The organism is Pantoea sp. DY-5 (assembly GCF_019795955.1).
Taxonomy (GTDB): Bacteria; Pseudomonadota; Gammaproteobacteria; order Enterobacterales; family Enterobacteriaceae; genus Pantoea; species Pantoea leporis.
This window is the reverse complement of record NZ_JAIMIE010000003.1, coordinates 344,670-402,340: the sequence shown is the minus strand read 5'-3', so window position 1 is coordinate 402,340 and position 57,671 is coordinate 344,670. Positions and strand designations below refer to the sequence as shown.

Here is a 57,671-nt window from a genome sequence, read left to right as displayed (position 1 = left end):
TCAATTTGGAAAAATATGTGGCACGAAAAAATCACGCGTTGACTCAATGCCAGAACATTGGTTTAAGCGCGGAGATTTTTAATGCAATTGATGGACGTTCACTCTCATCTCAGGAGATTGCTGATAAAACTCATCCAGAGCTCTCCGCAGGGTTAACTGAAAGTGAAATCGGATGCGCACTTAGCCATCTCGGTGTTTATCAGCGGATGATAAAAGATAATATCGAGGTTGCATTAATATTAGAGGATGATGTGCAATTTGATCCTCATTCAAGGAATGTCATCAATTATCTAAAAGAACATATCCCGCAACAGCCTACAGTATATTTGTTGAGTGATGTGCGTAAATATATACGTGATGGTAACAATATACCTCATTCTGAACATAAATTGGTCAGTGTTAGTCAGGCTGCACTTGCTCATGCGTATATTATTAATCTGGCTGCTGCAAAAAAAATGCATGCTTTTATGTACCCAGTTTGGCTGGAAGCCGATCGCTGGACTTTCCTGATTGAATGTGATGTGGTAAATATCAAAGCCGTTATTCCTGCAGTCGGTCATTTATCCGAGTTGAGTCATGAATCAACGATTTGGCATTGCGAAGCCGAACTTGAAAGAAAAAAAATCGTCAGAGAACTACGCAAAATCGCAGTGAGTAAGATTAGAAAAAATCGTGCTATGAATATTAAACTGAAAAACGCCTTATGGCGAATTTTTATTCGTCCATTTTTTGAAGTTAAACAGAGCTAAAGGATGTCAATGTCAGTTTTAAATAGAAATAATCTTATTATGCTGCTTCCGTGGCTGGCATTTACTTCACTTATCTCAATTTTGCCGTTAGCCTTTCTTTATGAAAAAGGTGGGCGCGTAATCTTTTATTATTGTGCTTATTTTAGCTTAACGGGCTTGGTTGTCGATTTTTTTAGAAAGAAAAAAATATTGTTAACTGATCTAAAAGCACTGGCCATGCTCATGCTGGGCGCGATATTTATTGGCTGGTCTTTATATGCAAAATATTTACATGGGGAAAAAGGCGAGCTTTACTTCACTGCTGGGAAAAGGTGTGTTCTGGCTTTCATTATTATGACCTATATTTTTCATGTCTATCGTGAAAAATACCTTGGTCAATCTTTTTTAATTAAGAGTTGTATCTTATCTCTTGCTTTAGCCTTTCTTACATCAAGCTCCTTTGCTTTCATACAGGCGCTCACTTCTGACGAAAGAGTTGTGCTCGGAATCAATCGTGCAACACTTACGGCCTATGCTTATTCTGCGGTAACATTAGCGTTAATTGCACTTATTTTACACTCGCTGGAAAATAAGTATAAAAAATTCTACTTCTTATCAATATCAATTATCTCACTTTATGTGATTATGCTGACGCAAACACGCTCGGCAATGGTAATTCATACACTATTTTTATTGTATATGACATTTCGACTTTTCGCTGTAACGCGGAATATTAAGTTTATCAGTCTTGTATCAGTACTGATGCTTATTGCCGTCGGCCTGAGTTATAAAGTTATTGAAACGCGCTTCGATACTACAGTGCAAGAGTATAGAGACTATGAACATGGTAATGATAAAACCTCATTGGGGTCGCGTTTTACCATGTGGAAGATGGGTGTTTTAACATTTGAAAAATCTCCTTTTGGGCAGTCACAAGTTGAACGTAATAATTATATAACAACTTATCTCGATGCACATAACCAAAAAGATTCCTGGGCACTTATTTATATTAATGTACATCTCCACAATGAATTTATTCAGTATGCTTCTTTGTTTGGTGTGCAAGGTGTTTTAGTATTATTTTATTTTTTCTACATTTTTATCATTGCTGAGTTGAGAGTGAAGAAAAAATTAACTCCAATTGCTGCTGCTAGTATTGCTACTCTTTTATATGGCATGACCGATGTGGTACTGACTTCCATTGAGTTTATTGCAATGTTTAGTGTGCTGGTTACGTTGTTAACATTGATAGAGAAGAATGAAAAGCTCCGCTAAGGAGCTTTAATTTTCACTAAAAAGCCCCGTGAGTTTTATTCTTAGATATTTTTTCTTCAAACTAAATCGGACTTTGCTATCCATCAGGAATGAAACCAAAGGCACGTTTTTTATCGCCTGCTTCACCACCTGTTTCTCATGTTCATCGTTAATCAGTGGATAAAACTTATGCGCCAGGTTGATCCAATGACAAGCAAGCAGGTTGCGGTAGGTTTCGCCGAGCACCACATCCATCTGTTGCGTGGCTTTAATCAGCATCGATATTTTTTCGGCATCCAGCGAGCTGGAGAGGCTTTGCCCTCTTTTGAAATAGAGATACGGGCTTTGCTTAGCAAAAGAGATTTTCTCACTGGCTTTCAGTATCGAGGGGAATAAATACGCATCCTCGTAGCAGCTGAAGTCAGGGAAATGGTTATCTACCAGCAGCGTTCGTTTAATAAACTGGCCAATAAAATGCGCCTGAATATCGCGATGGATAAGAAACTTTTCAATCACCTGATGCTGCGACAAGGCGGTAACCTGCAAACCTTTCCACTGTTGTGGCTGCGCCTTACCTTCATACACCTCATTCAGCGGCGCCAGCAGAATATCGGGTTGCTGTGCCTGTAAAAAAAGCACGATGTCAGCAAAAGAGTTCGGGAGAAGCTGATCGTCACCATCCAGCATCGTGACGAAGTGGCCGCTACATTTGCTGACGCCAAAATTTCTCACTTTGCCAATGTTGCGGAACATCACGTCAAAGATTTTCACATGGCTGAATGAGGCGGCAAAGGTATGCAGCAACTCGCCGGTATTGTCCGTGGATGCGTCATTCACCAAAATAATCTCGACAGCATCCTCAACGCCCGTGCAGGCCTTTTTAAGGCTGGTTAATGTCTCGGCAATATACTTTTCGCAATTGTGAGCCGTGAGAAGGACGCTGAGTGTGCAGGGGGAATCCATCATTAGCCTCTATCCGTTAACAGCCTGTGTGGCGAACAAGTCTATCGTTTTCTGTGCTGAAGGGAATGAAATTGTGTTGCACGACCTCGGTGATCCTCCTCACAACTCCACGCATCATTAATTACCGTAACTAAACTTTCTCGCCGCTGCGCCGATATTTTTCACCACTGAGTCCGTGCGCTTCGCCCCACGATTTTGGGGCTCTACGATCAACTTCTGGTGTGGAAAAATGTCATGATCGCAACGCCCTTGTCAGGCCCGGCGGCTTCGCCGGTGGAGATGGTTTCGCTCAAACGTATCGCACAGCGCGCGGATAGCCTGGCGGTGATCCTCAGTTGGGCGCTGTTGCCGATTGCACTTGGCGTTGGCTGGTTTAATGACAGCGTGCTGGTGGCGCTAATTGCGGGTTTGGTATTGGCGCTGCTGGCGACGTTTTTCGGCACCGCGCTGCGCGGCACGCTCACGTCGCGGTTGGTGTTATCTGCGCTGTTAATCGGCTGGGCCGGTTTGCTGATTCAGGTTGGCGGTGGCGCAACCGAGTACCACTTCTCAGTGTTTGTGTTGATGTCGGCGCTGCTGGCGTGGCGAGATGTGCGCCCGTTAGTGATGGGCGCTGCGGCGGCAGCCACGCATCATGTGTTATTCAATTATCTGCAGGAAAATGATCTGTTTGGCGTGGTGGTGTTTCATCATCCCGGCTGGGACATGGTGTTTTTCCATGCGCTGTTTGTGGTGGTGCAAACGGCGATGCTGCTGATAATCGCGCGCCAGATGGCAGCGGATGCGCGCTCGGCCAGCGAAGTGGCGCAACTGGCGGCACACATTAATCAGCAAGCCGGTTATCTCACGCTGCGTGCCGATACTCAGCGGAGTGAAACGCCGTTCGCGCGCACCTTCAGTACTACGCTTGGGACCCTACACGGCACTTTGCATCAGGTCAGCGACGGCGTCGGTCAACTGCTGGCGGAATCCGACAGCATTCTGGAGCGCAACGCCGCGCTCTCGACGCGTACCGACGAGCAGGCGCAAGCGCTGGAAGTGGCGGCCAGCGCTATGAGCGAAATCAGTATCGCTGCCAGCTTAACCCGGGACAAAGCGCAAAGCGCGTGCGAGCTGGCGAGTGAAACCCGCGCGGTGGCGACGCGTGGTGAAGAGAATATCCAGTCGGCGATTCGCTCGATGGAGAAAATCAGCGAAGAGTCGAGAAGGGTGAAGATCATCCTGGAGCTGATCGACGGCATTGCGTTTCAGACCAACATTCTGTCGCTGAACGCCTCTGTGGAAGCGGCGCGTGCTGGTAATCAGGGACGCGGTTTTGCCGTGGTCGCCAGCGAAGTGCGTAATCTGGCGATGCGCAGCGAAAGTGCGGCACGCGAAATTCGTCAACTGATGGATGCCAGTTCCACCAGCACCGAACACGGCACCGTGCAGGTGGAGCATGCGGCGCAAACCATGCGCGAGATTCACAGCAGTATTAGCGGGTTATCGCAGCTGGTGACGGAACTGTCGGCGATGAGTGAGCAGCAGAATTTGAGCATTGAGCAGATTCAGCAGAGCATCAATAGCATTGATCACAGCGTGCATCATAACGTGCAGCACGTGGCAGAAACGCTGCAAGTGGCGCAGCAGCAACAGCAGCAGGCCAATGCGCTGAAGCAGGCGATTTCGTTGTTTAAGTTGGGGTAAGTGCGGCCATTAAGAAGGTCGCCATGAATGGCGACCCTACGTCAATTACTCTACGCCGTTCACCAGCAGCACGCGGTATTTCGCGCCTTTCAGGCGATGCGCTTTGGCTTCCTGATACGCCGGGCTGAAATACCAGCCTTTCGCCGCCTCAGCATCCGGGAATTCGAGCACCACCACGCCTTCCGCTTCCGGGCCTTCCAGCGTTTCCAGGGCGCCATAAAACGCCAACGGGGTGATGGGATGGTCGCCGCGCGCCTGTCCGGCTTTCTCGGCATACGTCGCCATCTCGTCCTGGTCTAAGGTTTCGTCCTTAATAAACACCACATATGCAGCCATTATTTCTCTCCTCGCGCCTGGCGTTTGTCTTCAGTGTTGTTATCGAAATCGGCGGCATCATGGCGCTCCAGCAGCTGATCCTGCGGCTCGGCACCAAAAGCGCGATTCACTTTACGCCCGCGAATCACCGCCGGACGCTCGGCAATCTCTTTCGCCCAGCGCACCACATTTTTGTACGACTGCACATCAAGGAATTCGCTGCCGCCATATTGGTTATTCAGCACCAGATTGCCGTACCACGGCCAGGTGGCGATATCGGCGATGGTGTATTCGTCACCGGCGAGGAAGCGATGGTCGGCCAACTGACGATCCAGCACGTCCAGCTGACGTTTAGCTTCCAGCGTGAAGCGGTTGATGGCGTATTCGATTTTCTCGGGCGCATAGTGATAGAAGTGACCAAAGCCGCCGCCGAGGTACGGCGCAGAACCTTGCAGCCAGAACAGCCAGTTCAGGGTTTCGGTGCGGCCTGCCAGCGAGGTCGGCAGGAAGTGACCGAACTTCTCGGCCAGATAGAGCAGGATATTGCCGGATTCAAACACGCGCTGCGGTGGCGTGACGGAATGGTCGCTCAGCGCCGGGATTTTCGAGTTCGGGTTTACATCTACAAAACCGCTGGAGAACTGATCGCCATCGCCGATACGGATCAGCCAGGCATCGTACTCGGCGTCTTTGGCACCCACCGCCAGCAACTCTTCCAGCAGGATGGTAATTTTCTGGCCGTTTGGCGTGCCGAGCGAGTATAGCTGCAGCGGATGTTTGCCGACCGGCAAGGTTTTGTCATGCGTCGGCCCGGCGGTTGGACGGTTGGTTTTCGCGCCGTTACCTTTGGCTTCCGGGTCCCAGGTCCAGACTTTCGCGGGCTGATACTGATGTTCCGACATAGTGGTTTCGCCTTGTTGTGATTGTATTTTTGCTGCTACTGAGTGTAGCAGTGCGTGATACAGGCGATTTAACCGCGCTGGCGGTGGGACGCAAAGTCCGATTATGTAAAGTTCTCTTGCGTAAACAGCATAAAGTCCACTCTACCAGGCTGATAGGTGTCGGGAATGTCGCCCTCTTCCAGATGCCGCAGCATTAGCGTTAAGGCGAGCTGAGCATGGCGCAGGGTGTTTTGATCGAGGGTGAGGTTCAGCACGCGATCCTGTAACAGTCGGCGTGTGGTGCTGTACAACTCGTGCGTGACGTACAGCACTTTACCGTCGAGACGATGACGCGCCAGCGCTTCGTGCACCTGTGTGTTGCCAATGCCAGTGTTATACAGCCCGACAATCGGCGGCGAGGCGGCCAGCGTTTTTTCTAACAGGCGGCTAATGCGTTCGCGCTCATCCTGACCGGCAAGAATCTCGCGCAGGCGCAGCTGCGGAAAGCGTTCGGCCAGCACCGCCTGAAAGCCCTCAATGCGCAGGCGGTGGGCAGCGTAATCCGCGCGTCCGCTCATCAACACCACTTCACCCGGCTGCGACAGCATGCTACCGAGCATCAAACCGGCGGTGCGCCCGGCTTTGTATTGATCGATACCGACGTGGCACAGCCGCGCGGCATCGGGCAGATCGGCGACCAGCGTGATCACCGGCACGCCGCGCGCTTTACAGGCGGCGAGCGCATCGTAGATTAGCGGGTTTTGATGGGCGAAGACGATCAGCGCATCCATCTTTTTACTGCTGGTGGTGATGTGTGCGGCGAGTTTTTCCGGTGCATTTTCCGGGATCAGCGTGCGATGCAGACGCAGGCGGCGATAACCGAGTTGGTCGGCGAGTTTGGCAAAGTCTTGCGCTAATTGCTGAAAGAAGAAGGAGGCGTTGCCGCTGAGCAGCACTTCGATCTGCCACGGATGGCGATGTTCCTCGGGCAAAATGCGTTTTAAACCGGCGTCACGCGCGGCCTGCAGGATTTTTTTGCTCATGGCGGGCGATACGCCACCGCGATCGTTGAGTACCCGGTCAACCGTGGCGACACCGACGCCCAGTTGTTTTGCCAGCTCGGCCAGCGTCACTGCTTTCATGTTACGTGCATTCCAATAGGGCGGGCCCTCATCCTAACCTTCTCCCACCAGCGGGAGAAGGGACCGATCGAGCAAGCCGCACCATCCAGTTCCCTCTCCCGGTGGGAGAGGGCATCAGCGCGCACTCAACTATCCCAACAGCTCACGCTCAATCAGTTCGCGGGTTTCCACCGCCTGATACTTCATCTTCTCCGGATAACCGAACAGCGCCGCCGAGATAATCGACTCACCGCCAACCTTAAAGGTGCGGTTGGCAAAATTCATCTCGCGCAGTGCTTCAAACAGCGCATCGAAATTCACTTCGCCTTCACCGACCGCCACGTGCTGGTGAATGGTGGCATCCACGCCTGGCGGGTTGACGATATAACGGCAGTGCTTGGTGTGGTTCATGGTATCGGCGATCAGCATATGTGAAAGATCGTCGCCGGCGTAATGCAGCATGTTCTTCACATCGCCCACACCTTTGTCGTAATAGAAGGTGTGCGGTGCGCTGTAGATATACTTCACGTTTTCGCTGCGGAACGACTTCACAATGTCCGCGGTTTCGTTGCTCTGCTCGCAGAAATCCCACGGATGCGCCTGAATTTCAACGCGGATGCCTTCGCGTTCGATGATCGGCAGCAGCTCTTCCATCGAGCGATAAAACATCTCTTCACAAATTTCTGGCTCGTTGGGATTGCCCGACAGCTCGGTGTTGATCACCTGCACACCCATTTCGACGGCAATCTCGATCATGCGTTTCCAGTTCTTCACCGCCGCCTGACGACGCAGTTCATCCGGGCCAGACCAGCGATATACGGTAATAAACGAGGAGATCTCCAGCCCGGTGGCATTCAGCGCGTTTTTGTATTCGCGCATGATTTCACGACTGGCTTTCGGATGTTTATAAAACGGGTTGATCTGCGGGTGCGGCGACTGCTCGATGTACTTGTAGCCCCATTCCGCCACCTGATGCACCATGCGCGTGATGCCGAGATCCCTGATTACATCCACATCAAAAGCGATTTTCATTGTTTTCTCCTGAGCGTTAAGCGGTGCGGACTTTGATGATGACCATACCGATCTTGTTCCGCGCTTCATCACGTATTCTGATGTGAAACCATCAGCCAGACCGCTTTGAATACGCACATGAATATCAAACATTTATTCTGAATGGTATTAAGATGAAATAAGTTATTTCATTTTTGCGAGAGCGATCAAAATACTGAGAGATTCTCTATCACTCGGAGCCATTTACTGATGATTTCTGTGCGGGATGATTGGTGATTTACCGCAGGTTAGGGCATTATTTTTGATAATTTATTATCATTTCATTCAGGGAAGTAGCGCATGAGTAAAATCACCATGACCGCGATTGCCGCCGCCGCCGGTGTTGGCGTGGCGACCGTCGATCGCGTGTTAAACCGTCGTGCACCGGTGCGCGCCGCAACAGAGCAGAAGGTGCTGGAAGCCGCTAATCGCCTCGGTTATCGCATCGGCAATGTGCCGCTGCTGAGCGGCACCGCGCCTGCCGCCAGCGTGACGCTGCGCATGGGCTTTATCCTGCTGTCAAAATCCTACTCGTTCTATCATTCCCTCACTGATGCGCTGCGCCAGCATACGCAGCCGTTTCATCCGGCAGGCAGCGAACCGCTTTTTACCTGGCACGACATTGATGATGTGGAAGCGGTGGTGGCCTCGCTGTATGCGCTGGCCGAGCAGGTGGATGCGATTGGCTTAGTCGCGCTGGACCACCCGCTGATTCGCCATGCGATAGAAAACATATCGCGTCAGGGCGTGCGGGTTTATGCGCTGTTTTCCAACTTTTCGCCGTGCGGTCACGCCGGTTACGTTGGTCTGGATAACCAGAAAGCCGGACGCACCGCCGCGTGGATTGCCACGCATCTGTTGCATCAGCCGGGTTCGGTCGGCGTGCTGGTGGGCGACCATCGCTTTATCTGTCAGGAGAGCAATGAGATCAGTTTCCGCTCCTATCTGCGTGAGCAGGACAGCGCGCGACGCGTGCTGGAGCCGCTGAAAACCAATGAATCGATTGATGGCGGCTACCGTTCCACGCGTCAGTTACTGGAAGAGCATGCCGATTTGGCACTGATCTTCGCGCCTTGCGGCGGCATTGAGGGCGTGATTCATGCGTTGCGCCAGCAGCCGCAGCGTAAGGTGGCGTTGATATGTCACGGTCCGGTGAAAGAGGGCGAGCTGGCGCTGATTGATGGCACCATTACGGTGATGATCCGCAACCGCATCGACGAAATGGCCATGCGTCTGGCGCAGATGGTGCAGCAGCATCATGCGCAGCCGGGCGATCATTTCTCCCAGATCATCCTGCCGTTTGATATCGTCACGCGTGAAAACCTGTAGGCCGCGTCGTTGCTGTATTTGATATATTTTCTATCATTTTAATGATGCGAAATACTATGATCGCTATCAAAAAATGAATGTTTCATGGTTGTTGATGATGAAATATTTATTTGATACTTGCGGCATCCACTACCGCAAGGAACGATCATGACTATCCATATTGCTAACGCGCCCTGTAGCTGGGGCGTTGATGACCCGAAAAATCCCTTCCTGCCGCCGTGGCAGAAAGTCCTGAGTGAAGCGTCGCAGGCCGGTTATAAAAGCATTGAGCTGGGCCCATGGAGCTATCTGCCGGTTGAGCCTGCCGCACTGCGTCAGCAGCTGGAAGCGCACGACTTGTCGCTGGTGGCGGGCACCATTTTTGATGATTTGGTGAGTGAAGCCAATTTTCCAGCGATGGTTGAGCTGACGCACAACATCTGTCGTAACCTGTCTCTGGTACCGACCGCGACCAAAACCCATGCGGACAACAAGCCCGCACCTTATCTGGTGATTATCGACTTCGGTAATCCAGAACGCGCCAAATACGCCGGTCAATCCGCCAAGGCGCCGCGCCTGTCAGCTGAAGCGTGGCAGCGCATGATGCAGCACATCACCACGCTGAGCCAGATTGCCTGGAACGAATACGGCGTGCGCGCGGTGATCCACCCGCATGCTGGTGGCTGCATTGAGTTTGCCGACGAGCTGCAACTGCTGGTGGAAGAGATCCCGCACGATATTGCCGGTTTGTGCCTCGACACCGGCCATCTGTACTACTCCGGCATGGATCCGATTCCTTACCTCAGCCGCTACTGGGATCGCATCGATTATCTGCACTTCAAAGACGTTAACGATGCGGTATGGCGCGACGTGATTGCGCGCGGCGTCGATTTCTTTGCCGCCTGCGCAGAAGGCGTGATGTGCCCGATTGGCAAAGGGGCAATTGATTATCCAGCGGTGCGCGCCTTCCTGGCGGAGCGCAATTATCAGGGCTGGATCACCGTCGAGCAGGAGCGCGATCCGCGCGATGCCGACACCAGCCTGCGTGACGTCACCGCCAGCCTGCACTATTTGCAATCGGTCGGATTCTGAGGAGAACAGTATGATCAACGGTATTAAAGCTCTGGATCGCTCGCTGCGCTGGGGCATGGTCGGCGGCGGCGGCACCAGCCAGATTGGTTACATTCACCGTTCGGCGGCCACGCGTGATAACAACTTCACGCTGCTGGCGGGCGCATTCGATATCAACGCCGAACGCGGCCGCGCTTTTGGCACGTCGCTGGGTATCGATGCCGATCGCTGCTACGCAGATTACGAAACGATGTTTGCGGCAGAAGCGGCGCGCGCTGACGGCATCGAAGCGGTGTCGATCGCCACGCCAAATAACACGCACTTCACCATCTGCCGCGCCGCGCTCAATGCGGGTTTGCATGTGGTGTGCGAGAAGCCGCTGTGCTTTACCGCGGCAGAAGCCGATGAGCTGGAACAGCTGTGTGCGGAGAAGAAAAAAATCATCGGCGTGACCTACGGCTACGCCGGGCATCAGCTGATTCATCAAGCGCGCGAGATGATCGCCGCAGGTTTGCTGGGTGAGATCCGCATCATCAACATGCAGTTCGCGCACGGCTTCCATAACGAAGCGGTTGAATTGCAGAACGAAAGCACCAAGTGGCGCGTCGATCCGCGCTTCGTCGGGCCGAGCTATGTGCTGGGCGATTTGGCGACGCATCCGCTGTTTATCGCCGAAACCATGGTGCCGCATCTGCAGGTCAAACGCCTGCTGTGCAGCCGCCAGAGCTTTGTCAAAACCCGTGCGCCGCTGGAGGATAACGCCTTCGTGATGATGGAGTACGACAACGGCGCAGTCGGCACTATGTGGGCATCGGCGGTGAACTGCGGTTCGATGCACGGCCAGAAGGTGCGGGTGATCGGCGAGAAAGCCAGCCTGGAGTGGTGGGATGAGCAGCCGAATCAGCTGCGCTATGAAGTGCAGGGCGAGCCGGTGAAGATTCTCGAGCGCGGCATGGGGTATCTGCATCAGAGTGCGCTGGCGGACGATCGTATTGGCGGCGGGCATCCGGAAGGATTGTTTGAAGCCTGGTCCAATCTTTATCGCCGTTTTGCGCTGGCAATGGATGCCACCGATCGTGACGATCAGGCGTTCCTCAAGGACTTCTGGTATCCGGACGCGCATGCCGGTTTGATGGGCGTGCGTTGGGTAGAGCAGTGCGTGAAGTCTGCAGATGCTGGAGCCACATGGATAGCGTATTGAATGGGCCTTGCTATTGTGCGGAGCAAGAAAGCGTTATTTACTCAATCTTCCCCCTGTCACTTTACGCCCCTCTCGACTGCAGATTTCACTACCACTTTAAAAGAGAGTTCACTCGAGTTTATGAGTGATTTTTAACCCCTTTTCGCGCTCTTTATTTAGAGCGCGAATTTATCCCCCCAAACTAAATAATCACTAAACGTTCAATTAACGCATCGTAATATAACAGTTTTATTTCTGAAACAGTTAAGTGTTCGTTATAAGAACTGTACAAATAAAAACCAAATTTATTTTGATAACGTAAAATCCAATTGCTCTTTTTGGTTTTATCGCTTGTAAATACAGACAGGTCCTGATGATGCCGGACCTTGTCTTGATCGAACAAAATACTGTCTTATGTGATTTTTTAGATCTTTAGATCGACAAATAGCAAATGTTAAGTTTTTTATTCTAATAAATAACCTTAAAAAAGATCAAAGATCTGTGAATTGTCGGTTGTGTTAAATTTTTTAGGGTTATATTTCAAATTAAGCACGAATAATCAAAAAAACTTTCATTAGGTTAAAAATTGTCATTTACTTAAAACGGTCGAGGGGAGGCTGCATCACTTCGGCTAATGTTTTTTCTGCTGTGAATATGAATTTTCATGGCACTAGCAGAAACATTTTTATGACGATTTTTGAGGCTTAATCATGAAAAGTAAGTTCGCGGTACTGGTTGCAATTACGGCGTCTCTTGGATTTATTGGTACGACAACTGCTGCTGATGGCACGATTAACTTCACGGGTACAATTACCGATAATGCTTGCACGGTAGATGCCGGATCTTCTAACCAAACAGTGAATCTGGGAACCGTTTCAAGTAAAACCTTCACCGGCGCAGGCGTCACCGCCGCGCCGACTCGCTTCAACATTAATCTGACCAGTTGTCCTGCTGCAGTCACGTCGGCAAACGTGCGTTTCGATGGCGTTACGTCTGCGGCAAATAACCAAATCCTCGCTCTGAACTCAGGGCAAACCGCTACCAATGTGGGTGTCGCGCTCTATGAGCAAGACAGTTCTACTCTCATCCCTATCGCCAGCAAATCGGCCGATCGTCCAATCACGGCAACCGGCCCTAATGTACTGACTTACATAGCGAAATATTACGCTACAGCCACGCCAGTGACTGCGGGTACAGCAAACTCCACGGCGACCTTCACCATTGCTTACAACTAAGTAGTCTCAGAGCCGCGCTTTGCGGCTCTTTCTTTCGTCACGGAGAGAGATGAATGTCTAAGAAAGCTCTTTGGCCTCTGGCCTTGGCACTTTTGTGCCTGTCACCCATGGCTCTGGCGGGGGTGCAAATTGGCGGTACACGCCTGGTGTATGACGGCAAAAACAAGCTGGCCACAATCAGTGTGACGAATCCAGACGATCGTCCCTATTTGATTCAATCCTGGGTTAGCAATCAGGAAGAGAGTGATAACGCTGATGATACCTTTATCACCACGCCCCCTCTATTTCGCCTTGAGCCTAACAGCCAGAATTCTGTGCGCGTCGTCTACAGCGGTAATTCATTGGCCACCGATCAGGAATCAGTTTACTGGTTGAATATCAAGATCATTCCTACCGCCAATCGCCAAGCCAGTAATGATCTGGTCATCACCATAAAAAATAAGATGAAGCTATTTTACCGGCCCGCAGAGTTAACCGGCGACCCGGCACTGGCATTTACCCAACTCAAATTCCGCCAGCGTGATGGCAAGCTTGCGGTGTTCAATCCTACACCGTACAGCGTTTCGCTCTACGACCTAACCGTAAACGGTTCCAACATGACCAAACCGCCAATGGTACTTCCTTCGCAAGAAGTAGTACTGGGCCAGAAGGTGCAAGTGGGCAGCCAGGTTACCTGGCGTGCGATTAACGATTTTGGCGGCATTACCGCAGAACAAAAATTAAAAGTGGTCACCGATTGAAGGAGAAGACCATGACGACTGGACAAAATAGACCTTTAACGCTGAGTCCTGCTTTTCAGCGCTCCTTACTTAGCATGGTAATACTGGCCGCGATGCCAATCAGTGATGTGGCCGCAGAGGATTACTTTGACCCTGACACGGTGGAACAGCCCGGTGGCCAACGTTCCAATCTTGATCTTTCCAGTTTTAACCACAATGGCGGGCAGGCAGCAGGGGTATACAACGCGGACGTATACCTGAACGAAAATTTTGTCGGCACCAAAAACATTCGTTTTGAACCCGGGGCAAATGGTCTGCAGCCCCAATTAATGAAAGCCGATTTTGTGCGTTGGGGTGTTAAAGATAATGCCACGACAGATTTTATGAAAATCGCGCCAGCCCAGACGGTAACCAATATCGCCAGTGCCATTCCGCAGGCTCGGACAAGTTTCGATTTAAGCCAGCAGCGCTTGAATGTCTCTATTCCGCAGGAGTATGTTCGCCAAAATGCTCAGGGGTATGTGGCCCCGGAGGAGTGGGACGACGGTGTTAACGCGCTCTTTTTAAGTTATGGCTATTCAGGTGCTAACAACTGGAGCGACTATGGGCAAGGCAGTACTAACAATACCTATCTCAACCTACGTAGCGGCCTCAATCTTGGTGCCTGGCGCCTACGCAATTACACAACCTATAGCCATAGTCAGGGGAGAGATAAGTGGAACAGCATCAACACCTATGTACAGCGTGATATCAAGCCCTGGAAAAGCCAGCTCGTGCTGGGAGAGAGCTACACGCCATCAGAGGTGTTTGATAGCTTCGCCTTTCGCGGAGCCCAACTCTACTCAGACGACAACATGCAGCCCGAAAGCCTACGAGGATTCGCACCAGTTGTACGTGGTATTGCGCAGAGCAATGCGCAAGTTACCATTCGTCAGGACGGTAACATCATTTGGCAATCCTATGTGCCACCCGGACCCTTCTCCATAAACGATCTTTATCCCACCTCCGCCAGCGGTGATCTCGAGGTGGTAATTAAAGAAGCGAATGGCAGTATCCGGCAGTTCGTTCAGCCTTTTTCAGCGGTGCCTATCATGCAGCGTGAAGGGCGTTTCAAATATGCTTTTACTGCCGGTCAATATCGTTCAACGGGTGGCTCGGCAAAAAAACCAGGCTTTTTACAAGGCACGGGAATTTATGGTTTACCATATAGTTCAACCATTTATGGCGGCTCTATTTTATCGGGTGACTATACGTCTGCATCGATTGGGATGGGAAAAGGTCTCGGCACATTGGGTTCCATCTCGCTGGATGGCACCTTCGCTAATACCCGTGTGATGGAGGAGACCTATCGGGGAGGCTCTTTTCGTTTCCAGTATGCAAAAGATGTCGCCATGAGCGGCACCACTTTTACTCTGGCAGGTTACCGTTACTCCACATCCGGATATTACGACTTCAATGAAGCTAATGGTTATTACGCCAATACGCTGCCGCCGGGTTTTCGTGGAGATCCCAATAATCGGGATGAAGTTGAGCAAGCTCGACGCGATTGGCAAAGCTGGCGTTACAGCCATAACAAACGCAGTAAATCCCAGCTCAATGTTAATCAATCGTTGGGCGATTATGGCAGCCTTTTTCTCTCCGCGTATCAGCAACAATATTGGGGCGTATCAGAGAAAGAGCGCAGTTTGACGGTGGGTTATAACACCAGCTTTAACGCGATCAATTACTCCTTGAACTACAGCTATTCACAGACACCGTTCTACACCAGCGCCGACCAAGTATTTTCTTTGGCGGTGCAGATTCCCTTTGAAAGGTTTGTGCCAAAAAGCTGGCTTAATTTCTCTGCCAGTACCGACAATCACGACAAAACTACCAGCGCGTTGGGTTTGTCAGGTACCGCCTTGGCAGATAATAACCTGAGCTATAGCGTGCAGCAGGGCTATACCAATCAGGGGAGTGGCGCAAATGGCAATGCGTCAGTGAACTATAAAGCGCGCTTTGGTGAGTATCAGGCTGGCTACAACTACACGCGTAATACTCGACAGCTGAATTATGGCGCGACAGGCGGCATTGTGGTGCATCCCTATGGTGTGACCTTGAGCCAATCGCTGGGTGACACGATGGCGTTAGTCCGTGCAGAAGACGCGGGTGAGGTTCGCGTGCTCAACCAAACCGGTGTGCTGACTGATAGCAGAGGTTATGCCGTTGTACCGAACGTGACACCTTATCGCCGTACGTCGCTTTCGCTAGATGCAAATTCACTGGGTGATAACGTTGATCTGTTGAGTGATAGCCAGACGATCGTGCCTACGCAGAGTGCATTAGCATTAGCGCACTATCCAACCGTGTCGGGATCAAAAATATTTGTCTCCTTACGTGGACGCGAGGTGCCCTTTGGTGCGCGGGCTGAGGTCATCAACGGCGAGGCGATTTCTCAAGGCATTGTTGATGACAGACAGCGGGTTTATCTCAGCGGAGCGCCTGCGACAGGTGTAATAAAAGTGAACTGGAAGGGCGGCGAATGTCAGGCTCCATTCACATTAGAGAAGGCTACAGTCGGTGTAAATTCAGTGACGGCTCAATGCCGCTAAAGGAAGCGTTAATGCGTTTATTTCTTTTATTACCTGGCATCTTTTTTATTGGTTTTTACGCTAATTTTGCGCAGGCTTATACCTGTACTACCACCACAGCAGCGACGACAGTTTCTCCACCTGCGATAGTGATTCAACGCGATTTGCCGGTGGGATCGTTAATTGGCAGCCAGATTACCTCGGCTGCGGTGAACACGTTTAACTGTGCTAACAACACGGCACCGTCATTAACTTACCAAAGTGTGGGCGTGAAAGGCTCCGGTAACTATGTCACGACCATTGGTGGCAGACGAATTTACAGTACCAATATTGCGGGAATTGGTTTTGCTATCGGTGCCATCACAGTGAACAACTGTAGTAACTTCAGTGGCTGGGTTGATGGAACCAACACGGGAGATGGCAATGCGAACAATAGGCTGCTTTGTTCGACCAATGGGTTACTGGGGGGACAACCTTTGCGCGAGCAAGCGTTGCTACAGTTCTATAAAACGGGACCAACCGGATCGGGGATGGTGACCGCGCAGCAAGCAGGACAGTTTATTTTGCGCAACGATCAGGCGCTCTGGCATACACCGGAATCGACTATTCTTATGAACGGTTTTAGTGTCACAACGCTGGCTTGTTCAGTAAGCAATACTGCCATCGCCGTGAATATGGGCAGCGTAAATAAGCGTGCATTCAGTGGAACAGGCAGTACACCTGATGCCAGTTTTACGCGCGATTTTACTATTCCGCTTAACTGTAATGCGGGAACCCGTATTAACGTGAGGATTGAAGGTAATGCGCAAAATGCCGCTCAAGGCGTATTAAACCTGACATCTGGCGCCAATACGGCGATGGGAGTGGGTGTACAGTTGCTGTTTAACAATGCACCTTTACAGCTGGGGGCTACGATTTTTGCGGGGACGTCGGCCAGTGCGGGAAGTTATAACATTCCGCTTAAGGCACGTTATTATCAAACGACGTCAACGATTACTCCTGGGACAGCTAACAGCTCAGCCACTTTCACTCTGACATATCAATAAATAATCTTCCCCCCTTGCGGGGGAAGATTATGCGTTATGACTCAACGATAAATCACTTGAACCGCTTTAATATTACCCGATGATTGCACGCTGACATCGCCGAGTTGAAACGGTAGCGTCTGCTGTTGCTTATTGAATCTAATCTGACGCACTTTATCGACGCCATGCTGACTGCATTGCACTGCGGCATGCTGGCTATTGGTCATCGTCGTACAAGCAGGCTCAACTATCGCACCGGTAAAAGAAACGGTGCCGCCTTCTGCCAGAACGGCTTGGGCAAACAGCAAGCCAGAAAATAATACGAATGCTGTTTTCATCGGTATTCTCCTGGTGTTGGCATAATTTAAAACGACAAAATAGTGCCAAACTTTAATTAAAAAATAGCGATACCGAAAAAAAGCTCCTCAGTGCGATCGCAAATCGCTTAAAAAGCGCTGCACGCGCGGGTGCTGCGGCTGGGTGGAAAATGTTCCGGCTTTGATTTCTCCAGAATCTGTGACGACATCATGATGTTCTCGGCCACCGAAACATGCGGGAACAGGTTGAAGCTCTGTTGCGGTTTTATCCATGGAATTCCCGTCAAAGCGAAACACGCCCGCCGGAGCGGGCAAAATCGTAATCAAGTGCGTTTGCAATACGGGCAGTAAGAGGGTTTCGCTTTGCGGCAATAAGCGGGATTTATCCCACCAACGTCAGAGGATGATTCTCAACGTTGCGGCGCGACATCAGCGATAGCAGGATCGATTTCACCGCTTCGGCCGGTTGCGACAGCGGCAGGTGATCCGACATGCAGAACGACAGCGACACCTGCACATCCGGATCGACGATCTTCGCCATCCATGCCTCGCCGCTTTTCAGCATCGCGCGCCCAGCGGATTCCGGCATGATGGTGGTACCGAGCCCGGCGCTCAGTGCGGCATTCAGCGTGGTTTGCGACTCGATCTCGCATTTCACGCGGTACTGCAGATTGTTGTGTACGAAGGCATCATCGAGCACTTTGCGCATGATGTTGTAGACGCGCGGCAGGAACAGATCGTATTGCGCCACCTGCGTCAGCGGGATCTCTTTCCGCGGTTGCGCGAGGCTGAGCGGGCAGACGAAGTAGAGATCCTCTTTCATCAGCGGCATAAAGCGCAGGCCGTGAAGGGGGGGGTGTTTGTAAATCACCGCCATATCCATGCGGCCATTGACGATCAGTTCGGTCAACGTGGTGCCGAAGTGTTCATTGAAGGAGAGCACAATGCCGGGATGCTGCTGCTGCACTTCCATCATCAGCGGCAAAGCAAGATTTTGCGCCGCGCTGCCCGGCGCTAAGCCAACCGAGACGCTGCCGCTGAGTGAAGTACCCATTAGCTCAATGGCGCTCTGTGCCTGCTCGCACTGGCGCAAAATCGCCTGCGCGTGTGAATAGAGCGTTTTACCGGCTTCGGTTGGCGTCACGCCGCGCTTGGTACGAATGAGCAGTTGCTGATTCATTTCCCCTTCCAGCGTAGCCAACTGCTGGCTCAGTGCGGGTTGGGCAATATGCAAAATATCGGCGGCCTGAGTCAGGCTGCCGACATCAACAATTTTAACAAAGTACTTTAGGCGACGAAGATTCATCAACTCTTTCTCCAATAGAACGCATACCGGATATCAGGCAAATAGGGTGTGATTCACTCATTCGAGTTGGCGATGATGGGAACGAGTAAAAGGCCGGTGAGCGCTGTTATCCGGCACTCAAAGTAACATCCTACTAACATTGCGTCAGGCGCTAGCGCGTGACCTGCCGCGCATTTCCCTATCAGGCTGACGATCTTTATGGCGAAAGTGTGCGGTTGGTTCAGTCATGACCAGGTTTGATGCAAAAAAAACGGGTCGGCATTGCTGCCGACCCGCGAGTAACCCGGTTAGATCAGGTCAATTGTAACATACAAAAACTGCGTCAATGCCGGTATTTTTATCAGCTTTATCACCAACCGTTCCAGATGTAGAATCGAAGTTGCCTTTAGCCCCATCCCAACTGCTACTTAAATGATGCCACAAGTATGAAAAACGCCCGTTTGGCATAAGCATCCTAGCCTCAGCAAAGTCGCCACCTGCGCTGGCAAACTCGGCTAATTGCGCTGAACCTGCCAGCTTGGCCCCGATACTCGCACACTGGGCGCTTGCATCTGCCCTGGTGGTATTTCCTCCAATCGATTGGCTAACATATTGGCTGTTACCCACTTTATACACAGGGTAAATTCTCTGTATTAACGTTTTTTTGTTGCCATTAGGCAGGGTAGCCTCAATCGTTGCAATTCCGCCATCCTGATTCTCAAGCAGGCTGTTCAGAGTAATGGTGGCTTTACCTTTATCGTTTGTGATGGATTCACCGCCAATGGTGCCGAGAGTCGTCGACCAGTTCACTTTATAATTCGGGATAGGCTGATTTGCCGGGTTGTATACCTCGACGGTAATAATTGGGTTTTGGGTGCCAAAGCCATAAACAGTGTCCTTGGATGAGTTCATGACGGTGATGGTGGCCGCTACGGTATCCAGAACAAACTCAACCTCTGACGCATTAACGGTCGTGCCATTTAACGTCGCGGTGACAACCGCTTTGCCCGCCGCGTTACTTCTTAATGCAGCAGTGGCTTTGCCGTCCTGATCGGTTATCGAGTTCGTTACCGCTAACTTACCAAAATTAGTGCCCCAATGGATGCTGACGCCTTTCACCACGTTACCGTACTGATCTTTCACCATTGCGGTATAGTTCGCTGGTGTGCTGTCATCGGCCAGGAGCTGTACTGTATCCACGGTCAGATCACCGGCGGCCAATGCCGCGCTGCTGACGTCGGCAATAAACTCTACCGTGTTGGCTGCAACGGCGCTGCCGCTGCCGGGCTGCGCGCTGACGATGGCGCTGCTCAGTACCTTCGAGCTCAGCTCTGCCCTGGCGATGCCTGATGCATTGGTCATGCTGGTGGTTTTTACTAGATCACCACGGTCGGTGGTCCAGTTAACTTGCACATTCTGCAACAGGTTGCCGTAGGCATCCTTCACGGTGGCGCTGTATGTGATCTTCTCACCGCTGTTAGCAATAGCGCTGGCCTTATCTGCGGTGATATCGCCGCTGCCAATTTGCGCACCCGACACATCTGCCATGACCGTCACCGGCGGTGCGTTCACTGGCGCACTGCTGTTCACGCGGGCGGTTACCTGCACCGATCCGGCCTGGGTGGCGGTGAGCGTGATGGTGGCTTCACCGGCGGCATTGGTGGTGGAGATGATGCCGCTCAGCGTACCGCTGTTGGTCGCCCAGTTGACCGGCAGGTTCGCCACCGGGTTGTCGTTGGCGTCTTTTACTACGGCGCGGAAGGTCGCTGCATCGGTGGTACCGGCGGTGATGCTGGTTTTGTCGACGGTGAGGCTGCCGCTGTCGATGCGTGCGCTGCTGGCGTCAGCGGCGAAGGTCACCGCCACAGCGCTGACGGCTGGCTTATTCGGCAGGGTTGCCGTGACGCCAGCCAGACCCATCTGGGTGGAAGTCAGTTTGACCTGCGCTTTGCCGTCCGCGCCAGTGATACTCGTCACGCCGCTCAGCGTACCGAGCGTCGCTTGCCAGTTCACGCTCTGCCCGGCCAGCAAGTTACCGTTCTTATCTTTCACCGTTAAGGTATAGGTGACGGTGTCGCTGCCATCGGCGACGGCGTGGGTTTTATCGGCGATAAAGTCACGCGAGTCGATTCCCGCGCTGGAAACATCGGCGGTAAAGTTGACCTTGGGCGCGTCCAGCGCCGCCTGCGTGCCGAGCTGAGCCTGCACCTGCACTTCATGCGCAACGGTATCGCTCAGGGTTATGGCGGCGATGCCGTCTTTGCCGCTCTGGCTGCTGGCTGCGCTCAGTGTACCGCCGTTACTGTGCCAGTTCAGCTTCACGCCGGATACGGCGTTGCCGTTGGCGTCTTTGATGAGCGCGTTGAAGGTCACTTTGTCGCCGCCGTCGGCGACAGCGGTGGTACGATCGGCGGTCAGGCTGCCTTTGTCCAACGTGGCGGTGGCCGCGTCAGCGATGAAGTTTGCCTCGACCTTCGCACTGCCGCCGTTGGCGGTTGTGGCAGTGACGGTGATCGCTTCGGCGACGGTGTCAGTGAAGGCCACGGCGACGTAGCCGTTTTCATCGCTCACGGCGGTCAGGGCGCTGCCGGCCGCGACCTGCGCGCTGCCGCTGAGTGCAAAGGTGACGGTTACGCCCGCGACCGGGTTGCCAGTGGCGTCGGTGACGCGAGCCTGAGCGCGTGCGGACGCGTTGCCGTTAGCTACCATGCTGTCGAGCAGCATACGCAGATCGCCGTCGGCGACCACGGCGCTGGCGGCGTCGCTGATTTGCTTAATCGTCAGAGTATTAATCTGCTGCGCATCAATGCTGGCGCTGAGCGTGATGTTCGCCACGCGCGTTCCGGCCGTCAGCGTGGCCTGATACTCGCCGTTGCCTTTTTCCGTGACGGCGCTCAGGACCGGCGGCTGTGCCGGTGCGGCCGCGACATTTGCGCGGGCCTTGCTTTTCACTGCGGTGTCTGCCGTGGTGGCGGTAAGCTGGATAGCTGAAGCAAGGTCGGTGATCGGCTGGCCGCTCTCGTCGCGCAGCACGATGCTGACCTGCGAGGTAGATTTGCCGTCGGCGAGAAGAACATCCGGCGAAGCGCTGATGGTGCTGGCATCGGTACTGACTGCCGGGGAGTCGACATTGATGAGGGTCGAGGAGACCTTCGAGCGGTTTTTACGCGTATCCACCGCCACGCCACTCAGGGTGTAGCTGTTTTTGCCGCCCGCCACGAAGCGCGGCAGCACGATCTGGTACTGGTTGTTGCCGAGGTCGTTGATGCGTCCGCCGGCGGCGAGCAGTTCGGCATCGTTCCAGATGATAGCGGCCAGCCCATGTTTGCTGATGACCTTATAGTTCAGCTCCACCGTTTTGCCGCTGCGTCCGCTGATCTCTGCGGGCAGACCGAGCTGAATAACTTCCTGCTTGCGGTATTCCAGCACGATATTGTTGTTGCGCTCAACGAGGGCCATGCGATTGGCCGCGAGGGTGCGGCCGAGTTTAACAGCGTTCGGGTCAAGCTGGGCGGCGAGGGGCTGACCGAGCTGGTAGTTGAGCTGCAGACCAATCTGGGATTCGCTCTGGCTGCCCCCTTTTTTGTGGTCAAGGGTGAGGGAAACCAGCGGCACCGGGGTGTAGCTCAGGCCGGCGGTGAAGGCGGCCGGGTTGCTCTGGCGCTTATCCTTACTGAACAGTGCCACTTCGTTACCGTAATATTTTTCATACATAAAGCGACCGCCGATGGCCGGATAGGCTGGCAGCCAGCTCTCGGCACGCAGGTCAAAACCGTGGGCTGGGCGAGCGTCGTAATCCTCCACGTCGCCCGAATCGCGCCAGTCAGAGAGGCCATAATAACCGTTGCCGGAGAGCTTCAGGTAGTCGCGCCACGCTTCGGCACCAACGCCCATACGTTTGTGGCCGCGGCTGAAGTTCTGATCGTAGAAAGCGTTATAGCCGAACATCCAGCGATCGGTGAAGTGGCGCTGGCCGAGGCCGAGGTTACCGGTGATCTGCCCGTCTTTGTTGCGCAGGCCCTGCTGGGTGAAGAACAGGCGCTCAGGAGACTGGCTGAGGGGCAGCAGCAGGTCGAGCGAGCCGGTCTGCGGTTTAAAATGTTCATCGACGCCGAACTCGACGCGGGCGGTGCCGAACTGCTCCAGCCACTGCTGAGCCTGGCCAGCCGCGGCGCTGGTCGCCTGCTGGCTGAGGTAGCCACCGAGGCTGCTTGACTGCTGTGCCTGGGCGAGGCTGCTGGCCTGCTGGGCGGTGGTGCTGAGCGCTGCGTCTTCATCGGAGCGAGTTGCAGCTTCGACGGTGAGGGCCCAGAAGGGGGTGAGCGCCATGCCCACCTGAACGGCAATCTGTGCAAAGACGAAACGCCGGGTCCAGCGCGAGGGGCCTTCAGCGCGCGTGGCTGAACGGCAGGTAATGTGGTCCATAAGTCTTCTCGTGAATTACGCCTTTTAGCGCGGATGTGGAAAGGGGTTTTTTCACCGTCCGCAAAAACTTGAAAGGTGCGGGAAAACAGGACGCGGTACAGGGAATTTGATCCGGTACTACGGTGCCTGGGCGGTGAGGGGGGGATTTTCACGTAAGTGGCAGGAAAAGCTAGGTGAGACCAGTCTCAATCTCAATAGTGAAGGAGGGGGGACATAATTAACGAGAAGGGTAATACAGCAAGATGTGAATTAATCTAGGATAAGCTGCCAGCGACTAGTTGCCAGCGGTGGTGATATATGGCGTAACACCTGCGCTGAGATGCGAAAATTCGCACTACTCTAAGAGCCATATGGCGAAAAAATGGAATCCGTTCAGTTGTAGCCTTGGATTAAACCATGAAGTAACAAAGCGCTATTTTCAAAGATAACAAGGGCGGAGGTATGTGCAGAAATCAGCAAACGCAGAAAAGCAAAAACCCAGCCATAAGCTGGGTTTTCAGAATGTTGGTGCCCGGACGCGGAATCGAACCACGGACACGGGGATTTTCAATCCCCTGCTCTACCGACTGAGCTATCCGGGCAACGGGGCGCATTAAACCCTAATGGCTTACAGCCGTCAACGGCTTTCGTCAAAAAAGCGGTGTAATCGTGATTGATTGCTTGCTTTTCAGACAAGATGGATAAAAAGGCTACGCCAGCGCACCATTTTTGCGGCACAGCGCGATGCCGAGTACATCTTCCGCCAGACGGCGCGCAGTCGCGACATCCTGCACGTTGCGTTTCACCAGCAGTTTGCTCAGGCAACCTTCCAGAATCAGCTCCAGCTGATCGGCCACCATGGCGGGATTATCCAGCGCTAAATCGACCAGAATTTCATGGGTAAATTGCCAGGAACTGCGCTTTTGCTGTTCGGCTAACTGATGCACTGGCTGATCGGGTTGCGGATAGAAGCTGCAAGCGGCGATAAACAGGCAGCCGGGAAAGCGTCCTTTGCTGACGTGTTCACTCAGCACTTCGTAGCGGGCTAACAGCTTTTGTTCGGCGCTGAGGTGTTCATCGAGCTGCACCTGACGACGCCAGCTGTCAATCTGCTGGCCGTGATAGCGCAGCGCGTCATACAGCAAGGCATCACGATCGGGCCAGAAACGCGTCAGATGTTCCGCTTCAAGACCGGTTGCGCCAGCCAGCTGAGTTAGGGAAGTGGTGGCGGCCAGGCCGCTTTGTTCGAGCACATTCAACGCATGCTCGAGTATTTGTTCACGTTGCAAGTGACTCTCCTCTGGAATGCGGGCCCGCTCGCGGACGAACGGGCAGTGTCCTGCTGACAGTGTCGTTTAACGTGACACATTCTGCAAATGTGCGCGGAAATCGGCGGCGTTGAGGAAGCCGGTGACGCGCGAATCGGGGATCTCTTTGCCTTGCGCATCGAAGAACAGAATGGTGGGCAAACCTAAAACCTGCAGATGCTGCAACAGCGCGTTGTCCTGCGCGTTATTGGCGGTGACATTGGCTTGCAGCAGTTGTACCTGACTTAGCGCGTTACGCACGCCCTCATCGCTGAAGGTGTATTTTTCGAACTCTTTGCAGGCCACACACCAGTCGGCGTAGAGATCAACCATGGTGATGCGGCCTTGCGCCTGCTGTAGCGCGCTGTCGAGCTGCTCGCTGCTATTGATGGTGTGGAACGGCAGATGCGCCACGGCTTGCGCACTGTTGCTGCTGCCAAACGCCCAATCCTGTAGCGGGCGCGCACTGACCAGCGCGGCGGCAAGCATGATGACTTGCAGCACGCGCCATTTGCCGCTGGCGCGCAGGCTGAGGCTGAATGCCCAGGCAAAAAATGCCACGCCGAGCAGGCTCCACAGACGGATGCCCCACAGATCGCCAATCACCCGTTCCAGCAGGAATACCGGCAGCGCCAGAATCACAAAGCCAAAACCCTCTTTGACGGTTTGCATCCAGGGTCCACTTTTTGGCAGCAGCTTGTTGCCAAACATCGTCACGGCAATTAGCGGCAGGCCCATGCCGAAGGCATACAGCCACAGCGTGCCGGCTCCGGCCCACAGATTACCGCTCTGCGCGATGTACAGCAGAATGGCGCTGAGCGGTGCGGTGGTGCAGGGCGAGCAGATTAATCCGGCCAGTGCGCCCATCATAAATACGCCCGGCAGCGAGCCACCTTGCTGGCGATTACTCCATAGCGTGAGGCGCGTTTGCAGGCTGGCAGGCAATTGCAGCGAGAACAGGCCAAACATCGACAGCGCCAGCACGATAAACAGCGCCGATAAGCCAATCAGCACGTAAGGATGTTGCAGCGCCGCCTGGAAGCGTAATCCGGCCGCTGCCACAACCATGCCGAGCACGGTGTACGTCAGCGCCATACCTTGCACATACACCATCGCCAGCGCGAACAATCGCCCCATCGAATAGCGGCGCGGGCCTCCTAAAATGATGCTGGAGATCAGTGGATACATCGGCAGCACACACGGCGTGAAAGCGACGCCAATACCAATCAGCAGCGCCCAAAGCGGTGAAAACGGCAGCGGCGTGCTGTGATTGGCGGGCTGCGCACTGACCGCAGGCGCAGCCTGATTGGCGGCAACCGCGCTCAGCGGCACCGCGCGGGTTTCCGGCGGATAACAGAAGCCCGCAGCCGCACAGCCCTGATAGGTCACGGTGACGGTCGCGCCGGCAGCGGCCTGGCGCAGCGTGATCGGCAGTTGCAGATCCTGCGGATAGATTTCACTTTTGCCGTAGAACTCATCTTCGTGCGGCTGGCCCGGCGGCAGCGTGAGTGGAGCAATTTGCGCTTTTTGCGGCGTGACGTGGATTTGCTGGCGATAGAGATAGTAGCCATCCTTCACTTTCCAGCTGAGCGTCAGCTGATTGCCATGCTGAGTGAAATCGAAGCCAAACGCCTGATCAACCGGCACAAAGCGGCTGTTGTTGTTCGGGGAGAAGAGTGAGGCCTGTGCCGAAAGGCAGAAAACCAGCGCCAGGCAAAAGCCGGCAAGGCGAAAGAGTCGTGCAGCCATAGCGAATGAATGAGCTCCGGTGGCGAATAGGCCGCGATAATAGCACGACCGCTTCGCTACGAGGTTTTCAGGATGTAACGGCGCTACAGAATCAGGCTGCCAAACAGGAAGCCAAACGCCACCGAGAAGGCAATCGCCATCACGCCGGGAATAATAAAGGAGTGGTTAAACACAAACTTGCCGATACGGGTTGAACCGGTGTCATCCATTTCCACCGCGGCCAGCAGCGTAGGATAGGTCGGCAGCACGAACAGGGCGGAAACCGCCGCAAAGGACGCGACGGCGGCCAGCGGCGAGACGCCAAGCATCAACGCGGCAGGCATCAACGCTTTAGTGGTGGCGGCTTGCGAATAGAGCAGCGTGGAGGCGAAGAACAGCACCAGCGCCAGCATCCACGGATAACCTTGCAGCATGTCACCGGCTAACGCCTGAATGTCGTTGAGGTGTGCTTTAACGAAGGTATCGCCCAGCCATGCTACGCCCATAACGCAGATACAGGCGCTCATGCCCGATTTAAAGGTGCTGGCGCTGAGGATTTCACCGGTATCGACTTTACAGGTCAGGCAGATCAGCGTGGCAACGGTCAGCATAAACACCACGATGGCTTCGTTGCGTGGCAGCACGGGATTGCTGATCAGGCCAACGCTGTCGCTAATTGCGGTGGCGTAGAGCACCACGGCGGCGATGCCGATCAGGAACAGCAACACGGCACGCTTCGCGCCCGGTTTGATGTCATAAACCTGCTCACCGCGCAGTTTCACTTCACCTTTCGCTAAACGCGCCTGATATTTTTCATCATCCCTGAGCTCCTTGCCGAGAAAACTGGTGATGATGGCGGCGCAGAAGATCGCTGCCATGGTAGAGGGAATCGCCACACCCAGCAGCGCCAGATAACTCACGCCATGCGGTTCCAGGATTGAAGCGAAGAATACCACCGCCGCCGAGAGCGGCGAGGCGGTAATGGCAATCTGCGAGGCGACGACCGCAATCGACAACGGACGCGACGGACGCACGCCTTGCTCTTTCGCCACTTCGGCAATCACCGGCAAGGTGGAGAACGCGGTGTGACCGGTGCCGGCTAGCAGCGTCATGACATAGGTGACCAGCGGCGCAAGGAAAGTGACATAGCGTGGATGGCGGCGCAGCAGGCGTTCCGCCAATCCCACCAGATAATCGAGACCGCCGGCGATTTGCATCGCGGCAATTGCGGCAATCACCGCCATGATAATTTCGATTACATCAAAGGGAATCGCGCCGGGTTTTAAGCCGCACATCAGCGTCAACGCCAGCACACCTAAACCGCCCGCGAAACCAATACCGATGCCGCCCAGACGCGCACCGAGCCAGATTGCCAGCAGGACAATAACCAACTCCACTACTACCATTCGTTCCACTCCCTGAGCCGCGGAGAAATCCCGACTCTTAAAGTTGTAGCCGCCAAAATGAAAAAAGCACGCCGCATTGTATATGGGCGTGCTGTTGGCAACTTGATCCGGAACGGATTACTGTTCGTTTTCGTCGGTGTAACGTTTGGCTTTGTACGCCGGATGCATCAGGTTCTGAATGGAGAAAATGTCATCCAGTTCGGTTTCCGTTAGCAGGCCACGCTCCAGCACCACTTCACGCACGCTTTTACCGGTTTCGGCGCAAATCTTACCGACGATATCGCCGTTGTGATGGCCGATGTACGGGTTGAGGTAAGTGACGATACCAATCGAGTTGAACACGTAAGCTTCACACACCGCTTTGTTGGCGGTGATGCCGTTGACGCATTTTTCCAGCAGGTTGAAGCAGGCGTTCGTCAGGATGCTGATCGATTCGAACAGCGCCTGGCCAATCACCGGCTCCATCACGTTGAGCTGCAGCTGACCCGCTTCTGACGCCATGGTGACGGTGATGTCATTGCCGATCACTTTGAAGCACACCTGATTCACCACTTCTGGCACCACCGGATTGACTTTGGCGGGCATGATTGATGAACCGGCCTGCAGTTCAGGCAGGTTGATCTCATTCAGGCCGGCGCGCGGACCGGAGGAGAGCAGGCGCAGGTCGTTACAGATTTTCGACAGTTTCACGGCCAGGCGTTTCAGCGCCGAGTGCACCATCACGTACGCGCCGCAGTCGGAGGTGGCTTCAATCAAATCTTCTGCAGGCACCACCGGCAGATTACTCACTTCCGCCAAACGCTGTACCGCCAGCTGCTGATAGCCATCCGGCGTATTGAGACGTGTGCCGATGGCGGTGGCGCCGAGGTTCACTTCCAGCAGCAGTTCAGCGGTGCGCAGAATGCTGCGAGTCTCTTCATTCAGCAGCACGTTAAACGCGTGGAACTCCTGGCCAAGCGTCATCGGCACCGCATCCTGCAGCTGAGTACGGCCCATTTTCAGAATGCTTTCGAATTCAACCGCTTTTCGCTGGAAACCTTCGCTCAGCTGATTGATGCCGTCGAGCAGTTTCAGGATCGAAGCGTACACCGCGATACGAAAACCGGTTGGATAAGCATCGTTGGTGGACTGACACTTGTTCACGTGATCGTTGGGATTGAGGTACTGATATTCACCTTTCTGGTGGCCCATAAGCTCCAGGCCGATGTTGGCCAGCACTTCATTAGTGTTCATGTTGACCGAGGTGCCCGCGCCCCCCTGATAGACGTCAACCGGGAACTGATCCATGCATTTACCGTTATTCAGCACTTCATCACAGGCCTGAATAATGGTGTTGGCGATATTGCGGGGAATGGTCTGCAACTCTTTGTTGGCGAGCGCGGCTGCTTTCTTCACCATCACCATACCGCGGACAAACTCCGGTATGTCGCTGATTTTGTTATTACTAATATAGAAGTTTTCAATCGCACGCAGAGTATGAACACCGTAGTAAGCGTCTGCCGGAACTTCGCGCATGCCTAACAGGTCTTCTTCGATACGAATGTTATTCGCCATGATTACCTTCTTGTTATTGCTGCCTGGTTACTGCCGGGCGTCGGGATGGACGGGCGGCAAACAACGTGCAGGTGAAGCGATTATATTGTCGTGGAATGTCAGCGCCGACATATTATCCATCTTCGCACTGACGGGCACGATCATATTCTGATGTTACAGAATTGTTTGTGCACAGATCACTTTACGGGCTTTTACAGGCCCAGCGGTAATAACGATATGTGATGTACTTCGCAATTTTAAGTCAGTGGGAAAAAAATGGCAGGATCGGTTGAAAATGCCGGTTCAAATGCCCATCTCTATCAATACGGTCATACAGACCCTCCCTTTCTGCTGCCTGGCAATTTGCGGGGCAGCTCCAACTCACAGGAGAACTCGGTGCGCTGGTTACCGTTCGTGATTTTTTTTGTTTTAGCCTGGATTGAGATCTCAATCTTCATTCAGGTCGCGCATGCGCTGGGCGTGCTGCTCACCATGCTATTGGTGATCTTCACCTCGTGTATTGGTGTGTCGCTGGTGAAAAATCAGGGCATGAAGAACTTCCGTTTGATGCAGGAGAAGCTGGCGCGTAACGAAAGCCCGGCGGCTGAGATGACCAAAAGCGTTTCGCTGATTATCTCCGGCTTCCTGCTGCTGTTGCCCGGTTTCTTCACCGACTTCCTCGGTTTACTGCTGCTGTTGCCGCCGGTGCAGAAGCATCTGACTTTGAAGCTGATGCCGCACTTGCGCGTATGGCGCGGACCGGGCGCCGGTCCGGATGCGGGTTTCACCGTGGACGGTGAATATGAGCGCAAAGATCAGGACCAAATAGGTCATGACAAAGACCATTAGATAATCAAGGCGGCGCAAGCCGCCTTTTTGTTGCTTTTTTCGCCGTCTGTTGCAGAAACGAAAATATTTATATTTTTTGCCCTTGAAAGCCCACTTATTGCCCCTATCTCTTCCAGCACGAGGCTGGAAGCCCTGCTGTCCGGCTCAACCCCAAAAATGAATGATTGGACTTTCTAAAGGAGAGCTATCAAATGAAAATTCGTCCATTGCACGATCGCGTTATCGTCAAGCGTAAAGAAGTCGAAGCTAAATCAGCGGGCGGCATCGTGCTGACCGGTTCAGCTGCCGGTAAATCTACCCGCGGTGAAATCCTGGCTGTTGGCAAAGGCCGCATCCTGGAAAACGGTGAAGTTAAGCCACTGGACGTAAAAGTGGGTGATCTGGTGATTTTCAGCGAAGGCTACGGTGCTAAAACCGAGAAAATCGACAACGAAGAAGTTCTGATCATCTCCGAAAGTGACATCCTGGCAGTTGTTGAAGCGTAATTTACGCGTAATTCACTGAACGAAACGAATTTAAGGGATATTTGAAATGGCAGCTAAAGACGTAAAATTCGGTAATGACGCACGCGTAAAAATGCTGCGTGGCGTAAACGTACTGGCAGATGCAGTAAAAGTTACCCTGGGCCCAAAAGGCCGTAACGTGGTTCTGGATAAATCTTTTGGTGCACCGACCATCACCAAAGATGGTGTTTCTGTTGCGCGTGAAATCGAGCTGGAAGACAAGTTCGAAAACATGGGCGCACAGATGGTGAAAGAAGTGGCCTCTAAAGCGAACGACGCAGCAGGCGACGGCACCACCACCGCAACTGTACTGGCTCAGGCCATCATCACCGAAGGCCTGAAAGCCGTCGCTGCGGGCATGAACCCGATGGATCTGAAGCGCGGTATCGATAAAGCCGTTATCGCCGCCGTTGAAGAACTGAAAACCCTGTCTGTGCCTTGCCAGGATTCACGCGCAATTGCACAGGTTGGTACCATCTCTGCTAACTCCGATGAAACCGTGGGCAAACTGATTGCCGACGCGATGGACAAAGTGGGCAAAGAAGGCGTTATCACCGTTGAAGAAGGCACCGGCCTGCAAGACGAGCTGGACGTGGTTGAAGGTATGCAGTTTGACCGCGGCTACCTGTCTCCGTACTTCATCAATAAGCCAGAAACAGGCGCAGTTGAGCTGGAAACCCCGTTCATCCTGCTGGCTGACAAGAAAATCTCTAACATCCGCGAAATGCTGCCAGTGCTGGAAGCCGTTGCGAAAGCCGGTAAGCCACTGCTGATCATTGCAGAAGACGTGGAAGGTGAAGCCCTGGCAACGCTGGTGGTGAACACCATGCGCGGTATCGTCAAAGTGGCTGCGGTTAAAGCACCTGGCTTCGGCGACCGTCGTAAAGCGATGCTGCAGGATATCGCTATCCTGACCGGCGGTACCGTGATCTCTGAAGAGATCGGTATGGAGCTGGAGAAAGCTACCCTGGAAGATCTGGGTCAGGCAAAACGCGTTGTGATCAACAAAGACACCACCACCATCATTGATGGCGTGGGCGATCAAGGCGCTATCTCTGGCCGCGTAACGCAGATTCGTCAGCAGATCGAAGAAGCAACCTCTGATTACGACAAAGAGAAACTGCAGGAGCGCGTAGCGAAACTGGCAGGCGGCGTAGCCGTGCTGAAAGTGGGCGCAGCAACTGAAGTTGAAATGAAAGAGAAGAAAGCACGCGTTGAAGATGCCCTGCACGCGACCCGTGCTGCGGTTGAAGAAGGCGTAGTTGCCGGTGGTGGTGTGGCGCTGGTTCGCGTTGCAGCGAAAATCGCCGCATCTGGCCTGAAAGGCGATAACGAAGATCAGAACGTGGGTATCAAAGTTGCGCTGCGCGCAATGGAAGCACCACTGCGTCAGATCGTTTCCAACGCCGGCGAAGAGCCTTCAGTTGTTGCTAACAACGTGAAAGCAGGCGACGGTAACTACGGTTACAATGCGCAGACCGAAGAGTACGGCAACATGATCGACTTCGGTATCCTGGATCCAACCAAAGTGACTCGTTCTGCGCTGCAGTACGCTTCATCGGTTGCGGGCCTGATGATCACCACCGAAGCGATGGTGACTGACCTGCCAAAAAGCGAAGCACCTGATTTAGGCGGCGCTGGCGGTATGGGTGGCATGGGCGGAATGGGCGGCATGATGTAATTGCCCCTGACTGCTTAAGTCATCTGGAAAACCCCCGATCGGAAACGGTCGGGGGTTTTTCTTTTGCTGGGGAACAAGGTATAAGTAAGGGCGCAATACTTCGGCTTTACGGGTTTAGGGCAATGAATGTTCAGAAAAAAAGTGCGCTTTTCTGCTACGCTGCCGCCCGACACTGATGATAATAAATGGGGATTACAATGCGGATTAACCTCTTGCTCGGTCTGGCAGTCGGAACTTTACTGCTGGCGGGCTGTAGCAGCTCCAATCAACTGAGTGCTGGCGGCGAACGTGTGACCTTCGTCGACCAACAACCCGCAAGTCAATGTCAGCTGCTGGGAACGCTTACCGGCTCTCAGAGCAACTGGCTGAGCGGTTCAGGCGGTGAAGGCAGTTCACTGCGTGGCGCAGCCAACGACCTGCGCAACCGCGCGGCAGAAATGGGCGGCAACGTGATTTATGGTGCCACCAGCCCGACGCAGAATCTGCTGTCAGCTTTCGCGCCGCTCGATAGCAAAATGACCGGTCAGGTGTATAAGTGCCCGTAAGTTGCAGTCGTAAAAAAAGCCGCTGATGCGGCTTTTTTTATTCCTGACGCAGCTGTAAATCCAGCGGCGTCTTGCTTGGCTCGCCGCCAATCTCGCGCGCCAGTTTCGGCACCATATAACCAGACACCATCGGCAGCAGCTGACGCATCAACCCCCGCGCTTCCTCATCTGACACAAAGAAGTGCGCCGCGCCTTGCACCTTATCCAGCACGTGCAGGTAGTAAGGCAGAATGCCGGCATCAAACAGCGCATTACTGAGATCCGCTAGCGTCTGCGCATCATCATTCACATCACGCAGCAACACGCTCTGATTAAGCAGCGTCACGCCGGCACGCTTCAGCATCTGCATGCCGTAACGCAGCTCGTCATCAACTTCCTGCGCGTGGTTGATATGGCTCACCATCAATACCTGCAGGCGCGTGTCCGCCAGAATCTGACACAAGCCTTCGGTGATACGCGCCGGGATTACTACCGGCAAGCGGCTGTGAATACGCAGACGTTTGAGGTGCGGGATTTTCTCCAGCGCATCCACCAGCCATGCCAGCTCATGATCTTTCGCCATCAGCGGATCGCCGCCGGAGAAGATAATCTCATCCAGTTCCGGATGCGTGGCGATGTAATCGATCGCCGCCTGCCAGTTACGCTTGTTGCCCTGATTATCCTGGTAGGGGAAATGACGGCGGAAACAGTAGCGGCAGTTAACCGCACAGCCGCCTTTTACCAGCAGCAGCGCACGGTTTCTATACTTATGCAGTAAACCCGGCACCACGCTGCTTTGTTCATCCAGCGGATCGGTGCTATAACCTGGCGCATCAATAAATTCCTGACGGCTGGTGAGCACTTGCAGCAGCAGCGGGTCCGTCGCATCGCCTTTTTTCATGCGTGCGATGAAGGCGCGCGGTACGCGCAGGGCGAAAAGCTTGCGTGCATCAGCGCCTGCAGCCAGATCAGCATGCTGATCAAGAGATAAAAGTTGCAGTAATTCAGCAGGTTCGGTGACAACATCAGCTAGTTGCTGCAACCAATCTTCTCTGACGGGGGGATTTAGGGTTACAATGTGTGCCATTTTTTTGGCTATTTACCAGTTCAATATTTACAGAGGGCCTTTATGGCGACTTATCTTAGCAACGATTTCCGTCCCGGTCTTAAAATCATGTTCGAAGGCGAGCCATATGCCATCGAAGCCAGTGAGTTCGTTAAGCCGGGTAAAGGCCAGGCATTTGCGCGCGTTAAAATGCGTCGTCTGCTGACCGGTTCTCGCGTTGAGAAGACCTTCAAATCTACTGACTCTGCCGAAGGCGCAGACGTTCGTGATATGACGCTGCAATACTCTTACAACGACGGCGACTTCTACTACTTCATGCACCCGGAATCTTTCGAGCAGTATCAGATCGAATCTAAAGTGCTGGATGACGTGACCAAGTGGCTGCAGGACAATGCGGATTGTATCGTTACCCTGTGGAACGATAAAGCGATCGCTGTTCAGCCACCAAACTTCATCGAAGCTGAAGTTATCGAAACCGATCCAGGCCTGAAGGGTGATACCGCAGGTACCGGCGGTAAGCCAGCTACATTGTCGACTGGTGCGGTGATCAAAGTGCCACTGTTCGTACAGATTGGCGAAGTGGTAAAAGTAGATACCCGCTCTGGCGAATACGTTTCTCGCGTAAAATAATCGTCAAATCAGGCGCATCATCGATGCGCCTTTTTTCTCTCTGTGTGTTTCCCTTCTCTTTTTTCATCCGCCTAATCCGCAGTTTTACAGATCAAGACTATGCTTTAAGAGCTGTACTTTTACTGCAACCAAAAAGGATATGGCTATGTTAAAGAAAAGTATTGTCGCGATTTTTTCCGTGCTGGTGCTCTCATCCGTTCTGACCGCTTGTAACACCACGCGTGGTGTTGGCGAAGACGTTCAGGCGGGCGGCAAAGCGATTCAGCGCAGCGCACAGTAAGCTATTCCGGTGCGAAAGCGGCTTTCGCACCGGTCCTCCTTATTTCTGCTCCACCCAAATCAGTTCATCCACCGGGAATCCGGCACTTCTGGCCTGTTCAACCAGGCGTTGCTTAACACTTTCATCCAGCTGCGGCGTACGTGACAGAATCCACAAGTAGCTACGATTCGGTCCGCATACCAGCGCATAGCGATAGTCAGGATCCAGTGCGATCACGTTGTAGCCGCCATAGAACGGGCCAAAGAACGACACTTTCAGCGAGGCGCGCTGTTTATCGCCGGTGAAGTAGGCTTTGCCAACGCTCTCTTGCCAGCGCTGTTTCTGCTGATTGTAGCCGCGATTGATCACCTTCAAACCGCCATCCTCGCGCGGACTATAATTAGCGGTAACCTGTTGTAATCCGCGCTCAAAGCGGTGATCGAGGCGAGCGATTTCATACCATTGGCCGAGATAGCGCTGAGTGTCGAAACCTTCCACCACCGTCACGCCTTTGGGCGGCGCGGTTGAGCAGGCAACGGAGAGAAAAGCGCTCAGGCTGGCGAGCAGGGTTTTCCATGGGGACATTGTGGGATTCCTTTACAATTTTAATGGGTTAAGTATAGCTGCCCGATAGCAAATTGCTGCCTTGGCCCGCTGCCGTTGTTTGCCATCGGCATTGCGGGTAGACTTCCACCCCTTATCTGTATGAGGAGTCATCAACATGAGCGAAACGGCAAGCTGGCAGCCGAGCGCACCCATTGCCAATTTGTTGAAACGCGCCGCTATTATGGCGGAAATACGTCGTTTCTTTGCCGATCGCGGCGTGCTGGAGGTCGATACCCCGGCGATGAGCCAGGCGACCATCACTGACATCCATCTGGTGCCGTTCCAGACGCGTTTTGTTGGGCCAGGCGCAGCCGAAGGGCGCGATCTGTGGCTGATGACCAGTCCGGAATATCACATGAAGCGCCTACTGGCGGCCGGAAGTGGTCCGATTTACCAGATGGGTCGCAGCTTCCGTAATGAGGAGGCCGGGCGTCACCACAATCCCGAGTTCACCATGCTGGAGTGGTATCGTCCGCACTACGACATGTACCGCCTGATGAACGAGGTGGACGATTTGATGCAGCAGGTGCTGGAGTGCGACAGCGCGGAATCCCTGTCGTATCAGCAGGCGTTTATCCGCCATCTGGAAGTCGATCCGTTATCGGCTGATAAAGTGCAGCTACGCGAAGTGGCGGAGAAGCTGGGCGAGGGCGAGTTGGCCAATCGTGAAGAAGACCGCGATACGCTGCTGCAGCTGCTGTTTATGCTGGGCGTTGAGCCGAAGATTGGTAACGATAAGCCGTGCTTCGTCTACCATTTCCCTGCGACGCAGGCCGCATTGGCGGAGATCAGTACGGAAGATCACCGCGTCGCCGAGCGCTTTGAGGTCTATTACAAAGGGATTGAGCTGGCGAACGGTTTCCGTGAATTAACCGATAGCCGCGAGCAGCGTCAGCGCTTTGAGCAAGACAATCGTCGTCGTGCTGCGCGTGGCCTGCCGCAACATCCTATCGATACCTATCTGCTGGATGCGCTGGCGCACGGTATGCCTGCCTGTTCTGGCGTGGCGTTGGGCGTGGATCGTTTGATCATGCTGGCGCTGAAAGCCAGCTCGCTAAGCGAAGTGATCGCCTTCCCGGTCGATCGCAGCTAAATCATCAGGGCGCGCAAGCGCCCTTATGGCGTGGTGGTGGCGGGCGCGGTCACTTCCGGGAATTCCTGAATCGTCACCGGCAAGGTCATTTTCTTTTCATTACGCAAGATCTGCACGTCAATCACCGAGCCCGGCCGAATTTCTGCCACCTGATCCATGGTTTCCTGCGCCGAGAGCGCCGGTTTACCATTCACTTCCAGCAGCACGTCATTGGCCTGAATGCCGGCGCTATCGGCGGGGCCGCCAGGCGTGACGTCACTGACGATAATGCCCTGCACGCGATCAAGATTACTGCCCTGGCCGTGCAGCGGCGGCAGTTCGCGCCCGGTGATGCCGATGTAGCCGCGAATCACCCGACCATCACGAATCAGCTTATCCATGATTTTGCTCGCCAGCGCGGTGGGAATGGCGAAACCAATTCCTTCCGGCGTTTCGCCATCGCTGCTTTTATCAAACGTCAGGGTGTTAATGCCCATCAGTTCACCCAGCGAGTTAATCAATGCGCCGCCCGAGTTGCCCTGATTGATCGAAGCATCGGTCTGCAGGAAGTTTTGTCGCCCGGATGAGCTCAGGCCAACGCGTCCGGTGGCGCTGATGATGCCTTGCGTCACGGTTTGCCCGAGGTTGTACGGGTTGCCGATCGCCATGACGACGTCGCCGATGTGTGCGATACGTTTGGCGTTGATAGGGATAACCGGCAAGTTGGAGGCGCTGATTTTCAGCACCGCTAAATCGGTCATGGCATCGGAACCCACTAAGGTGGCTTCGAAAAAGCGTCCATCCTGCAGCGCGACGATGATCTGGTCGGCGTTATTAATCACGTGTTTGTTAGTGAGGATGTAGCCTTTGCCGTTCATGATCACGCCGGAACCCAGCGTGGTGATGCCGCGATTATTGTTGCCATGGGCGCTGCGGTTATAGACGTTCACGACCGCGGGCACGGCACGTCGCACACCCTGGTTAAAACTAACGGGTGCTTCATCGTCGCTGTTGTCATGATCAAAGGTGACGTTGCTGCCCATACGCAGCGCAGGGATCGCGACGAGCAGTAAGCCAGCCACGATCAGGCCCATCACCACAGAACGCAAAAGTTTAAGAAACATGGTGTTATTTCAAGCCAGGTGAGATCGCAGGGCAGAATAGCATGAGAAAGGCGGACAAACACCTGCTTGTCCGCCTGTTGCGAGGATTATCGCAGAAGCAGGTAAATCGTCTCTTCGCCGCGCACCACGTTCAGTGCCAGCACCGGCGGTTTGCCTTCCAGCACTTTGCGCATTTCGGCAATAGAAGCGACGCGATTGCGGTTTACGCCGATGATCACATCATCTTTCTGCAAACCGACTTGCTCCGCTGGCGTGCCTTTTTCAATGGCATCGACTTTCACGCCTTTATCACCGGTTTTAGTCGCGCCGTCGCTCAGCGTTGCGCCTTGCAGTGCAGGCGACATCAGCTGCGCGCTGGCGGTGGTTTGCGCGCTTTGTTCCAGCGTGACGGTGACGTTGACCGGTTTGCCTTCACGTAGCAGGCCGATTTTTACGTCCTGGCCCGGCGGTGTGGTGCCGACTTTCACACGCAGCTCAGCAAAGCTGGTGATTGGCTTATCATTGATGGAGGTGATGATATCGCCAGCTTTGATGCCCGCTTTCTCGGCGGCTGACTTCGGCAGCACTTCCGAAACAAAGGCACCGCGCTGCGCATCAACGTTAAACGCTTTGGCGATATCGGCGGTCATTTCCGTACCTTTGATACCAAGCTGACCGCGCTTCACTTCGCCGAACTGAATCAGCTGCTGCGCCAGGTTCATCGCCATATTGGCGGGAATGGCGAAGCCAATGCCGATGTTGCCGCCGCTTGACGCCAGAATCGCGGTGTTGATACCAATCAACTCACCATTCAGGTTCACCAGCGCACCGCCGGAGTTACCGCGGTTAATCGCGGCATCGGTCTGAATGAAGTTTTCCAGTCCTTCCAGGTTCAGGCCGCTACGACCGAGCGCAGAGATGATGCCCGACGTGGCGGTTTGACCCAGACCAAACGGGTTACCGATGGCCACGGCAAAATCACCCACCTTCAGCGAATCAGAGTCGGCAATTTTCACCTGTGTCAGATTTTTCGCGCCTTCAACCTGGATCAAGGCGATGTCGGTTTGTTCATCGTGACCAATTAACTTAGCGTCATATTCGTTGCCGTCACCCAGTTGCACGCTGATTTTATCGGCGTTGCTGACCACATGGTTATTGGTGAGGATATAGCCTTTAGCGGCATCAATAATCACGCCAGAACCCAGACCTTCAAAAGGCTGCGGCTGCGATTGTCCCGGTGCCTGACCAAAAAAACGCTTCAGCGGTTCAGGAATATCCTGCGCCTGCTGACCGCTGTCGGTACCTTCAACACGCACGCTCACTACTGCGGGCAGAACTTTTTCCAGCATCGGTGCCAGGCTTGGCAATGCTTGTCCCTGAATCTGGGCGGGAAGAGTTGCCAGCGCACTCGGCGCCGCAGCCAAACTCATCCCGATACCTAAGGCTAATGCGCTTAACAGACGTGCTTGTTTTTTCATTGCTACAACGCTCTCGCTGCGAAAGGGATAAAAGAAGTGTGACAGTAGTTTGTGGTTTGTGTTCGAAAACAAAAAGGGCACAGCTAAGCTGTGCCCCAAAAGGATTAATTACGCGGAGCGCGGTCACTGCCACGTAACAGGCCGGATGCGCCTTCAGAGTAATCACGCGGCATCTGCACCGGCGCCTGGTCGTTATCCGCTTCGGCTTCCGTTAACTGGTAGGCAAACGGATTTTTCTCGCCGGGCAGATTTGGCAGCAGGTCGTTAGACCCTTTCGCCATGTGCTGATACAGCTGGCGATAATCATGCGCCATGTTGTCCAGCAGCTCGGCGCTGCGGGCGAAGTGGTTGGTGAGCTCCTCGCGGTAATCCGCCAGCTCGGCCTTCGATTTTTCCAGTTCATACTGCATGCTACGCTGCTCGCGCAGCTTCTTGTTGCCAAAACGCATGACGACTGCGCCGACAATAATGCCAATCACTAAACCAATCAGCCCGTATTCCCAGGTCATAATGACTCCCGTGTAATTTCCGTTGTTTCGTAGGGCATTGCTTCTGTTGCAACATCAACTTCAATAGCAGCCACTATACCCAATAATCTATTGGAAGTGGAACTATCGGGCTGCATCGCTTAGTGTAGAGCGGCCTAATTTTCGTCAACCGACCCGTGAATCGGACTTTTTCAGGGATTCTGAGAGAACCATGCAAACCTCATCTCCGCTTGCACGCTACGAGCAGGCGCTGTCGCAGGGCGAATTTCGCCCGGATGACGTACAACGAGAAGCGATTACCCGCTTAGATACCATCCAGCAAGGATTGATTGCCCGCCAGCAACAGGTTGAACCGGCTGCCAAAGGTCTGTTTGGCCGCTTGTCTAAGATGATCAATAAAGAGAAAAGCACCCGCGAAGCGCCAGTGCGCGGCCTGTATATGTGGGGCGGTGTGGGACGCGGTAAAACCTGGGTGATGGATCTGTTTTTTCAGTCAATTCCTGGTGATCGTAAGCTGCGCCTGCATTTCCACCGCTTTATGCTGCGTGTCCATCAGGAGCTGACGCAGCTGCAAGGCCACAGCGATCCGCTGCTGATTGTCGCCGATCGCTTTAAAGCGGAAACTGACATTCTCTGTTTCGATGAGTTTTTTGTCTCGGATATCACCGACGCCATGCTGCTGGGCACGCTGATGGAAGCGCTGTTCGCGCGCGGCATCTCGCTGGTAGCCACCTCGAACATTCCGCCGGATGAGCTCTATCGCAACGGCCTGCAGCGCCCGCGTTTCCTGCCTGCCATCGAACAAATCAAACGTCATTGTGAAGTGATGAACGTGGACGCCGGTATCGATTACCGTTTGCGCACCTTAACCTCGGCGCATTTGTGGAACTTCCCGCTCAACGAGGCCACGCATAGCGAAATGGAGCGCATGTTCCGCGCGCTGTCCGGCAAAGCGCGTGAAGACGCGCCGGTGCTGGAAATCAACCATCGCCAGATGCCCACGCTGGGCGTGCATGAAGGCGTGCTGGCGATCAATTTCCTGACGCTGTGCGGCGAAGGGCGCAGTCAGCACGACTATATTGAGCTCTCGCGCCGTTTTCACAGCGTCTTGCTGTATGATGTGCCGGTGATGATTTATAAGACCGAAGATCAGGCGCGCCGCTTCCTTGCGTTGGTCGATGAGTTCTACGAACGCCACGTGAAACTGGTTGTCGCGGCTGAAACATCACTGTTTGAAATTTATCAGGGCACACGCTTGAAGTTTGAGTATCAGCGCTGCTTGTCGCGTTTGCAGGAGATGCAGAGCGAAGAGTATTTGCGTCTGCCGCATCTGCCCTGATGACGTGGCATAAATCGTAGGTTTTAGATGCAAAAAGGTTCGATCTTTGAGTTCGACTTCTCTATAATCTTGCGACCCCACGTTACAGCATCGGTTTTCTTTCCCAAGAACTCGATGTGATCCGGTAACTCACTTGAAGGGGTGGCTTGCTGGGCAAAATGGTCGTGTGAGCCTCAATCGTTTACTTAGCGTTTGGGATTTCACCAACGTGTAACTTTTTATTTGGGTAAGCTTTTCAATGAAAACTTTTACAGCTAAACCAGAAACCGTACAGCGTGACTGGTATGTTGTTGACGCAACGGGCAAAACCTTGGGTCGCCTGGCGACTGAACTGGCGCGCCGTCTGCGTGGTAAGCACAAAGCGGAATACACTCCGCACGTTGATACCGGTGATTACATCATCGTTCTGAACGCAGAAAAAGTTGCTGTAACCGGCAACAAGCGTACTGACAAGATTTACTATCACCACACTGGCCACATCGGTGGTATCAAGCAAGCGACCTTTGCAGAGATGATCGAGCGCCGTCCTGAGCGTGTGATTGAAATCGCGGTTAAAGGCATGCTGCCGAAAGGCCCACTGGGTCGTGCTATGTACCGTAAACTGAAAGTTTACGCAGGCAACGAGCACAACCACGCGGCGCAGCAACCGCAAGTTCTTGACATTTAATCGGGATTATAGGCAATGGCTGAAACTCAAAACTACGGCACTGGTCGCCGCAAAAGCTCTGCCGCTCGCGTCTTCATCAAGCCGGGTAGCGGTAACATCGTAATTAACCAGCGCTCTTTGGAGCAGTACTTCGGTCGCGAGACTGCACGCATGGTCGTGCGTCAGCCGCTGGAGCTGGTTGATATGGTTGGTAAATTTGACCTGTACATCACCGTTAAAGGTGGTGGTATTTCTGGTCAGGCTGGTGCGATCCGTCACGGTATCACACGCGCTCTGATGGAGTACGACGAGTCTCTGCGTTCTGAACTGCGTAAAGCGGGCTTCGTTACCCGTGATGCGCGTGAAGTTGAACGTAAGAAAGTCGGCCTGCGTAAAGCACGTCGTCGTCCGCAGTTCTCCAAGCGTTAATTGTTTGCTGCTTCGGCAGCGGCAGTTGGCTCAAAAAACCCGCTTCGGCGGGTTTTTTATTGCCTGCATTTATGATTTTTTCCCACGAAAAACGCGAGCTTTACCCGCATTTTGCCCGCAAATCATCACGCCCGCCCCACAAGCTGCTTAAAATCTGGTAAACTCACTGTCACTTTGCGCCTGCAAGACGCAGCGTTGTGCATGTCGTTCCTGTCCGGAAGACCGGTCGATGCTCCTGACGCTGACGGTAGGCGAATCTGATGAGCCGGTGAGTCGCCGCGTGGTTGGCTATTCGCAGTATCTTTTTGTGAACAAACTTGGAGGTTTTCATGGCTGTCGCTGCCAACAAACGTTCGGTAATGACGCTGTTTTCTGGTCCGACTGACATTTTCAGCCATCAGGTACGTATTGTACTGGCTGAGAAGGGCGTCAGCGTGGAGATCGAGCAGGTTGAAACGGATAACCTGCCGCAGGATCTGATTGACCTCAACCCGTATCGCACCGTACCGACGCTGGTCGACCGTGAACTGACGCTGTATGAATCACGCATCATCATGGAATACCTCGATGAGCGTTTCCCGCATCCACCGCTGATGCCGGTTTACCCGGTCGCGCGCGGTGAAAGCCGTCTGATGATGCACCGCATCGAGCAGGATTGGTACAGCCTGATGCGCACCATAGAAACCGCCAACGGTGCCGAAGCCGATGCAGCGCGCAAGCAACTGCGTGAAGAGCTGCTGGCGATTGCGCCACTGTTCGCACGTACGCCTTTCTTCATGAGCGAAGAGTTCAGCCTGGTGGATTGCTATCTGGCGCCGCTGCTGTGGCGTCTGCCGCAGATGGGTGTTGACCTGTCTGGCGCGGGTTCTAAAGAGCTGAAAGGCTATATGACGCGCGTGTTTGAACGTGACTCTTTCCTCGCGTCACTGACGGAAGCAGAACGTGAAATGCGCCTGCAAGCTCGGGGCTAATGTATGGAAATGTCGCAACTAACGGCGCGTCGTCCTTACCTGTTGCGGGCGTTCTACGACTGGTTGCTGGATAATCAGTTGACGCCGCATCTGGTGGTCGACATCAATCTGCCTGGTGTGCAGGTGCCGCTGGAATATGCGCGTGATGGGCAGATCGTTCTGAACATCGCGCCGCGTGCGGTAGGCAATCTTGACCTCGCTAATGATGAAGTGCGTTTCAACGCGCGTTTCGGTGGCGTACCGCGTCAGGTTTCTGTGCCGATGGCTGCGGTTCTGGCGATTTATGCCCGTGAAAACGGCGCTGGCACCATGTTCGAGCCGGAACCGGCTTATGAGCTGGCGACGGACGAGCAGGATGGTAGCGGTCAGGAAGAGACGATGATGTCTGTGATTGATGGCGATCGTCCGGATGATGCGACTGACGACGACCACTCTCCAGATGATGAGCCGCCGCCGCGTGGCGGACGACCTTCACTGCGTGTGGTGAAGTAAAACGTGCAATAAAAAACGGGCCGATTGGCCCGTTTTTTTATGCCTGCGCGTCTTAGTAGACGTCGCGCAGGTAGCGTTTATCTTTCTTCAGCTGATCAACGTAAGCCGCCGCTCGCTCGCTGGACAAGCCACCGAACTGACGAACCACTTCATACAGCGCGGCATCAACGTCTTTTGCCATGCGAGATGCGTCGCCACACACGTAGAAGTACGCGCCATCCTGCAGCCAGGCATACAGCTCTGCGCCTTTCTCCAGCATGCGGTTCTGCACGTAGATCTTCTCTTCCTGATCGCGCGAGAAGGCCAGATCCAGATGAGTCAGCAGACCTTTCTCCTGCCATGCCTGCAACTCTTCTTCGTAGATGTAATCATGTGCCTGATGCTGGTCACCGAAGAACAGCCAGTTTTTACCTTCTGCGCCGGTTGCCTGACGTTCCTGCAGGAAGGCGCGGAACGGTGCAATACCGGTGCCTGGTCCAACCATGATCAGCGGCGCATTGCCGTTTGACGGCACACGGAACGCTTTGTTTGGCGAGATGAAGATCGCCGGCTTTTCGCCGCGACGTACACGTTCAGCCAGATAGGTTGAGCACACACCTTTACGCTCGCGGCCGCCGCTGTGATAGCGCACGGAAGCGATGGTCAGATGGACCTGATTTGGATAGGCTTTCGAGCTCGACGAGATGGAGTAGGCGCGATGCTGTAACGGACGCAGCATGGCAACAAATTCCGGTACCGACAGGCTGCGGGTCAGCTCAAGCTGCAGCAGATCCAGCGTGTCTTTGCCCCACAGCCAAACGGCAAGGGTATCTTTATCGTCGTGCTGCAAGACGTGACGCAGTTCCTGGTTGGTGGTGTGCTGGCCAACCCACTCAATCAGTTTGCGTGACGGCTCGGAAATTTCGAACTGATAAGTCAGCAGATCGCCGAGGTTGCGATCAAAGCTGGGAACTGGCGTTTCGTAATCTGCTTTCAGCTGAGTCAGCAGCAGTGAAACCAGTGCTGCGTCGTTCACCGGGATCACACCCAGCGCATCGCCCGCTTCATATTTCAAACCGCTGTCGGTGAGATCAAATTCGAAGTGACGAATATCTTTCGCCGACTCTTCTGCCGAAAGACGCTTGTTAGTCACCAACGCAGCCGCATATGGGTTTTGCTTATTGCTGCCCGGAATGACCGGCGCTTCTGGCGCGCTTTCTAATGCTGTACCGCTGCTGCCTGCACTGGCGGCGAATTGCGGCATCGCCGTACCAATCCACGCGCTGGATGGCTCTTCGAAGTCGATATCGCAGTCGATACGATCGGCGACGCGTTTTGCACCGAGCTGCTCAAGACGCATATCGATGAATTTACCTGCCTGGCAGAAACCGTCGTAGCCGGTGTCGCCAATCGCCAATACCGCAAAGTGCATCTGCTCCAGACGCGGCGCGGTGCTGGCTGAAATCGCGTTCCAGAACAGCTGGGCGTTGTCCGGCATTTCGCCTTCGCCGTAGGTCGAGGTGACGATCAGCACGTGACGCATGGTAGCGAACACATCCAGATCCACTTCGCCCAGCGCTTGAACCACCGGCACCAAACCTTTGGCGCGTGCGGCTTTAGCGGCCGTTTGCGACAGCGCTTCAGCGTTGCCGGTCTGTGAACCGAACAGGATGTGCAACTGCGTATTGGTGCTGGCACCTGCAGCCGGTGCGCTCTGCTTGTCTTCTAATACCAGCAGGCGCGAATGGAGACCGGCGAGGAAGCCCGCCAGCCAGTATTTCTGCTCACCGTTAAACGGTGCATCTTCAGGAATGTAAGGAATTTTCATCGGTAAGGCACTCAATCCTGTTCAATCAAAATATAAAAACTAAATTACACATGTTCAGTAGCACTGTAATCAGGAAAGTTTCCCGACTGCAGCAGCGATTTCTGGCAAGGCAGCACGCGCAAACAGCTCTTCAAAATCAGGCAGATGACCAAGCACTTCACGGTTGCAGGCATCCTGATAGATGATCCAGCCGTAAGTCGCCAGGCTGTCCATCGAGCGAATGTTGCGCTGCGTTAATGCCGCTTTGTAATCTGACATTCGTTTCGCGGCGATCAGGCTTGCTAGTTCGTCATCGCTGTAGCTCTCAATCGCCGAGCGTGCATGACGTTGCAGCTTGCTGATGAGCGTGAAATCTTCGGTCATCAGCAGATTGCGTACCGCTTTTTCTACTGCTGGATCTTCCACCGCCGTGCCTTTCGGCAGCTTGCCCAGCGCCAGCTGCTGCGCGAGGCTGAGAACGGTGTAGTTGTTCAGCAGAACAAACATCTCTAGCGTATCGGTCGCGCCATAAGCCGGAACTGCGCCGTTGGCAATGGTTTTACCGTCACGCCACGCTGATTTGAACTTCGCAACCTGATGCGCAGCCAGCGAGGTTGACAGCTCTTCAAGCAGGTCTTTACGTGATTTGGCTTTCAGGATCTCGGTGCCATCCTGATACAGCAGCAGCGAACGCGGCATCACATAAACAAAATGGTGGCACTCGGTTTCCCAGTTATCCAGCAGCCAGGCCGCGCGTGGCGATTGGGTTGCTTCCAGATGCCAGTTCAGCATGGTCAGCACCGCTTGTTTGTGCACCTGCGCCATTTCATCTTCATCGGCGATAGAACCAAACAGCACCGAATCACCTGCTGCGTGGGCTGCCAGCGATCCATACGGATCGTACTGGTAAGCGAAACCGCCGCTCATGCCGTTGCCAAAGCCTTTACCAAAGGTGCCAAGGTTGAGGATGGCGCCGTTGGTCATGTATTCGCAGCAGAAGTCACCAACGCCTTCCACTACCGCGGTTGCGCCGGAGTTACGCACGGCGAAGCGGTCACCCGCCTGGCCCTGAACGAACAGACGGCCGCCGGTGGCGCCAAACAGCGCGAAGTTACCGATCAACACGTTGCCATCGCTATCCTGTGCGCCGCCGCCTGGTGACATCACCACCAACTCGCCGCCGCACTGGCCTTTGCCGACACCGTCGTTACAGGTGCCGTAATGCTTCATCTGCATGCCGTCGTTGCAGAACGCGCCGAACGACTGGCCGGCAGAACCGCTGGTGTTAATCAGCACGGTGGCTGGCGCCAGATAGTGACGACCGCGATCGTCTTTCAGCACCGCTGGTAATGCAGCCAGCTGCTCTGTCGAGAGTTCATGGTTCAGCATGCGTTCGATATCGATCGCCAGCTGACCACCGACGCTTTTGTTACGGTTGTTCAGCGTGATGCCCGCGCCCAGCGCGATTTCACGGCTTGCCGCGCCAACCAGCTGTGTTTTCAGTTCGTTGACCCAGCCATCATCCAGTTCAAAGTCTTTTTCCAGATACACCGGCTTAGCAATTTTCTGCTCTGGCACCACGGTCAACATCGCACGCAGATCCAGTTTGCCGACTTCCAGCGGGTGATCCATCAAGTGCAGCAGATCCGAACGGCCACGCGCTTCACGCAGGGAACGCAGACCGAGGCGGGCGAGGAACTCACGCACTTCCTGCGCCACGTTGATGAAGTACTGCGCCAACTGACGCGGATCACCATCAAACGCTTCGGCGTTGGTGGTTAAACCGGCCGGGCATTTGACGTTACAGTTTTTCGCCATCACGCATTTCAGCATCATCAGCGCGGTGGTGCCGAACTCGAAGCTGTCGCCACCGAGCAGGGCAGATTTGATCACATCGCTGCCGGTCTGCTGCGCGCCGGAGCAGCGCAGCTGCACTTTGTCGCGCAGGCCGTTGGCACACAGCGCCTGATGCACTTCAGCGATGCCGATTTCCGCCACGCGGCCGGTATATTTCAGGCTGGTAACGGAAGCTGCGCCGGTGCCGCCGGTGTTACCCGCGACGTTAATGACATCTGCGCCAGCTTTCGCCACGCCAACGGCGATGGTGCCGATACCTTCAGAGGAAACCAGTTTGACGATGACGCGCACGCGCGCGGCTTTACAGTCGTGGATCAGCTGAGCCAAATCCTCGATGGAGTAAGTGTCGTGGTGCGGCGGCGGTGAAACCAGCTCAACGCCCGGCGTACCGCCACGCGCTGCGGCAATCTCAACGGTCACTTTTGGTGCTGGCAACTGGCCGCCTTCACCAGGCTTCGCGCCCTGACCGATTTTGATTTCCAGCTCTTCCAGCATTGGATCAGCAAGATAAGCCGCCCACACGCCGAAACGCCCGGATGCCAACTGCTTGATACGTGACGCGCGGATGGTGCCGTGACGTGAATAGTGCTCGCCACCTTCACCACAGTTACTCATGCCGCCAACCATGTTGGTACCGTGCGCGACAGCTTCGTGCGCCGGCGCAACCAGCGCTCCGTGGCTCATCGCACCGGAAGCAAAGGTACGCGTGATTTCGTGGGCTGGCTGAATCTCTTCCAGCGGCAGCGATGGCAGCGCGGTGAAGATCAGCGACAGATAATCGGCTGCTTTGCCGTAAGCGGTGATATGCAGCACGCCATTCGCTACGTTGCTGCTTTCGATATCGTCGGTGAAACGGGTTTTCAGCGCCCGCGCCAGCGCTTCCAGGCGCTCGCTTTCCGGTTTCAGGCCAGCAATGGCATCGATCAGACGCAGCTCGAACTGGTTCAGGCTGCCGTTCACTGCCTCACATTTCAGGCCACGCGTAGCGAAACCGTTGTTCACCAGCGAGTAACGGCCCAGTTTACGGCCGAATTCGGCTTCACTGTCCACGTGGGTCAGATCGCACGGCAGCGCGAGGATGTCACGTAGCGCCGCAGGACGGCGTTTACGTTCGGCATGCATCAGGCTGGAGAACTGACGATAATCTGGCGTGATGGCAAAGCTGTCGATCACATCATTTGGGATGCGCTCAAAGCTGCTGTCTTTAAAGGCTTCGGCTTTGATGTTGAACGCGTTATCCAGTTTGGCCAGCGTCATCAAACGAATAAAGTTGTCCTCTTCGCGCTCTTTGTTAGCAAAGCGAATGGGTTGTTCCGTCATATCAATGAAGGTACGCACCGCGATGGTGCCGTATGAGTGGCCCGCGCCTTCAGCACGCTCTTTGAACAGGCCGAGCAACGGCACTTCCGCTTCGCCCTGAATTTTTAATGCGCTTTGATGCCAGTCTACCGCCATCTGGGCGATCGCCGGGAAGCCCGCGCCGCCGACCGGCGTTTTGATATTCGGGAAATACTTTTTCAATACCGGATCGTCGGTATTCAGGAAGTTCGGCTCGAAGAACTCGCCGCAGCTGTAGCTCTCAACGGTACACAGGCCGACTTTACCCATGGTTTTCATCAGCGCTTTTTCGGCTGCTTTGGCATAGCGTTTAAAGGCTTTATTTCCTTCTTCGCCTTCACCGAATTTCTCTTCCGCACGCATCTGCACGCCGAGTGGGTAAACGGCAGAAGCACCGAAGCCCAGCGTCGCCGCGATATGGTGTGAAGAGATGCTTTGGCCACTTTCGACCACCAGCGAAACATCCAGACGCAGACCTTCCTGCACCAGACGTTGGTTGATCGCCGACACCATCAGCAGCATCGGGATCGCTGCGTGAGTTGAAGAGATATGACGATCGGTGATCACCGCGATGCCGCCTTGCTGGCGTGCGAAATCGACAACCTGCTGGGCTAAGTCATCAATGGCTTTTTCCAGCGCGTTGGCGTTGGCCGCACGGCTGACGATATCTTTGCCGACCACCGGCTCATACAGCATCTCGAAACGCGCATAAGGAGCGACGGTTTGCTCGCGCAGGCGCAGCATGTCGAGGTGCGTCAGGATTGGCGTCGGAACAATGATTTGCTGACCTTTGCTGCGGCCGAGATGCGGCTTCGCACCCAGCGCAACACGCAGCGTCATGCCGTCCGCTTCACGAATGGAGTCGAGCGGCGGGTTGGTAACCTGGGCAAATCGTTGTGAGAAGTAGTGCGCCATGCCGCCTTCATGGTCAGACAGGCCGTTGATGGCGTTGCCATACCCCATGGCTGAGATCTTCTCAGCGCCGGTTTGCAGCATCGGATCCATCATAAATTTGAAGCTTTCCTGGTTGTAGTAGTAGGCGACAAAACGTTGATAGGTTTTGAGGTCACCACGATAACGCAGCGGCGAGCCGAGCTGCTCTGCCTGAATTTCTGGCAGGTCGGCGAGATCGATACGCGCTTTGCTCAGCAGTGACAGATAATCTTTTTCAGCGGCCAGTTTTTCCAGCGCTTCAACCGTGGTGTAAGAGCGTTTCTCTTTGTGATCGTAATAGAGCATGCCGCCCGCTTCGATACGGCCACGACGCAGCACGCTTTCCGGTGGGAAGGCGATCTGGCCCGCTTCAGACATCGCTCCGATGTACTCCGCGGTTTCAACGGAACGCAGCGGACGCAGACCGAGGCGGTCAAGTCGCGCGCCGATAACTTCACCGTTACCGAAGATCAGCGCAGCTGGGCCATCGTTCTTCTCTTCATATAAAGAGAAGTACTCGAGCATGGCGCGCACTTCGTTCGAGAGCGAGGTATCGTTCTCCCACGCTGGCGGCATCATCGAAACTACGGCGTTGATCAGGTCGAGGTTATCTTCCATCAAACGGCTATGGATGCTCTGGTCGAGACGCGAACTGTCGGACTGACCTTTTGGACGCACGATTTTTTTACCGCGCGCCAGCATCAGTGCCGCTTCGGCAATGCGGTTTTTACGATCGGTGTTCAGCTCGCCGTTGTGCGCCATTAAGCGGAATGGCTGCGCCATGGTGGTATGCGGATCGGTGTTGGTCGAGAAACGGGTGTGGAAGAACAGCCCGCGCACCTGATGATCGGCATCGGTCAAATCTTTGAAGTAAGGAATCACTTCGTTGGAGTTCAGACGCGCTTTAAATACCTGCGTGCGCGAAGAGAGCGACAGCGGATAGAGGCCGCCGAATTCGCTTTCGGTAAAGGCGCGCGCTTCGATATCCAGCAGCGCGCGATAAATCTGGCGCTCGAATTCGAGTTGTTCAGTCACTTCCTGCGGCGCGGCAAAAATCCACTGCACAATCGGCAGCTGGAATTGCAGGGCGGCCGGGCGCGTCACGCTGCCGTCCAGCGGCATATCGCGTTTCACTAATACCGGGAAGTTATGCGCCGCCAGCGTTTCTTCAACCAGACGCTCAGCGTTTGCACGCAGCTCTGCGTCTTTTGGCACAAAGAAGTTACCGACGCCAAAACGTCCGGCTTCCAGCGCCAGACCGGTGACCTTGCGGAAGAAGTTCAGGGAGAGATCGACGTTCACACCCGCGCCATCGCCCACGCCTTCGGCAGACATGCCGCCACGATGCGGAACCGTGCACAGCGCGCTATGGGCCATCCGCAGAATCTCATGAGTCTGCTCGCCGTCCTTACGGGTAATGAAACCTACACCACAGCTGTCACTGCCAGCTGATGGGTCATACAAACCATAGGGATTCGGTTTTTGCGTGGACATTGAGAGTCTCCTTAAACTTCTTTTGACATTACCTGCATTATTTCGCGTACCGCAGCGTGACAATGTAAGCCAGCGCGGCGGTATCAATTCTTGTGCCGCTCAGTAAAGAGCAGGCGTCGCAGCACCGAGCAAGGGCTCTCAAGACACTGTTGTCACGTCCTTAATGAGCTGCTCTTTTTATTCCGGTCTCTTTCGGGAGATAGCTTGCATCCAGAGGGAGGCTTCTTGCTGCATAGATATGCCGAGACACAGGCCCACCAGGAAAGCTTCCAGTGGAATTCCAACTTATCGGGAAAGCGAACTCAGGTCAAATAGCCAGCTTTGATGCGGGTAATAGGCTTTCTTGTCACTTAATTAAATGATTAATAAGAATTTATTGCGTAAATTTATGTCAATATCCCGCTGCGCATTCCCCCAGGAAGTGTGAGCCGTCTCACTGTGACCCAGCCCTCTAATATCCAAACAATGCTGGCAGAAAGGGTTATAACAGCATTTAATGCTGTTAGGGGCAGTTGATACACAGCATGTATCTGTTTTTCTTATGGCGTCATATTTGAATCAAAATGGCGCTGCCATTAGTAAAATTAATCACGCAAAGCGTGCGTAGAAAGTCATTTAAGATGAATGGGTATGCAATAAGGAGGTGCAACCATCAGGATGAATGGCTGCCAGGGTGCTGATTAGCACCGGATGTTGAGGAAAGGTCCGCAAAAGTGCGGCCCTCCAGATTATTCAGTTGGCAGAATTAGTCAAGCGCTTTGCGCATATAGAAGGGAACGTCGGCGAAATCACGCTGCGATGCACCATTACAGGGCATAACCTGCGCGATATGGCCGGGTGAAGCGGGGCAGCGCAGCGATAATTACGCTATCATGAGCCAGATTTCGTTCAGGGAGCTCGTAATGAAACAGATTCGTCTTTTAGCGCAGTACTACGTTGATTTGATGGTCAAACTCGGCCTGGTACGCTTTTCGCTGCTGTTAGCCTCAGCGCTGGTGGTGCTGGCGATGGTGGTACAGATGGCCGTCACCATGGTATTGCGTGGGCATGTGGAGAGCATCGACGTCGTCCGCTCCATCTTCTTCGGTCTGTTGATTACGCCCTGGGCCGTCTATTTCCTCTCAGTGGTGGTCGATCAGCTGGAAGAGTCGCGCCAGCGCCTGTCGAAACTGGTGGATAAGCTGGAAGAGATGCGTACGCGCGATCTCGAGCTTAACCAGCAGATGAAAGAGACCATCACCCAGCTTAATCAGGAAATTAACGACCGTATTAAAGCCGAGCAAGCGCGCGAGCAGGTGATGGATAAGCTGCGCGAAGAGATGGCACGACGCGAGCAGGCGCAAATTGAGCTGGAACAGCAATCCTCCTTCCTGCGCTCCTTCCTTGATGCGTCACCGGATTTGGTGTTCTACCGCAACATTGATAAGCAGTTCTCCGGCTGTAATCGCGCCATGGAACTGCTAACCGGCATGAGTGAAAAGCAGCTGATTGGCCTGACACCACGCGATATCTACAATGATGAAGCCGCCACCAAAGTGCTGGAAACCGATGAGAAGGTGTTCCGCCACAATGTGTCGCTAACCTACGAACAGTGGCTGCAATATCCCGACGGGCGCAAAGCCTGTTTCGAAATCCGTAAAGTGCCCTATTACGACCGTGTCGGAAAACGCAGTGGCCTGATGGGCTTTGGCCGCGACATTACCGAGCGTAAGCGCTATCAGGACGCGCTGGAGAACGCCAGCCGTGAGAAGACTACCTTTATTTCGACTATCAGCCATGAGCTGCGTACGCCGCTGAATGGCATCGTCGGGCTGAGCCGCATCCTGCTGGATACCGATCTCAATCAGGAGCAGCTGAAGTACCTCAAAACCATCCACGTGTCGGCCATCACGCTGGGCAACATCTTCAATGATGTAATTGAAGTGGACAAAATCGAACGCCGCAAAGTGCAGCTGGATAATCAGCCGCTGGATTTCACCGGTTTCCTCGCCGATCTGGAAAACCTCTCCGGTCTGCTGGCGCAGCCAAAAGGGCTGAAATTTGTCATGGCGCCGGAGCTGCCGCTGCCCCATAAAATTTCGGCGGATGGCACGCGTCTGCGTCAGATTCTGTGGAACCTGATCGGCAATGCCGTGAAATTTACTCAGCAGGGCGAGATTGTGGTGCGCGTTGCCTATCGTCAGGATGAAACGCTGCACTTTGAAGTGCAGGATTCCGGAATGGGCATTCCGCAGGAAGAGCAGGATAAGATCTTCGCCATGTATTACCAGGTGAAAGATCAGCACGGCGGCAAGCCGGCAACGGGCACCGGCATCGGTTTAGCGGTCTCGCGTCGTTTAGCCCAGGCGATGGGCGGCGATATCAGCGTGAGTAGCGTCGCGGGGCAGGGTTCCTGCTTCACCGTGGAGATCAACGCGCCACGCGTCGCTGAGGAAGTGGAAGACGACAATCTGGATGACAGTATGCCGTTGCCGGCGCTGCATGTGTTGCTGGTGGAAGATATTGAACTCAACGTCATCGTTGCGCGCTCGGTACTGGAGAAGCTGGGTTGCAGCGTCGAAGTCGCGATGACCGGTACGGATGCGCTGGCGATGTTTGATCCGCAGGAGTTCGATCTGGTGCTGCTCGATATTCAGCTTCCGGATATGACGGGCCTCGACGTGTCACGTGCCATCCATCAGCGTTACGCAGATGTGGCGCTGCCGCCGCTGGTGGCATTGACCGCCAATGTGCTGAAAGACAAAAAAGAGTATCTCGATGCCGGCATGGATGATGTGTTGAGCAAACCGCTTGCTGTGCCAGCGCTTACGGCGGTGATCAAGAAGTTCTGGGATTATCAGCCGGAGCTGGAAGAGATCGCCACCGAATCATCAGACGCGCAGTCGCGCACGCTGCTAGATGTGGCGATGCTGGAGCAATACATTGAACTGGTTGGCCCTGGTTTGATTACCCAAAGCCTGACCATGTTTGAGCAGATGATGCCGGGCTACCTCGAGGTGCTGGATTCCAACATGATGGCGCGCGATCAAAAAGGCATTGCTGAAGAAGGGCACAAGATCAAAGGTGCGGCAGGTTCGGTTGGCTTACTGCATATACAGCAGTTGGCGAAGCAGATTCAGTCGCCGGAATTGCCAGCGTGGTGGGACAACGTGCAAGAGTGGGTCGATGAGTTAAAACAAGAGTGGCTGAAAGACGTGAACGTGTTACGTGAATGGGTAGCGGAGCGGGAAAAATTACAGGACGTTAGAAAAAAATGACCCCAGTCGAAACTGGGGTGCGCGAATACTGCGCCAACACCAGGGAAATGGGCATTGCTGCTATTATTAGAAATCGAATAAGAAAGCAGCAGTTCGGTATTGGTTAACGCTTCCAAATCACCTTAACAAATTCGCCAATGCTTGCGACAAGATTCATTAAATTGTGTGATGTTGAGCAGCGATTAAATACAGAAAACATTAATTTGCTGACACAGTCAAGCAAGGAATTAATTTCTTTGCCATATTGCACCTTTTTTGACCAATTGTTCTGCTTTTTGCCTGGTTTTGCTTCAGTCGTTAGCAGGAAAAGCCTGACACGAGCATGGAAAATATGATTCTGACAAAAAATTGAAGTTAAGTTAGATTAACATGCTGATATTGATGAATAAAGTAAGGTTTTCTGACGGCTTATCCAAAACGTTTTGGAAACCTTAAACGGAAAGTTCCAGTTTATAGTTTATTGAATGATGTAAACCAATTGTGCGGTAAATCGCTTTACCATCATTGAGGCCCAATGCAGGCAGGATCATACAGATTTGGTCGCATTTTTCAGATTGGTCTCTGTAATCAATGAACAAGTTCGAACATCATAAAAAATTATAGTTAAGCTTCATGAAAGCTTTTGCGTGAGCGATATCACATTCAGTTAAGTGTTCATGCACGCAGCGCCTGGTGCATTTAACATCATGGAACCGATTCCTTTTTGGCGGAAGTGCTTGATGTGATTGGCTCTAATAGAGGAACGTTGATTGCGCAGGCAACAATTTCACTGACGTTTTTGCCAATCAGAGGATAAAATTTAGTGGTTAATCGTTGGTGTTAGCTATTGTGACTTGGGTGATTGATTAATACAGGGAACAGGTAAGAGAAAATTGCATGAGCAAGAGTAAAGGGACGTTGGGAAAACGTATTAAAGTACTGATTGCTAAAGTGCTGCTGGCCTGGCTCGGCATCTGGTTAGCGGGCATTCTGCTGTTTGCTTTTTTACCGGTACCGTTTTCGGCGGTAATGATGGAGCGGCAAATCGGTGCCTGGTTTACAGGGCGTTTTGATTATGTGGCGCACTCGGATTGGGTCGGCATGGACGAGATCTCGCCGTGGATGGCTTTAGCGGTTATCGCTTCTGAAGATCAAAAGTTTCCCGAGCATTGGGGCTTTGATGTTGATGCCATTCAATCAGTGCTGGATAACGATGGCAATGAACGCATGCGCGGAGCTTCAACCTTGTCTCAGCAGACGGCGAAAAACCTGTTTCTATGGGATGGCCGCAGCTGGGTGCGTAAAGGGCTTGAAGCGGGACTCACGGTGGGAATCGAAACCGTGTGGACCAAGCGGCGCATCCTGACGGTTTATCTCAATATTGCAGAATTTGGCGATGGCGTATTTGGCGTGGAAGAGGCCTCACAGCGCTATTTCCATAAACCCGCCAGCCGCCTGACGATGTCTGAAGCCGCGTTACTGGCGGCGGTTCTACCCAATCCGATCCGCTTCCGTGCCGATGCGCCTTCAGGCTACACGCGACAGCGCCAGCAGTGGATTATGCGGCAGATGCGCCAGTTAGGCGGCGAGGGTTTCCTGAATCGCTACAAGCTGCATTGAAAGGCTTAATCTTCGTCAAAGCCCGCTTCAAACAGTTCGATGACCGCTGCCAGCGCCTGCTCTTCCTGCGGGCCGCTGGCTTCGATTTCAATATGACCGCCTTTCGCTGAGTCGAGCATCAGCAACGCAATCACGCTGCTGGCTTCCGCTTCGGTGCCCGATTCGTTACGCAGCAACACTTCAGCATCAAAACTCTGCACCAGCTCGAACAGCTTCATCGCTGGGCGCGCGTGCATGCCCAGCTTGTTACGAATTTCAACGGTTTGCTTCACGGTCATGATTTGCGTTTTTCCAGAGTGCGATGACGAGACTGCACGTTTTTACCGCGTGAACGGAAATAATCCGCCAGTTGTTCCGCGATATACACCGAACGATGCTTACCGCCGGTACAGCCAATGGCGACGGTGAGATAGCTACGGTTATTGGTTTCCAGCATCGGCAGCCACAGTTCCAGATAGCTGCGCGTTTGATAGATAAAGTTGTGCACTTCGGTGTGACGATCGAGGAAGGCGGCCACCGGACGATCCAGGCCGGTCATCGGACGCAGCTTAGGATCCCAGTGCGGGTTCGGCAGGAAGCGCACATCGAAGACATAATCGGCGTCGATCGGAATGCCGTGTTTGAAGCCGAATGACTCAAACACCATGGTCAGTTCACGCTCGCGCTTGCCCAGCAAGCGGGTACGCAGCATCTCCGCCAGCTCATGAACCGACATCTCAGAGGTATCGATAATCAGATCGGCGCGTGAGCGCAGTGGCTCCAGCAGATCGTTCTCTTCATCGATAGCACTCTCCAGCGACAAGTTTTTGCTGGAGAGCGGATGCAGGCGACGCGTATCGCTGTAGCGGCGAATCAACGTGTTGCGATCGGTATCAAGAAACAGCAGCTGCGGCGAAAAGGCATCGGGCAGATTGTTGAGCGCCGCTTCAAAGACTTCCGGTGATTCCGGCATGTTACGCACATCAATGCTGACTGCCGCAGAAATATTGCGTTCGGTTAAGGTATTCGCCAGCTCCGGTAGCAGGACTACCGGCAAGTTGTCGACACAGTAAAAGCCCATATCTTCGAGGGCACGCAGCGCGACTGATTTTCCTGAGCCTGACCGACCGCTAACGATCATCAGCACCATCACATTTCTCCCGTTTTAAACCGGCGAATACGCCGGTAAAAGTGTTTCTCGCTTAAGAGTGTGCTTCCTGAGCTTCTGTGATAATGGCGTAGAGCTCTTGGTCGCTCTGTGCCGCGCGCAAACGACGACAGACGGTTTTATCTGCGAGGCGTTTGGCAACCAGCGAAAGCGTGTGTAAGTGGGTTTTACACTGGTCCGCAGGTACCAGCAGGGCAAACAGCAGGTCAACCGGCTGATTATCTACCGCATCAAAAGCGATAGGCTGATCGAGGCTAATAAACACGCCGACAGCGCGTAAGGTGTCCTCTTCCAGCTTGCCATGTGGAATGGCGATGCCGTTACCAATACCGGTACTGCCCATGCGTTCGCGGGTCAGGATGGCTTCGAAAAGCGTCTGGTGCGGCAGATTGAGCTGCTTCGCTGCCAGCTCGCTGATAATTTCCAGCGCGCGTTTTTTACTCTGGCAGTGTACGCCGCTACGGGTACAGTCCAGTGAAAGGACCGAGCTCAATTCCAGTGTTAGATCGTTGTTCATCATCGTTTCACTTGCGAGTTCACATAGCCACGAGTTTCAGGCAATTGATTTCATTGCCGTTCGCCCGCTGGCGCTTGCGCAGATGACAAAACGGGGCGGTAAGTTCCGCCCCATTTATGCTCTAAGTGCCGAATCAGTCAGCACTCTGCAAGCGTGAAGGTTAGTGTTTTTTCAGTTTGTCTTTGTGTTTGGTCAGCTGACGGGAAAGCTTATCGATTAACCCGTCGATGGCCGCGTACATGTCTTCCGCTTCCGATGTGGCGTGCAGCTCCCCGCCGTTGACGTGCAGTGTTGCATCCGCAATCTGCGTCACCTTCTCTACCTTCAGAACAATATAAACCTGATTGATACGATCAAAATAGTGTTCCAGTTTGGCAAATTTGGTATTTACAAATTCACGCAGAGGTTCGGTAATTTCAACATTAAGTCCGGTAAGGTTTAGCTGCATAGGTCTTCCTTCTTCGTTCGGTCAAACCAATTGCTTGCGCTGGTTTGATGGCGGTATCGATAAAGACTCGCGA

General features: G+C 53.8%; 49 protein-coding genes and 1 tRNA gene (2 of these 50 cut by a window edge). 24 read left to right on the top strand and 26 right to left on the bottom strand.

What is annotated here, in order from left to right; translation table 11 throughout:
• Both K5Y30_RS12900 and K5Y30_RS12895 read left to right on the top strand, forming a co-directional pair.
• Positions 1-749, top strand: partial view of a glycosyltransferase family 25 protein gene (locus K5Y30_RS12900; protein WP_222185058.1) — the 3' portion only. The gene continues 16 nt to the left of window position 1, outside the view; only the last 749 of its 765 coding nucleotides appear in the window; its start codon lies off the left edge, out of view; the stop codon is at positions 747-749.
• A gap of 9 nt (positions 750-758) precedes the next feature.
• Complete coding sequence (locus K5Y30_RS12895) at positions 759-2,003, top strand: O-antigen ligase (protein ID WP_222185060.1); 1,245 nt, start codon at positions 759-761, stop codon at positions 2,001-2,003.
• A 6-nt stretch (positions 2,004-2,009) separates the two neighbouring features.
• Here K5Y30_RS12895 and K5Y30_RS12890 read toward each other — a convergent pair whose 3' ends face one another.
• Positions 2,010-2,948 (bottom strand): glycosyltransferase family 2 protein, encoded by a 939-nt coding sequence (locus tag K5Y30_RS12890; RefSeq protein WP_222211662.1) that lies wholly within the window; start codon positions 2,946-2,948, stop codon positions 2,010-2,012.
• A gap of 231 nt (positions 2,949-3,179) precedes the next feature.
• Here K5Y30_RS12890 and K5Y30_RS12885 point away from each other — a divergent pair, with 231 nt between their 5' ends.
• A complete protein-coding gene (locus tag K5Y30_RS12885) occupies positions 3,180-4,631 on the top strand; it encodes a methyl-accepting chemotaxis protein (protein ID WP_222211660.1) in 1,452 nt (483 codons plus the stop codon).
• Positions 4,632-4,676: 45 nt separating this feature from the next.
• On the opposite strand, the gene K5Y30_RS12880 is transcribed toward K5Y30_RS12885, so the two are convergent.
• The 4 genes from K5Y30_RS12880 to K5Y30_RS12865 form a co-directional block, all read right to left on the bottom strand.
• Positions 4,677-4,967 (bottom strand): DUF1330 domain-containing protein, encoded by a 291-nt coding sequence (locus K5Y30_RS12880; protein ID WP_110868107.1) that lies wholly within the window; start codon positions 4,965-4,967, stop codon positions 4,677-4,679.
• Positions 4,967-5,848: a glutathione-dependent disulfide-bond oxidoreductase gene (gene yghU, locus K5Y30_RS12875; RefSeq protein WP_137385013.1), complete on the bottom strand. Its 882-nt coding sequence runs from the start codon at positions 5,846-5,848 to the stop codon at positions 4,967-4,969. Before yghU ends, K5Y30_RS12880 begins: the two co-directional genes overlap by 1 nt.
• A gap of 101 nt (positions 5,849-5,949) precedes the next feature.
• A complete protein-coding gene (locus tag K5Y30_RS12870; protein ID WP_222211658.1) occupies positions 5,950-6,969 on the bottom strand; it encodes a LacI family DNA-binding transcriptional regulator in 1,020 nt (339 codons plus the stop codon).
• A 129-nt stretch (positions 6,970-7,098) separates the two neighbouring features.
• The gene (locus K5Y30_RS12865; protein ID WP_007888450.1) at positions 7,099-7,980 is read right to left on the bottom strand and encodes a sugar phosphate isomerase/epimerase family protein; all 882 of its coding nucleotides are present in this window, start codon (positions 7,978-7,980) and stop codon (positions 7,099-7,101) included.
• 318 nt (positions 7,981-8,298) lie between these two features.
• Between K5Y30_RS12865 and K5Y30_RS12860 the strand changes: the two genes are divergently transcribed.
• The 7 genes from K5Y30_RS12860 (at position 8,299) to K5Y30_RS12830 (ending at position 17,127) form a co-directional block, all read left to right on the top strand.
• Complete coding sequence (locus tag K5Y30_RS12860) at positions 8,299-9,327, top strand: LacI family DNA-binding transcriptional regulator (RefSeq protein WP_222211656.1); 1,029 nt, start codon at positions 8,299-8,301, stop codon at positions 9,325-9,327.
• 147 nt (positions 9,328-9,474) lie between these two features.
• Positions 9,475-10,398, top strand: coding sequence for a TIM barrel protein (locus K5Y30_RS12855; RefSeq protein WP_222211654.1), 924 nt, complete (start codon positions 9,475-9,477; stop codon positions 10,396-10,398).
• Positions 10,399-10,408: 10 nt separating this feature from the next.
• Complete coding sequence (locus K5Y30_RS12850; RefSeq protein WP_222185075.1) at positions 10,409-11,578, top strand: Gfo/Idh/MocA family protein; 1,170 nt, start codon at positions 10,409-10,411, stop codon at positions 11,576-11,578.
• Between the two features lie 689 nt (positions 11,579-12,267).
• Positions 12,268-12,792 carry a fimbrial protein gene (locus K5Y30_RS12845; RefSeq protein WP_222185076.1) on the top strand — a complete coding sequence of 175 codons (525 nt, stop codon included), beginning with the start codon at positions 12,268-12,270 and terminating at the stop codon, positions 12,790-12,792.
• 53 nt (positions 12,793-12,845) lie between these two features.
• Positions 12,846-13,532 (top strand): molecular chaperone, encoded by a 687-nt coding sequence (locus K5Y30_RS12840; protein WP_222185078.1) that lies wholly within the window; start codon positions 12,846-12,848, stop codon positions 13,530-13,532.
• An 11-nt stretch (positions 13,533-13,543) separates the two neighbouring features.
• Positions 13,544-16,102 (top strand): fimbria/pilus outer membrane usher protein, encoded by a 2,559-nt coding sequence (locus K5Y30_RS12835; protein WP_222211652.1) that lies wholly within the window; start codon positions 13,544-13,546, stop codon positions 16,100-16,102.
• 11 nt (positions 16,103-16,113) lie between these two features.
• The gene (locus K5Y30_RS12830; RefSeq protein ID WP_222185082.1) at positions 16,114-17,127 is read left to right on the top strand and encodes a fimbrial protein; all 1,014 of its coding nucleotides are present in this window, start codon (positions 16,114-16,116) and stop codon (positions 17,125-17,127) included.
• Positions 17,128-17,168: 41 nt separating this feature from the next.
• Here the strand turns inward: K5Y30_RS12830 and K5Y30_RS12825 are convergent, their stop codons facing one another.
• From K5Y30_RS12825 to aspA, 9 genes are all read right to left on the bottom strand, one after another.
• Positions 17,169-17,444, bottom strand: coding sequence for a hypothetical protein (locus tag K5Y30_RS12825; protein ID WP_222185084.1), 276 nt, complete (start codon positions 17,442-17,444; stop codon positions 17,169-17,171).
• Between the two features lie 87 nt (positions 17,445-17,531).
• Positions 17,532-17,696 carry a hypothetical protein gene (locus tag K5Y30_RS12820; RefSeq protein ID WP_222185086.1) on the bottom strand — a complete coding sequence of 55 codons (165 nt, stop codon included), beginning with the start codon at positions 17,694-17,696 and terminating at the stop codon, positions 17,532-17,534.
• A 109-nt stretch (positions 17,697-17,805) separates the two neighbouring features.
• Positions 17,806-18,729 (bottom strand): nitrogen assimilation transcriptional regulator NAC, encoded by a 924-nt coding sequence (gene nac, locus K5Y30_RS12815; RefSeq protein WP_222185088.1) that lies wholly within the window; start codon positions 18,727-18,729, stop codon positions 17,806-17,808.
• A gap of 297 nt (positions 18,730-19,026) precedes the next feature.
• Positions 19,027-23,133, bottom strand: a complete 4,107-nt coding sequence (locus K5Y30_RS12810; protein WP_222211650.1) for an Ig-like domain-containing protein — start codon at positions 23,131-23,133, stop codon at positions 19,027-19,029.
• A 505-nt stretch (positions 23,134-23,638) separates the two neighbouring features.
• Positions 23,639-23,714: transfer RNA gene (locus tag K5Y30_RS12805), tRNA-Phe, on the bottom strand.
• Between the two features lie 108 nt (positions 23,715-23,822).
• Positions 23,823-24,401, bottom strand: coding sequence for a transcriptional regulator (locus K5Y30_RS12800; RefSeq protein ID WP_222185092.1), 579 nt, complete (start codon positions 24,399-24,401; stop codon positions 23,823-23,825).
• Between the two features lie 66 nt (positions 24,402-24,467).
• Complete coding sequence (locus tag K5Y30_RS12795) at positions 24,468-26,168, bottom strand: protein-disulfide reductase DsbD (protein ID WP_222185094.1); 1,701 nt, start codon at positions 26,166-26,168, stop codon at positions 24,468-24,470.
• Positions 26,169-26,251: 83 nt separating this feature from the next.
• Complete coding sequence (locus K5Y30_RS12790; protein WP_222185096.1) at positions 26,252-27,553, bottom strand: anaerobic C4-dicarboxylate transporter; 1,302 nt, start codon at positions 27,551-27,553, stop codon at positions 26,252-26,254.
• 117 nt (positions 27,554-27,670) lie between these two features.
• The gene (aspA, locus tag K5Y30_RS12785) at positions 27,671-29,107 is read right to left on the bottom strand and encodes an aspartate ammonia-lyase (RefSeq protein ID WP_101762300.1); all 1,437 of its coding nucleotides are present in this window, start codon (positions 29,105-29,107) and stop codon (positions 27,671-27,673) included.
• A gap of 375 nt (positions 29,108-29,482) precedes the next feature.
• Between aspA and K5Y30_RS12780 the strand changes: the two genes are divergently transcribed.
• The 4 genes from K5Y30_RS12780 (at position 29,483) to K5Y30_RS12765 (ending at position 32,664) form a co-directional block, all read left to right on the top strand.
• A complete protein-coding gene (locus K5Y30_RS12780) occupies positions 29,483-29,935 on the top strand; it encodes an FxsA family protein (protein WP_192236087.1) in 453 nt (150 codons plus the stop codon).
• Positions 29,936-30,126: 191 nt separating this feature from the next.
• Positions 30,127-30,420 (top strand): co-chaperone GroES, encoded by a 294-nt coding sequence (locus K5Y30_RS12775; RefSeq protein ID WP_101762298.1) that lies wholly within the window; start codon positions 30,127-30,129, stop codon positions 30,418-30,420.
• Between the two features lie 46 nt (positions 30,421-30,466).
• Positions 30,467-32,119 (top strand): chaperonin GroEL, encoded by a 1,653-nt coding sequence (groL, locus tag K5Y30_RS12770; protein WP_222211648.1) that lies wholly within the window; start codon positions 30,467-30,469, stop codon positions 32,117-32,119.
• Between the two features lie 197 nt (positions 32,120-32,316).
• On the top strand, positions 32,317-32,664 hold the full coding sequence (locus K5Y30_RS12765; RefSeq protein ID WP_008104416.1) for a DUF4156 domain-containing protein: 348 nt from the start codon (positions 32,317-32,319) through the stop codon (positions 32,662-32,664).
• Between the two features lie 37 nt (positions 32,665-32,701).
• On the opposite strand, the gene epmB is transcribed toward K5Y30_RS12765, so the two are convergent.
• A complete protein-coding gene (epmB, locus tag K5Y30_RS12760) occupies positions 32,702-33,730 on the bottom strand; it encodes an EF-P beta-lysylation protein EpmB (RefSeq protein WP_222211646.1) in 1,029 nt (342 codons plus the stop codon).
• A 42-nt stretch (positions 33,731-33,772) separates the two neighbouring features.
• Between epmB and efp the strand changes: the two genes are divergently transcribed.
• Complete coding sequence (gene efp, locus K5Y30_RS12755; protein WP_034826669.1) at positions 33,773-34,339, top strand: elongation factor P; 567 nt, start codon at positions 33,773-33,775, stop codon at positions 34,337-34,339.
• A 145-nt stretch (positions 34,340-34,484) separates the two neighbouring features.
• Complete coding sequence (locus tag K5Y30_RS12750; RefSeq protein ID WP_008104408.1) at positions 34,485-34,619, top strand: entericidin A/B family lipoprotein; 135 nt, start codon at positions 34,485-34,487, stop codon at positions 34,617-34,619.
• 39 nt (positions 34,620-34,658) lie between these two features.
• On the opposite strand, the gene K5Y30_RS12745 is transcribed toward K5Y30_RS12750, so the two are convergent.
• On the bottom strand, positions 34,659-35,183 hold the full coding sequence (locus tag K5Y30_RS12745; protein ID WP_222185101.1) for a lipocalin family protein: 525 nt from the start codon (positions 35,181-35,183) through the stop codon (positions 34,659-34,661).
• 136 nt (positions 35,184-35,319) lie between these two features.
• Here K5Y30_RS12745 and epmA point away from each other — a divergent pair, with 136 nt between their 5' ends.
• A complete protein-coding gene (gene epmA / locus K5Y30_RS12740; protein ID WP_192412562.1) occupies positions 35,320-36,297 on the top strand; it encodes an elongation factor P--(R)-beta-lysine ligase in 978 nt (325 codons plus the stop codon).
• Positions 36,298-36,320: 23 nt separating this feature from the next.
• Here epmA and degS read toward each other — a convergent pair whose 3' ends face one another.
• The 3 genes from degS to zapG form a co-directional block, all read right to left on the bottom strand.
• Entirely contained in the window at positions 36,321-37,400 is a 1,080-nt protein-coding gene (degS, locus tag K5Y30_RS12735) for an outer membrane-stress sensor serine endopeptidase DegS (protein WP_061718288.1), read from the bottom strand.
• 86 nt (positions 37,401-37,486) lie between these two features.
• Positions 37,487-38,857, bottom strand: a complete 1,371-nt coding sequence (degQ, locus tag K5Y30_RS12730) for a serine endoprotease DegQ (RefSeq protein WP_101762291.1) — start codon at positions 38,855-38,857, stop codon at positions 37,487-37,489.
• A 104-nt stretch (positions 38,858-38,961) separates the two neighbouring features.
• A complete protein-coding gene (gene zapG, locus K5Y30_RS12725; protein ID WP_064737767.1) occupies positions 38,962-39,366 on the bottom strand; it encodes a Z-ring associated protein ZapG in 405 nt (134 codons plus the stop codon).
• 190 nt (positions 39,367-39,556) lie between these two features.
• Here zapG and zapE point away from each other — a divergent pair, with 190 nt between their 5' ends.
• The 5 genes from zapE to sspB all read left to right on the top strand — a co-directional run bounded on the left by zapE (position 39,557) and on the right by sspB (position 43,222).
• Complete coding sequence (zapE, locus tag K5Y30_RS12720; RefSeq protein WP_222185103.1) at positions 39,557-40,684, top strand: cell division protein ZapE; 1,128 nt, start codon at positions 39,557-39,559, stop codon at positions 40,682-40,684.
• 238 nt (positions 40,685-40,922) lie between these two features.
• On the top strand, positions 40,923-41,351 hold the full coding sequence (rplM, locus tag K5Y30_RS12715; RefSeq protein ID WP_007886599.1) for a 50S ribosomal protein L13: 429 nt from the start codon (positions 40,923-40,925) through the stop codon (positions 41,349-41,351).
• 15 nt (positions 41,352-41,366) lie between these two features.
• Positions 41,367-41,759: a 30S ribosomal protein S9 gene (rpsI, locus tag K5Y30_RS12710; RefSeq protein WP_007886600.1), complete on the top strand. Its 393-nt coding sequence runs from the start codon at positions 41,367-41,369 to the stop codon at positions 41,757-41,759.
• A gap of 329 nt (positions 41,760-42,088) precedes the next feature.
• A complete protein-coding gene (sspA, locus tag K5Y30_RS12705; RefSeq protein WP_008104394.1) occupies positions 42,089-42,730 on the top strand; it encodes a stringent starvation protein SspA in 642 nt (213 codons plus the stop codon).
• 3 nt (positions 42,731-42,733) lie between these two features.
• Positions 42,734-43,222, top strand: coding sequence for a ClpXP protease specificity-enhancing factor (sspB, locus tag K5Y30_RS12700; RefSeq protein WP_176970156.1), 489 nt, complete (start codon positions 42,734-42,736; stop codon positions 43,220-43,222).
• A 52-nt stretch (positions 43,223-43,274) separates the two neighbouring features.
• Here sspB and K5Y30_RS12695 read toward each other — a convergent pair whose 3' ends face one another.
• Together K5Y30_RS12695 and K5Y30_RS12690 are read right to left on the bottom strand one after the other, a co-directional pair.
• Complete coding sequence (locus K5Y30_RS12695) at positions 43,275-45,029, bottom strand: sulfite reductase subunit alpha (RefSeq protein WP_222185105.1); 1,755 nt, start codon at positions 45,027-45,029, stop codon at positions 43,275-43,277.
• Between the two features lie 69 nt (positions 45,030-45,098).
• Positions 45,099-50,630: a glutamate synthase-related protein gene (locus K5Y30_RS12690; RefSeq protein ID WP_222211644.1), complete on the bottom strand. Its 5,532-nt coding sequence runs from the start codon at positions 50,628-50,630 to the stop codon at positions 45,099-45,101.
• A 902-nt stretch (positions 50,631-51,532) separates the two neighbouring features.
• Between K5Y30_RS12690 and arcB the strand changes: the two genes are divergently transcribed.
• Both arcB and mtgA read left to right on the top strand, forming a co-directional pair.
• Positions 51,533-53,887, top strand: a complete 2,355-nt coding sequence (arcB, locus tag K5Y30_RS12685; protein ID WP_222211642.1) for an aerobic respiration two-component sensor histidine kinase ArcB — start codon at positions 51,533-51,535, stop codon at positions 53,885-53,887.
• Positions 53,888-54,763: 876 nt separating this feature from the next.
• Complete coding sequence (gene mtgA, locus K5Y30_RS12680) at positions 54,764-55,486, top strand: monofunctional biosynthetic peptidoglycan transglycosylase (RefSeq protein WP_192412544.1); 723 nt, start codon at positions 54,764-54,766, stop codon at positions 55,484-55,486.
• Positions 55,487-55,491: 5 nt separating this feature from the next.
• On the opposite strand, the gene npr is transcribed toward mtgA, so the two are convergent.
• From npr to rpoN, 5 genes are all read right to left on the bottom strand, one after another.
• Positions 55,492-55,764: a PTS phosphocarrier protein NPr gene (gene npr / locus K5Y30_RS12675; protein WP_008104379.1), complete on the bottom strand. Its 273-nt coding sequence runs from the start codon at positions 55,762-55,764 to the stop codon at positions 55,492-55,494.
• A complete protein-coding gene (rapZ, locus tag K5Y30_RS12670) occupies positions 55,761-56,615 on the bottom strand; it encodes an RNase adapter RapZ (RefSeq protein ID WP_101762285.1) in 855 nt (284 codons plus the stop codon). Before rapZ ends, npr begins: the two co-directional genes overlap by 4 nt.
• A 52-nt stretch (positions 56,616-56,667) precedes the next feature.
• Positions 56,668-57,150, bottom strand: coding sequence for a PTS IIA-like nitrogen regulatory protein PtsN (gene ptsN, locus K5Y30_RS12665; protein WP_176970221.1), 483 nt, complete (start codon positions 57,148-57,150; stop codon positions 56,668-56,670).
• Positions 57,151-57,310: 160 nt separating this feature from the next.
• A complete protein-coding gene (gene hpf / locus K5Y30_RS12660) occupies positions 57,311-57,598 on the bottom strand; it encodes a ribosome hibernation promoting factor (RefSeq protein ID WP_008104375.1) in 288 nt (95 codons plus the stop codon).
• 21 nt (positions 57,599-57,619) lie between these two features.
• Positions 57,620-57,671: the 3' portion of an RNA polymerase factor sigma-54 gene (rpoN, locus tag K5Y30_RS12655; protein ID WP_101762282.1), read on the bottom strand. Its footprint extends 1,388 nt past the window's final position; the window shows 52 of its 1,440 coding nt (coding positions 1,389-1,440); its start codon lies beyond the right edge, outside the window — the gene reads right to left on this strand; the stop codon is at positions 57,620-57,622.

Coding starts and splice junctions, on each gene's coding strand:
- K5Y30_RS12820 (WP_222185086.1), bottom strand. CDS start 17,696: ATGGATAAAACCGCAACAGAGCTTCAACCTGTTCCCGCATGTTTCGGT.
- K5Y30_RS12750 (WP_008104408.1), top strand. CDS start 34,485: ATGTTAAAGAAAAGTATTGTCGCGATTTTTTCCGTGCTGGTGCTCTCA.
- arcB (WP_222211642.1), top strand. CDS start 51,533: ATGAAACAGATTCGTCTTTTAGCGCAGTACTACGTTGATTTGATGGTC.
- epmB (WP_222211646.1), bottom strand. CDS start 33,730: ATGGCACACATTGTAACCCTAAATCCCCCCGTCAGAGAAGATTGGTTG.
- K5Y30_RS12895 (WP_222185060.1), top strand. CDS start 759: ATGTCAGTTTTAAATAGAAATAATCTTATTATGCTGCTTCCGTGGCTG.
- degS (WP_061718288.1), bottom strand. CDS start 37,400: ATGTTTCTTAAACTTTTGCGTTCTGTGGTGATGGGCCTGATCGTGGCT.
- sspA (WP_008104394.1), top strand. CDS start 42,089: ATGGCTGTCGCTGCCAACAAACGTTCGGTAATGACGCTGTTTTCTGGT.
- zapE (WP_222185103.1), top strand. CDS start 39,557: ATGCAAACCTCATCTCCGCTTGCACGCTACGAGCAGGCGCTGTCGCAG.
- K5Y30_RS12790 (WP_222185096.1), bottom strand. CDS start 27,553: ATGGTAGTAGTGGAGTTGGTTATTGTCCTGCTGGCAATCTGGCTCGGT.
- K5Y30_RS12775 (WP_101762298.1), top strand. CDS start 30,127: ATGAAAATTCGTCCATTGCACGATCGCGTTATCGTCAAGCGTAAAGAA.
- sspB (WP_176970156.1), top strand. CDS start 42,734: ATGGAAATGTCGCAACTAACGGCGCGTCGTCCTTACCTGTTGCGGGCG.
- K5Y30_RS12745 (WP_222185101.1), bottom strand. CDS start 35,183: ATGTCCCCATGGAAAACCCTGCTCGCCAGCCTGAGCGCTTTTCTCTCC.
- degQ (WP_101762291.1), bottom strand. CDS start 38,857: ATGAAAAAACAAGCACGTCTGTTAAGCGCATTAGCCTTAGGTATCGGG.
- epmA (WP_192412562.1), top strand. CDS start 35,320: ATGAGCGAAACGGCAAGCTGGCAGCCGAGCGCACCCATTGCCAATTTG.
- rapZ (WP_101762285.1), bottom strand. CDS start 56,615: ATGGTGCTGATGATCGTTAGCGGTCGGTCAGGCTCAGGAAAATCAGTC.
- yghU (WP_137385013.1), bottom strand. CDS start 5,848: ATGTCGGAACATCAGTATCAGCCCGCGAAAGTCTGGACCTGGGACCCG.
- K5Y30_RS12865 (WP_007888450.1), bottom strand. CDS start 7,980: ATGAAAATCGCTTTTGATGTGGATGTAATCAGGGATCTCGGCATCACG.
- K5Y30_RS12695 (WP_222185105.1), bottom strand. CDS start 45,029: ATGAAAATTCCTTACATTCCTGAAGATGCACCGTTTAACGGTGAGCAG.
- K5Y30_RS12890 (WP_222211662.1), bottom strand. CDS start 2,948: ATGATGGATTCCCCCTGCACACTCAGCGTCCTTCTCACGGCTCACAAT.
- hpf (WP_008104375.1), bottom strand. CDS start 57,598: ATGCAGCTAAACCTTACCGGACTTAATGTTGAAATTACCGAACCTCTG.
- mtgA (WP_192412544.1), top strand. CDS start 54,764: ATGAGCAAGAGTAAAGGGACGTTGGGAAAACGTATTAAAGTACTGATT.
- rplM (WP_007886599.1), top strand. CDS start 40,923: ATGAAAACTTTTACAGCTAAACCAGAAACCGTACAGCGTGACTGGTAT.
- K5Y30_RS12825 (WP_222185084.1), bottom strand. CDS start 17,444: ATGAAAACAGCATTCGTATTATTTTCTGGCTTGCTGTTTGCCCAAGCC.
- K5Y30_RS12855 (WP_222211654.1), top strand. CDS start 9,475: ATGACTATCCATATTGCTAACGCGCCCTGTAGCTGGGGCGTTGATGAC.
- rpsI (WP_007886600.1), top strand. CDS start 41,367: ATGGCTGAAACTCAAAACTACGGCACTGGTCGCCGCAAAAGCTCTGCC.
- K5Y30_RS12795 (WP_222185094.1), bottom strand. CDS start 26,168: ATGGCTGCACGACTCTTTCGCCTTGCCGGCTTTTGCCTGGCGCTGGTT.
- K5Y30_RS12870 (WP_222211658.1), bottom strand. CDS start 6,969: ATGAAAGCAGTGACGCTGGCCGAGCTGGCAAAACAACTGGGCGTCGGT.
- K5Y30_RS12845 (WP_222185076.1), top strand. CDS start 12,268: ATGAAAAGTAAGTTCGCGGTACTGGTTGCAATTACGGCGTCTCTTGGA.
- aspA (WP_101762300.1), bottom strand. CDS start 29,107: ATGGCGAATAACATTCGTATCGAAGAAGACCTGTTAGGCATGCGCGAA.
- efp (WP_034826669.1), top strand. CDS start 33,773: ATGGCGACTTATCTTAGCAACGATTTCCGTCCCGGTCTTAAAATCATG.
- K5Y30_RS12840 (WP_222185078.1), top strand. CDS start 12,846: ATGTCTAAGAAAGCTCTTTGGCCTCTGGCCTTGGCACTTTTGTGCCTG.
- K5Y30_RS12860 (WP_222211656.1), top strand. CDS start 8,299: ATGAGTAAAATCACCATGACCGCGATTGCCGCCGCCGCCGGTGTTGGC.
- K5Y30_RS12885 (WP_222211660.1), top strand. CDS start 3,180: ATGATCGCAACGCCCTTGTCAGGCCCGGCGGCTTCGCCGGTGGAGATG.
- K5Y30_RS12690 (WP_222211644.1), bottom strand. CDS start 50,630: ATGTCCACGCAAAAACCGAATCCCTATGGTTTGTATGACCCATCAGCT.
- K5Y30_RS12850 (WP_222185075.1), top strand. CDS start 10,409: ATGATCAACGGTATTAAAGCTCTGGATCGCTCGCTGCGCTGGGGCATG.
- K5Y30_RS12830 (WP_222185082.1), top strand. CDS start 16,114: ATGCGTTTATTTCTTTTATTACCTGGCATCTTTTTTATTGGTTTTTAC.
- ptsN (WP_176970221.1), bottom strand. CDS start 57,150: ATGAACAACGATCTAACACTGGAATTGAGCTCGGTCCTTTCACTGGAC.
- K5Y30_RS12765 (WP_008104416.1), top strand. CDS start 32,317: ATGCGGATTAACCTCTTGCTCGGTCTGGCAGTCGGAACTTTACTGCTG.
- K5Y30_RS12835 (WP_222211652.1), top strand. CDS start 13,544: ATGACGACTGGACAAAATAGACCTTTAACGCTGAGTCCTGCTTTTCAG.
- K5Y30_RS12880 (WP_110868107.1), bottom strand. CDS start 4,967: ATGGCTGCATATGTGGTGTTTATTAAGGACGAAACCTTAGACCAGGAC.
- npr (WP_008104379.1), bottom strand. CDS start 55,764: ATGACCGTGAAGCAAACCGTTGAAATTCGTAACAAGCTGGGCATGCAC.
- nac (WP_222185088.1), bottom strand. CDS start 18,729: ATGAATCTTCGTCGCCTAAAGTACTTTGTTAAAATTGTTGATGTCGGC.
- groL (WP_222211648.1), top strand. CDS start 30,467: ATGGCAGCTAAAGACGTAAAATTCGGTAATGACGCACGCGTAAAAATG.
- K5Y30_RS12810 (WP_222211650.1), bottom strand. CDS start 23,133: ATGGACCACATTACCTGCCGTTCAGCCACGCGCGCTGAAGGCCCCTCG.
- zapG (WP_064737767.1), bottom strand. CDS start 39,366: ATGACCTGGGAATACGGGCTGATTGGTTTAGTGATTGGCATTATTGTC.